A 57671-nucleotide genomic window follows, 5' to 3' on the forward strand; every position below is an offset into this window, starting at 1 on the left:
GCAGCGCGGCTTCGAAGGGCTTGCGGTCCATCACGAACAGCACCTGGCCTTCCTTGACCAGCGAGCCTTCGTCGTACAGGCGCCGTTCGAGAAAGCCGTCGACGCGCGCGCGGATTTCCACTTCGCGTGAACTCTGCGTCTGCGCGGTGAACTCGAAGTCGACGGGTGTTTCCTTCTGCGCGACGGTGACCACCGTCACTTCGACGGTGGGCCGTGGGGGTTCGGTGGGGGCTTTTTTACAGGCGGTGAGGGTGGCGACTGCCAGCAGGAACGGCAACAGCGCGAGCGCCCGAAGCGGCCGCTTTTGGGCCGAACCGTGGGCCGCAGCCGATCCTATACAATCCGCGCCACTGTTCGATATGCGATTCGACAACCAAGACGCCATGAGCGCCTCCCCATTGAAGCGATTGCATGCGGTACATCACGCGGCGCATCAGCGCGCACGCGAAGCCGCGACGTCTGCGCCACGCAACGAGTATCGGGCCATCGCGGCCGCGCGCACCATTGGACCTTGGTCCAATAGGAAACGCCGGATTCGTGCATTACGCTAACCAGAACGCTGGACGCCCAATGCGGCACATACGCTCTGAATGAAAACGGCATCGTCGAACGGTTTGCTGAAGTACGCCTGCGCGCCCGCTGCCATCACTGTCTGTCGCGTCTCATCGTCGTCATGGGCGGTGATGAAAATGGCAGGCAGCTTGCGTCCGCGGAGTCTGCGCTGCACTTCGACGCCATCGGTTCCGGGCATCTGGATGTCCAGGATCACGCAACCGGGATCGTAGTGAGGCGTAGCGCCGAGCGCATACAGGAACTCGTCGCCGCTCGGAAAGACATCCGCCGTGATGCCGACGGAACGCAGCAGCCGCTGGATTGCCCGACAGACGGACGTGTCGTCGTCGACTACGGCAACAAAGCGTTTGTCCACGTCCATCGATATCTTCCGGCAATCCTTTCATTCACCCGATCGACGCACGGCAGCGAAGTACCGCAAGTCGATGTATTTCGTTTGACAGGTAAGCAGACCCTAGGATATGAAATCGTTTGCACGCGTGGTATTGGACTTTGGTCCCATATGCGCCGACGAGAGGCCAGGCGATGCCCAGGGACAATCGAGTGGCTGATCGCAACCGGAACACGCCCGTGACATGGCGCCGCCGCTGGCTGCTCGCAGCCGGCGTGATTGCGCTGCTGGCAGCGCTGGGGTGGGGTCTCTACACGGTGATCGAGCCGGCCTTCCAGACCCGTATCGTCATCACGACGGGCGCGGACAAGGGCATCTATCGCGGCTTCGCCGAGCGCTACGCGCCCTTGCTCAAGCGTGACGGCGTGACGCTCGAGATCCGCAGTTCGACGGGTTCGGTCGAGAACTACCAGCGCCTGAAGGATCCCGCGAGCGAATACCAGGTGGGCTTCATCCAGTCGGGCACCACTGTGCCGCAGGAAACGGATCAACTGCAGACCATCGCCGCCGTTTCGTATGAACCGATCTGGGTGTTCTATCGCGGTACCGCCATCGTCAACCGTCTCGCCCAACTGCGCGGCAAGCGGATCGGCGTCGGCGTGCCGGGCAGCGGTTTGCTGGAAGTGTCGAAGGTCTTGCTCGGCTATAGCGGAATCACGCGCGACAACACCCAGCTTGTCGAAACGGACGCGCCGAACGCGTTGCATTGCCTCCAGGAGGGTTGCCTGGATGCCGCGTTCTTCATCGGCAGACCGGATGCGCCGATGCAGCAGACGCTGCTGAACAGCGACCTGAAGCTGATGAGCTTCGCCCAGGCCGACGCGCTCGTGCAGAAGTTTCCGTCGCTGAAGAAGGTGACGTTTCCGCGTGCCTCGACGAGCATCGTCAACGACAGTCCGCAAACGGATGTCACCTTGCTGGCCGCGACGGCGCTGCTGGTCGCGAAGGACACGCTGCATCCGGCCCTCGTGTATCTATTGCTCGACGCCGCGAGAACCGTGCATGCGGGCGAAGACTACTTCACACCGCTCGGTGCGTTTCCGAATCTCAATACCGACGAATTTCCCGTCTCCAACGAGAGCGAGCGTTATTTCAGGTCGGGGCGTCCGTTTCTGCAGCGCTATCTGCCGTTCTGGCTCGCGAGTTTCATCGAGCGGCGCCTGCTGATCCTGGTCCCGTTTCTGGCCGTGCTGATCGGCGCGATGCAGGCGCTTCCGCGCATGCTGGAGTCGCGCATCAAGAAGCGCTTCGTGATCGGGTATCGCGCGCTCAAACAGCTCGAAGACGAAATCTGGAAAACGCCGCAGCCGTCGGCGGAACAGGTCTCGCAATGGCGCAACGAAATCGAGCAAATCGACGCCCAGGCGAGCCAGATACGCGTGCCGACGCGTTATCTGCACGACGTCTATGCGCTGAAGCAGGCGATCAGCGTGGTGCGGCATCGGATCTCGATGGCGTCCGCCGGGTTGAACGGTTGACGCGGGTTCAGATCATCGCGCCGGCCCCAAAGAAGCCACCCGCTCAGGGGCCGAACCGCGCGGTGCAGTAATATGCTGGATTCACCAGACCATGAACCTCAGGATGGACAGCGTTTCCCCGTTCGACCCGGCACAGCTGCTCGCCGAATACGCCGACCTGCGCCAGCGCGCAGCCGCGCTCGAAGAGCAGGTGCCGGCGTGCCTCCAACGCATCTCGGACAAGCTGCACCGGATCGGCGGCGACTCCGAGCTGGCGGACCATTACCGCAGTCTGCTGGTCGGCGCGCGCAGCAATGCGCTGGTGTCGATCGAGAACTATCACGAGGTGATTCCGTACCTGCAGACGGCTGAGTCGGTGATCGCGCAGCTGGACGGACAGCCGGCGGCGCCCGCCACGGACGAGGACCGCGCCGCGCTGCTGGAGCAGCTCGACGAGCTGATCGACGCCGCCGCCGGCATGATCGATCTCGCGGAACAGTGCTTTCTGGACGCGAAACACACGGATCTGGACGCCGTGCCGCAGTCGATTCTGGACGATCCGCTGCATCCGGAACTCTGACGCGCCGAGGTGCCGAGCCGGCCTGACAACCCCGGAATCCGGGGCGGGGACGGCCTTGTCTGTTAAAGTTTCGCCTATTCCCTTCATACGTCGATTCAACGGTTTTGATTATGAGCACAATCCTCGAAAGTCTTCCGACCGGCCAGAAGGTCGGTATTGCGTTCTCAGGCGGCCTCGACACGAGCGCGGCGCTGCACTGGATGCGTCTGAAGGGCGCCGTGCCGTACGCGTACACCGCGAACCTCGGTCAGCCGGACGAAGACGACTATGACTCGATTCCGCGCCGCGCAACGGAATATGGCGCCGAGGGTGCGCGCCTGATCGACTGCCGTGCGCAGCTGGTCGCGGAAGGCATCGCGGCGCTGCAATCCGGCGCGTTCCACATTTCGACGGCCGGTGTCACGTACTTCAATACCACGCCGATCGGCCGCGCCGTGACGGGCACGATGCTCGTCGCCGCGATGAAGGAAGACGGAGTCAATATCTGGGGCGACGGCAGCACGTACAAGGGCAACGACATCGAGCGTTTCTACCGCTATGGTCTGCTCGTGAACCCGGACCTGAAGATCTACAAGCCGTGGCTCGACCAGACGTTCATCGACGAACTCGGCGGCCGTGCGGAAATGTCGGAGTTCATGCGCCAGGCGGGCTTCGCGTACAAGATGTCGGCGGAAAAGGCCTATTCGACCGATTCGAACCTGCTCGGCGCGACGCACGAAGCGAAGGATCTCGAAAGCCTCGAATCCGGCATCAAGATCGTCAATCCGATCATGGGCGTCGCGTTCTGGCGCGACGACGTGCAGATCGCGAAGGAAGAAGTGACGGTCCGCTTCGAAGAAGGCCAGCCCGTCGCGCTGAACGGCAAGACCTTCCCGAATGCAGTCGAACTGCTGCTGGAAGCGAACCGCATCGGCGGCCGTCACGGCCTCGGCATGAGCGACCAGATCGAGAACCGCATCATCGAAGCGAAGAGCCGCGGCATCTATGAAGCCCCGGGTCTCGCGCTGCTGTTCGCCGCGTACGAGCGCCTCGTCACGGGCATTCACAACGAAGACACGATCGAGCAGTACCGCGAAAGCGGCCGCCGTCTCGGCCGTCTGCTGTATCAGGGCCGCTGGTTCGATCCGCAGGCGATCATGCTGCGCGAAACGGCACAGCGCTGGGTCGCGCGTGCGATCACGGGCGAAGTGACGCTCGAACTGCGCCGCGGCAACGACTATTCGATCCTCAGCACGAAGTCGCCGAATCTGACGTATCAGCCGGAGCGTCTGTCGATGGAGAAGGTCGCTTCGACGTTCTCGCCGCGCGACCGTATCGGCCAGCTGACGATGCGCAATCTCGACATCACCGACACGCGCGACAAGTTGCGCGTCTACGCGCAGGTCGGCCTGCTCGCACCGGGCGAAGCATCGGCGCTGCCGCAAATCAAGGGCGACAAGGAATAACGTTGTCGGCCTCATAAGCGGTTTTCGCGGGAACGGAACGGAGCACTCAGGTGCTCCGTTTTGCATTCTGCGTATGCCTGCCTGGCTGTTTCTTCGCTTCGACGCATGGCGCATGACCCGCACATGACTTTCATGTGACACGCGTCGGTGCGTTCACGTCAGGCCGATGAACGCCCTTCGTCTTTCCCGCCTTTGCGGATCAGGCTCATCTGCCCGTTGCGTTCGAGAATCGCCGCCTGCACGTCGTGCAGATCGGGCGTATGAAACTCGCGTCGCGCGGCTTCGAACACATCGGTGCGCGTGATCAGCGCGGCCGACATCTGACGGCTGTCGAACCGGCCGTCGCGATACACCTCCCGTTCCGCACCCACCACGAGTGTCTCCAGCCACGGGGAGCGCACGCAGCACCACGCGAGCGCGCGGTGAATCAGCACGATCACCAGCGACGCCGCGAGCGTCGGCACGACGGGCGACGCACCGACGATCACGCGGCTCAGCGTCGCGCCGAGCAGGATCGCGACCACATAGTCGAACGGCGAGCGCTGACCGAACGATCGCCGGCCCGAAATGCGGATGAAAACGAGCGTCACGATGAAAACGACGATCGCGCGCATGACGGTCTGCAAGGCGGTGAGATCCTTGCCTTCGCCGAACAGAGCCAAGATCACGTCCATAGGGTGTCTCCTTGCGCCGCCGGCGCATGCAAGAGCGATCGCAAAGACAACTGCTGCGCATGCGGCAGATAAATTGCAGCCGATGAACCCAGCCCTGCAATCGTTGTGCCGCCTGCAGCGAAAGCCCGTGCATTCGCAATGGACATACGTCAAGCACCTCCTATGATTAGGAGGGCACTGCGCGACGCGAAACCACCTGCATGGAGACGCCAAATGGAAGACACCCGCCTGCAACCCACGCCGTTGCAAGCCGATGAACTGCGCAACATGGACCGCTACTGGCGGGCCTGCAATTACCTGTCCGCCGGCATGATTTACCTGCGCGAGAATCCGCTTCTGCGTGAGCCGCTGGTGGCCGGGCACATCAAGCGGCGTCTGTTGGGGCACTGGGGCTCCGATCCGGGACAGAGCTTCGTGCTCGTGCATCTGAACCGCGTCATCAAGCAGCGCGACCTGAACGTGATCTTCCTGTCGGGACCCGGCCACGGCGCGCCCGCCACGCTCGCGCACAGCTATCTGGAAGGACGCTATTCGGAGATCTATCCCGATCGCGGCGAGTCGGAAGAGGGCATGGCCCGTCTTTTCAAGCTCTTTTCGTTTCCGGGCGGCATCGGTTCGCATTGCACACCCGAAACGCCCGGCTCGATTCACGAAGGCGGCGAACTCGGCTATAGCCTGTCGCATGGATATGGCGCGGCGTTCGACAACCCCGACCTGATCGTCACCGTGATGATCGGCGATGGCGAGGCCGAGACGGGGCCGCTGGCTACATCGTGGCACTCGAACAAATTCCTGAGTCCGGCGCGGGACGGCGCCGTGCTGCCCGTGCTGCATCTGAACGGCTATAAGATCGCGAATCCGACGATCCTCGCCCGCATTCCGCATGAAGAGCTGGAAGCCCTGTTCAAGGGGTATGGCTACAAGCCGTGGTTCGTCGAAGGCGATGATCCCGACACGCTGCATCAGCAGATGGCGGCGACGCTCGATCAATGCATCGATGAGATTCATGCGATCCAGAAACGCGCGCGTGAAGGCGGCGATCTGCAGCGGCCGCGCTGGCCGATGATCGTCCTCAGAACGCCGAAGGGCTGGACAGGGCCGCGCGAAATCGGCGGACACAAGATTGAAGGTTCATGGCGCGCGCATCAGGTGCCTATCGCCGATCCCGCGAGCAACGAGAACAGCCTCAAGCGGGTCGAGGAATGGTTGCGCAGCTATCGTCCGGAAGAACTGTTCGACCGATCGGGCCGGCTGGTGCCTGAGTTGCGCGCGCTCGCGCCCGATGGGCCGCGCCGCATCAGCGCCAATCCGCATGCGAATGGCGGAGCGCTGTGCAAGGCGCTGGATTTACCGGCCTTCGCCGACTATGCGGTCGAAGTCGACAACCCGGCGACGCGCTATCTGTCGCCCACGGATGTGCTCGGCCAGTTCCTGCGCGACGTGATGCGTCGAAACATGACGAGCTTCCGCGTGTTCGGTCCGGACGAAACGTCCAGCAACAAGCTCACGGCGGTCTACGAAGCCTCGCAGAAGACGTGGCTTGCGGAAGTCGTCGAATCGGACGCCGACGGCGGTTACCTGTCTACCGATGGCCGCGTGATGGAAATGCTCAGCGAGCACACGCTGGAAGGCTGGCTCGAAGGCTATACGCTGACGGGCCGGCATGGCCTGTTCGCGACGTACGAAGCGTTCGTGCATGTGATCGATTCGATGTTCAACCAGCACGCCAAATGGCTGGAGAAGGCCAAGCGCGAATTGCGCTGGCGCCAGCCCGTGCCTTCGTTGAATCTGCTGATCACGTCGCTCGTCTGGCGGCAGGATCACAACGGCTTCACACATCAGGACCCTGGCTTTCTCGATGTCGTGACCAACAAGAGCCCCGATGTCGTGCGCATCTATCTGCCGCCCGACGCGAACTGCCTGCTGAGTGTCGCCGATCACTGCCTGCGTTCGCGCGACTATGTGAACGTGATCGTCGCCGACAAGCAGCCTCATTTGCAGTATCTGGACATGCAGTCGGCCATCACGCATTGCACGAAGGGCATCGGCATCTGGGACTGGGCGTCGACGGATCAGGACCACGAGCCCGACGTCGTGATGGCAAGTGCAGGCGACATTCCGACGATGGAAGCGCTGGCCGCCGTCGAAATCCTCAAGGCGCTGTTCCCCGACCTGAAGATCCGATTCGTGAACGTCGTCGATCTGTTCCGGCTGATGCCGGATTCCGATCATCCGCACGGCCTGTCGAAGCGCGATTTCGATTCGCTCTTCACGACCGGCAAGCCCGTGATCTTCAACTTCCATTCGTATGCGTCGCTGGTTCACAAGCTCACGTATCGGCGCACGAATCACGAGAGTATTCACGTGCACGGCTATGCGGAGAAGGGCAACATCAATACGCCGCTCGAGCTTGCGATCATCAACGGCATCGACCGCTTTTCGCTGGCGATCGACGTGATCGATCGCGTGCCGTCGCTGCGCGGCGTCGGCGATCACGCGAAGGAACGCTTGCGCGACAAGCGGATCGAGCACCTCGATTACGCGCACACCGAGGGCATCGACTCGGAGGAAATCCGCGAGTGGACGTGGAAGGGGTGACGCGGAGACGAGACGCGGCATATCGCAGCCGGCTGCCGTCGCCGAGCCGCATACGGTGAATCAGGCGGCGTTACTGGCTCGCGCCGGAGGCCGCGGCGCTCGTCGTGGATGCCGGTGTGTTCGCGACGGGCGCCTCGCTCGAAGGCGCGGGCGTGACTGCCCCCGATGCGTTGCCGCTCGCGCTCTGCGCGGCTGCGCTTCGACCCGGCGTGCCGCTCATGCCCGCCGTGTTGCTCATCACGCCGCTGCTGGCCGAGTCCATGCTGTTGCTGCTTTTTTCGTCCACCTTCTTGCAGGCGGCGGCAACGAAGACGAGTGCCGTCGCCGTCAGCCCGTGAACCTCGTGCGAGAAAACATCGATGCAAGCGACGATCTTGCGGCCGTTGGCCACGAGATCCGCAACTCGTCAGTTATGGCCGCATCCTGTCACGCCAGGCGGATCTGCTGCCGCACTCGCGGCCCGGCTGGCATGGTCGATATCTGCGAACTCGTCGAGCATGGCGTGCAGGTCACGCAGCGTCGGAAATCTGTGGGCCAACATCACGTTCGTGGCGGACTGTGTCGTGCTGGCGTTGATCGCACGCATTGCCGGTGACCGGCACCTGCAGCGCGCGACGTGAGCGGTCGTCGCGTCTATCCTCGGTTCGTTCATTGCGTCCACGCGTTGCTTTCGCCAGTAAGGCAGCGGCGCGCCGCTTGCTGACTTCCTTTGCTGACCCGCCAAACGTACGCGCAGCGTCCGTTCGATCGCGCGCGGGACTTCATCCGCAAGGGGCTTTTCATGGCAAAGACAGTAGGCGACTTCATCGTCGACAGGCTGCATCACTGGGGCATCAAGCGCATGTACGGCTATCCCGGCGACGGCATCAACGGCGTGTTCGGCGCGCTGAATCGCGCGGAAGGCAAGATCGAATTCGTGCAGGCGCGGCACGAGGAAATGGCTGCGTTCATGGCGAGCGCGCATGCCAAGTTTACGGGAGAACTGGGCGTCTGCATCGCGACCTCGGGGCCGGGTGCTTCGCATCTGATCACGGGCCTCTACGATGCGCGAATGGATCACATGCCTGTGCTGGCGATCGTCGGCCAGCAGGCGCGCGCGGCACTCGGCGCGCATTATCAGCAGGAACTCGATCTCGCTGCGATGTTCAAGGACGTGGCGGGCGCCTATGTGCAGCAGGCGAGTGTGCCGGCGCAGGTGCGGCATCTGGTGGATCGCGCAATACGTATCGCGCTGTCGGAGCGGCGCGTGACGGCGCTGATCCTGCCGAACGATCTGCAGAACCTCGAATACGAGCCGCCCGCGCGCAAGCACGGCACCGCGCATTCCGGTGTCGGCTATACGCAGCCGACCATCGTTCCTGCACAGCACGATCTGCAACGCGCCGCCGACGTGCTGAATGCCGGGCACAAGGTCGCGATGCTCGTCGGCGCGGGAGCGTTGAACGCGACCGATGAAGTGATCGCCGTGGCGAACCGGCTCGGTGCGGGCGTCGCGAAGGCATTGCTCGGCAAGGCTGCGTTGCCCGACGATCTGCCTTGGGTGACGGGTTCAATCGGCCTGCTCGGCACGAAGCCCAGCTACGAGCTGATGACGTCGTGCGACACGCTGCTGATGATCGGCTCAGGCTTTCCGTATTCGGAGTTTCTGCCGAAAGAGGGCGACGCGCGCGGCGTGCAGATCGACATCAAGGCCGACATGCTGAGTCTGCGCTATCCGATGGAGGTGAACCTGGTCGGCGATAGCGCCGCGACCTTGCGTGCGCTGCTGCCGTTGCTGCACGAAAAGGATAGCCACACGTGGCGCTCGCGCATCGAACGCTGGACGTCGCGCTGGTGGGAAACACTCGACGAGCGCGCGCATCAGCCTTCGAGCAACGGCGTGAATCCGCAGCGCGCGTTTACCGAGTTGTCACCGCGTTTGCCCGACAACGTGATCCTCACGAGCGACTCCGGCTCGTGTGCGAACTGGTATGCGCGCGACCTGAAAATCCGGCGCGGCATGATGGCGTCGCTGTCGGGTGGACTGGCGTCGATGGGCGCGGCCGTGCCGTACGCGATCGCCGCGAAGTTCGCGCATCCGGGCCGCCCGGTGATCGCGATGGTCGGTGACGGCGCGATGCAGATGAACAACATGGCCGAGCTGATCACCGTCGCGAAGTACTGGAAGCGATGGGCCGATCCGCGCTGGATCTGCATGGTGCTCAACAACGAAGACCTGAACCAGGTGACGTGGGAACAGCGCGTGATGGAAGGCGACCCGAAGTTCGACGCGTCGCAGAAAGTGCCGAACGTGCCGTATCACCGCTTCGCTGAATTGATCGGCCTGACGGGCATCTATGTCGACGATGCCGAACAGCTGGCCGATGCCTGGGAAACGGCGTTGGCTTCGAAGCGTCCCGTGGTGCTCGAAGTAAAGTCGGATCCGGAGGTGCCGCCGTTGCCGCCTCACGTGACGCTCGCGCAGGCGCGCGCGTTTGCACGCACGTTGATGGAAGGCGATCCGAAAGAAGGCAGCGTGATTGCGAATACCGCGCGCCAGGTGCTCGGGTCCGTGATTCCGGGCGGCAAGGACTGAGGTCGATGCGCGGCGAGGCTGACGGACTCGCCACGTGAGCCGTGTGCCATGTAAATAGCGCATGTTGTGATGTAAATCGTGCGTGAACTGTCTATCGCTCGATGACCGCATGCTCGGAAACGCCGTTTTTGCGGACGCTTTCTTGCGGCCGGCATTCGATCTATCGCGTCGGACCGTGCCCGTTTCTTGCTGACAGCATGGCGGGCACGTCGCGTGGCGATGAGCGGGCATCGAACTGGGGAGTGCGAGCGGATGCACTGGAGGCCGGACAACACGGATCGCGGCGGCGCAGCAACCCGAGCCTTGGGCTCGATGGCCCCTTCCGCCGCATGGATGGCCGGGCTGATGGCGGCGCACCGCGATGCACGGGGCGCGCCTCTCGATTACTTTCTTCATGCGGGCGGCCCGGCCGCCGAGCCGTCGATGCATCTCGGCTGGGCGCTCACCGCGCTGTCGATGTCGGTGGTCGCGATCATCGCGCTACTGCTCGTGATCGCGATAACGCGCCGCCGTCGCGTGCCGGCCGACGCGCGGCTCGCGCAAGGTGAAACTGTCGCATTGCGCTGGATCTATGCGGGCACGGGCATCTCGTCCGTCGCGCTCATCGCGGCGCTCGTCTATACGCTCGTTACGCTCGATTCCGTCGCCGCGCCGTCGCGCGCGCCTGCATTGACGCTGACCGTAACGGCTTACGACTGGTGGTGGAAAGTCGAGTACGCTCAGGCAGACGATGCCCCCGCGTTCTCTACCGCGAACGAGATCCATATTCCCGTCGGCGCGCCCGTGAAGATCGTGTTGAAGAGCGCCGATGTGATCCACGCGTTCTGGGTACCGCAACTGGCAGGCAAGACGCAGACGATTCCCGGTCAGATCAACGAGCAATGGATACAGGCCGACGCGCCGGGCGTGTATCGCGGGCAATGCTCGCAGTTTTGCGGTGCGCAGCATGCGCACATGGCGTTCGAAGTCATTGCGCAAGATGCAACTGCCTTCGACGCATGGCGCCGCGCACAGGCGCGGCCGGCCATGCGCGTGACGACGGATGCACTCGCGGCGCACGGCGAACAGCTGTTTCAAGCACGCTGCGCGGGTTGTCACACGATCCGCGGCACCGACGCGAACGGCGCACAGGCGCCCGATCTCACGCATCTGGATTCGCGCGGACTGATCGCGGCCGGCGCATTGACGAACACGCCCGGACATCAACTCGACTGGATTCGCAACGCGCAGCGCATCAAGCCCGATTCGCTGATGCCCGGCATCGTGCTGACCTCGGGCGAGGCCAGCGCGTTGTCGGCGTATCTCGCGACCTTGCATTGACGGGGCACGCATGGCCGACACCACCAGCTCTTCTTCGACCGTCGCGCACCAGCCGCTCGAAAGAACCTTGCCGCGCGGCACGATCGCGCGCGGCAGTGCCGCCGAAGCGCGCCTGCGCGAACTATGGGAAACGCCGCCCGGCTGGCGCGGCTGGCTTTCGAGCGTCGATCACAAGCGCATCGGCATCCGCTATCTCGTGACCGCATTCGTGTTCCTGATCGCGGGCGGCGTTGAAGCGCTGATCATGCGCGTGCAGCTTGCGCAACCGAACGGCACCGTGCTCACGCCGGAGCAATACAACCAGCTCTTCACGATGCACGGCGTGACGATGATCTTTCTCTACGCGCTGCCCGTGCTGTCCGGTTTTTCGAACTACCTGTGGCCGCTGATTCTCGGCGCGCGCGACATGGCGTTTCCGCGCCTCAACGCGTTTTCGTACTGGATTTTCCTGTTCGCGGCGATCTTTCTTTATGCGAGCTTTCCGCTCGGCCAGGCGCCGAACGCAGGCTGGTTCAACTACGTGCCGTTGTCGGCGCTCGAATACGACACCGGGCCGAATATCGACGTGTACGCGCTCGGCATGGTGCTGCTCGGCATCTCGACGACGGTCGGCGCGGTGAACTTCGTCGTCACGCTGCTGCGCATGCGGGCGCCGGGCATGTCGCTCGATCGCATTCCCGTGCTAGTGTGGGGCACGATGACGGCGTCGTGCGCCAATCTCGTCGCAGTGCCCTCGGTGAGCCTCGCTTTCCTGATGCTGTGGATGGACCGGCGCATCGGCACGCATTTCTTCGATGTGTTGAATGGCGGCCGCGCGCTGCTGTGGCAACACCTGTTCTGGATTTTCGCGCACCCGTGGGTGTACGTCGTCGTGCTGCCGGCGATGGGGATCGTCTCCGATGCGTTGCCCGTGTTCTGCCGCAGGCCGCTGGTCGGCTACGGGCCTGTGGCGTTGTCGACGATCGCGACGATGCTGATCGGCTTCGTCGTGTGGATCCACCATATGTTCGCGACCGGCATTCCGGCGCTCGCGCTGTCGCTGTTCGGCGCGGCGAGCATGGCCATCGCGGTGCCGAGCGCGATCGCGACCTTCGCATGGATCGCGACGATCTGGACGGGACGCCCGGTGTTTCGCGTGCCGTTCTATTACTTCGCGGGCTTCGTGCTGCTGTTCGTGATCGGCGGCGTGTCGGGCGTGATGACCGCGGCCGTGCCGCTCGACTGGCAACTGACGGACACGTATTTCGTCGTCGCGCATCTGCACTACGTGCTGCTCGGCATCAACGTGTTTCCCGTGATCGGCGGCGTGTACTTCTGGTTCCCGAAGTTCACCGGGCGCATGATGAGCGAGCGCATCGGCAAGCTCGCGTTCTGGATCATGTTCATCGGCTTCAACGTTGCGTTCTTTCCGATGCATATCGCAGGGCTGCTCGGCATGCCGCGCCGCATCTACACCTATGCGCCGGAGATGGGCTGGAGCACGGTGAATCTCGTGACGTCGGCGGGATCGTTCGTGCTCGCGCTGGGCATCCTGGTCTTCCTGTGCGACTTCCTCTACAGCCTGCGGCGCGGCGCAACCGCAGGCGACGACCCGTGGGACGCGGGCACGCTCGAATGGTCGACGACGTCGCCGCCGCCGCCGTACAACTTCGCCGTCGCACCGACGGTCGCGAGCCGCCATCCGTTATGGGAAGGGCGCATGGAAGAGGAAGATGAAGACGGCATGCGTTCGTCCCTGAGAGAGGGCTTCATTCTCGATCAGGGACGCGAGGCGCTCGGCACGACGGCGCTCGAAGCGCGCCCCGACGTGATCCTCAAGATGCCGGAAGACGCCTATACGCCGTTCGTGTTGAGCGTATTCGCGACGCTCTTCTTTGCGGGGCTCGCGCTGCTCGCATGGTGGTTCGCGGCGGCGATGCTGCTCGGCTGCGCGGTGTCGGTCGTCGTCTGGCTGTGGCCGGAACGAAGCCTGATCCAGCGCGAGCCGCAACGCGTGCGCGATGCGGGGAGCTGATATGAGCGATACGGTGCGCGACGACATCGACGAACGTGACGTGCGCCTGCCCGTCGGCAGCGCGGGCGAGCGCTCGGGCGGCTGGTTCGGATGCCTCGCACTGATCGTCACGGAAGGCTCGCTGTTCGGCTATCTGATCTTTTCGTATCTGTACCTCGCTTCGCAAAGCGGCAACATGTGGCCGCCGGAAGGCCTGCCCAAACTCGGACCCGGCCTCGCGAACACGGCGATCCTGCTGTCGAGCAGCATCTTCGTGTGGCTGTGCGAACGCTTCGTGAAGCGGCGGCGCCTGCATTGGGCCGTGGCATCGATGAGCACGGCGCTCGTGCTCGGCGTGATCTTCGTCGGCATTCAATTGAAGGAGTGGCGCAACCACCCCTATGGATTGACCGCGCATCTGTATGGCTCGCTTTACTTCACGATCACGGGTTTTCACCTCGCGCACGTCGCAGTGGGACTGGTCGTGCTGTCGCTGCTGTTGCTGTGGACGGCGCTCGGCTACTTCGACGGCAAACGCTGCCTCGCGCTGACGATCGGCGGGCTGTACTGGCACTTCGTCGATCTTGTCTGGCTCTTCATCTTCACGACGATCTATCTGTCGCCGTACGTGCTGAGGGGGCGAGCATGAGCGATCAACCGACCCGGACGCGCGACGCGAGCGACAGACACGCTCCACATACGGAACTGGCGCGCTTTCATTCGTGGCGCCTGCTGATCGCCACGCTCGCGACGCCGCTCGCATGGTTCGCGCAGATGTTCATCGGCGAAGTCCTGACGACGAAGGCGTGTTCGCTGTCCAATGCGAGCTATCCCGCCGCCGCGCCTTCGTGGGCGATGCCTGCAATGACGGTGCTGAGCGTCGCGTGCTTCGTGCTCGGCGTCGTGGGTGTTGCGGTCGCGTGGCGCAGCGTGATTTTCACGCGCACGAAGCGCTCGCATGCGCATGGGGAGCGCGAGCGCCGCGTCACCGAACTCGAATGGTTTCTCGCGCGGGTGAGCGCGCTGTCGAGCGCGATGTTCCTGTTCGGGCTGGTGGCGACCGATCTTGCCGTGATCGTGGTGTCGCCGTGCGGACGCTGGTGACGACGATGAAGACGCGTGTTCTCTTTATCTTCGGCGTCGCGGCGATCGCATGCGTGCTGATCGGCACGGGCGGCGGGACGCTGCATCGCGCGCACGCGCAAATGCTTCCCGCACAGGCCGATACGAGCGACGCGACACTGATCGCCAAGGGCGAGTACCTCGCCAAAGCCGCCGACTGCGCCGGCTGTCACACGGCGCCGCCAGGCGGTCCATCGGGCAAGGAGCCCTTGCATCGATCGGCCCCGTTCGCGGGCGGCCTGCCGATGGGATCGCCGTTCGGCACGATCTATTCGTCGAACATCACGCCGGATCCCGTAGCGGGAATAGGACGCTACAGCTACGACGATTTCGAGCGGGCCGTGCGCGATGGCGTGGCGCCCGGCAACCAGCGGCTTTATCCCGCGATGCCGTATCCGTCGTTCGCGAAGATCAACGACGACGACATGCACGCGCTCTACGCGTACTTCATGCATGGCGTCGCGCCGGTGTCGACGCCTGCGCCGCGCACCGAACTGCCGTTTCCGTTCAACCAGCGTTGGGCGTTGATGTTCTGGAGCCTCGCGTTCGCACCGGACGACGTATTCGTGCCGGAGTCGACACGCAGTCCGCAATGGAACCGTGGCGCGTATCTCGTGCAGTCGCTCGGGCACTGCGGCGCATGCCATACGCCACGCGGTCCGGCGTATGAAGAGCGCGGCTACGATGAGCGCGCGCGCCACTACCTGACGGGCGGCACGAACGATCACTGGTTCGCGCCCAATCTCACGGGCGACGATGGTTCCGGCTTGGGGCGTCTGTCGGAGGAGCAGATCGCGTCCTTCCTGAGAAGCGGGCATGGCGCCGGACTCGTCGCCTTCGGCAGCATGGTTCAGGTGGTCGAGGACAGCACGCAGTATCTCAGCGACGACGATCTGCACGCGATTGCGCACTATCTGAAGCGCTTGCCCGCGCGCGAACCCTCCGGACATTTCGACGATCGGTCGCATGCCGCGCTGCAGACAGTGCGCGCGATGAACACGGGCAATGTCGAATTGCCGGGTGCGGGGATTTATCAAGGCTTTTGCGCGCGGTGTCACAAGGCTGACGGCATGGGCGAAGCGCTCAGGTATCCGCGCCTGGCGGGCAATCCCGCCGTGCTCGGCGAGCACGTGGATTCGCTCGTGCGTTTGATGATCGAAGGCGGGGAAGCGCCGCATACGCAAGCGGCAATCGAGGCGAAGAAGATGCCTTCGTTCGCGGGCAAGCTGACGGACACGGAAATGGCGCGCGTGTTGACCTTCGTGCGCAATACGTGGGGCAACGTTGCATCACCGGTGACGAGCCGGGATGTCGAGCGAATCCGGCGCGGTCTTGGCAAATGAATCGAAGAAGGTCCAACCCAAAGGTGCCGGCATTCGCGCCAAAACCTCCGCACAACACGCCACCTGATCGGCTCACGGCGCATACGAACCCATTACGTCAGTAGAATCGAGCCTTTGCGAACGGATCGGACGATGGCATGACGGTAGTGCCATCCGTCTCACGAGACGCGGACAATGAAGCTATTCACGGCACTCAAGCGGCACCTTTTCATCACGTTCGGCAACATCATGCCGATGTACGGTCCGTTCAACCGGATACGCGCGTCGATGTACCGCAGCGCGGGCATGGCGATCGGCACGGGCGTGACGATCATCGGGCCATTGAACCTCGAACTGAGTCTGAACGAGGAAACGATCCGCGGCATCACGATCGGCGACAACGTGTATCTGAACGCAGGCACACGGCTCGCATGCCGCAACAGCCGCATTTCGATCGGTGACGACGTGCAGATCGGGCCACGCGTGTCGTTCGAGACGGCGACGCATGATCTCGTGTATGAACCCGATCTCGGGCGTGGCCTCGAACATCAGGAGATCCGCGTCGGCAACAGGGTGTGGATCGGCGCGGGCGCAACGATCCTGCCTGGCGTGACGATCCACGAGGCGGCTGTGATCGCAGCGGGTGCGGTGGTCGCGAAGGACGTGCCGCCCTATACGCTGGTGGGCGGGGTGCCGGCGCGCAAGATCAAGGATATCGTGTCGACCCCTCAGCGCCAGGGCGCCATCGCGTGAAAGCGCGAGCGGAGAAGGACCACACCGCGTCGCCACGTAGCCATCAGCGGTGCGTCAACGATCATCGGATGCAAGCATGGGCTGCGTAAATTGCATCGAGAGCTTCTGCTATTCACGGCGCGTTTAACAGATGCTTGGCATCGCTCATCTGGTCGATATATTCGCTTCGCTATGCGAAGTTTCCAGTTCATCGCGTCGATGAACACACGCGAATAGTCCGACAACTCAGCTCTAATTTCAGCGCCTGACTCATCGATCGAAAAAGTTGGTAATGCAGATTAATCTGCTGATGACGTTGATGATGTAGCGCAACGCTGTACTCCAGCTTCGGCGTAGCATTTGCCAAATGAACTGGACAGTACAAGCTGAGGCAAAAAGATGGTTGTAGTACTGCATCGATCGCAACCGGCTGCATCATTTCGTCTCTTCACATTTCCATACGCAGGCGGTGCAGCATCGGCCTACCATCGCTGGAGCGATATGGCGGATGGTGATGTCGAAGTCGTCTCGCTGGAAGTCGAGCGGGACGAAAATCCGCAAAGCGTTGCGGAAATCGCCGCAAAGATGGTCGATGCGATCGCATCACACACAGGTGACCTCCCGTTCGGTTTATTCGGTCATAGTTTCGGTGCATTGCTTGCATTCGAGGCGTGTCTCGAGTTGCGCAGGCGGAAGCTCGAATTGCCCGTTTGCCTTTTCCTGTCCGCACACCGTTCGCCCGACCAACCGAGCCGAACGGGATCGCCCAACACCTTCACGCACACGCTCGGCGACGAAGCGTTCCGCGAAGTCGCGGCGTCGTGGGGGTTGATTCCGCAGGCGCTGCTTGCCAACGACGAACTCATGTCGATGGTTCTGCCGCCATTGCGAGCCGATTTGCGACTGGATGAAACCTATCGCTTCGAGCGTCAGGACGAAACGCCTTTGGACGTTCGAGGCGTGGTGTACGGCGGCCGCTCAGACGGAACGGTGAGCCGGTCCGAACTGGCGCAATGGCGCCCGTTCTTCGGCACTCGGCGCGACTTGATTGTCGATACGTTCGACGGTGGCCATTTCTATCTGTTCGACTCGCAGGCTGAGGTTCTCGACAGCATTGCACGCCATATGCGTGAGGCGTTGGACGCAGCGGGTCCGTCGTGCGTGGCGGCAACCCCCGTTCCTTTCATGCGCATGGACGACGAATCGCGTCATGTGATGCAACGGTTCGCCGAACAGGTCGCGCAGAACCCGGACCAGCATGCCCTCGAAGACGGCGAGCGTCACTGGACGTACCGTCAGTTGGCTGACGCAAGTGCCGTGCTGGCGGCGACTTTTAGCGAACGCGGCGTGAAGCGGGACAGTGTCGTCGGGATCCTGATGCCGCATTGCGCCGAACATGTCATCGCGCTGCTCGCCACGCTATATACAGGGGCACGCGCCTGTCTGCTGGAAAACAGCTGGCCATCGGTTCAGCTCGCGGAGTTCGTTGCTGCGTGCGACGTCACGCTCATCGTCACGGTGCCCGCACTGGAAGAGCGCGTGGTTGCCGCGGTACAGGACACGCCGCGCATCACGCTCGACGCGGGATGGATGGCCGGTATGTCCGTCGCGCGAACCGTGACTGCTTTCCAGCCGGTCGCGGTCAGCGGCGACGACATTGCGCTCGTATCGATGACGAGCGGCTCGACGGGAAAACCGAAGGCAGTGCTTACGACACATCGAGGCTGCACGTTCTGCTTTCTTGCGCGTTTCGACCGCTATCCGTACACGGATGACGACGCGCGCGAAGGTCTCAACGTGTTCTTCGCGTGGGAGTGCCTGCGTGCGCTGCTGTGCGGACGAACGGCCGTCGTCATCCCGGACGCCGTCATCTTCGATCCACCGCGTTTGCTGTCGTTCATCCAGCAGGCGCGCATCACGCGTCTCGTCGTTACGCCATCGTTGCTGGAGAACCTGCTGGATCATCCCGTGCCCGAAAGAGCGCGAGCGTCACAGTGGACCACGTTGCGCCATTGCTTCCTGATGGGCGAGGTGGTGCCGGGCAGTCTCGTCGCGAAGGCGTCCAGGACGCTTCCGCCGCACGTGCGGCTGATCAATGCGTATAGCTCGTGGGAAGCGCTCGACGTGAGCTATGCGGACCTGCTGCCCTACGCGGGCGGTGCGGGTCATGCGCCCGTAGGGCATCTGTTGCCGGGAGTGGCAGCGCTTGCGCTCGACCCACAAGGGCGCGCCGTTCCGCGAGGCGCGGCGGGCGAGTTGTACGTGGGCGGCCCGGGTCTTGCGCCGGGTTATCTGCACGACGACACGCGCACGGCCGAACGTTTCGTCGAGGTTCCGCAGGCGCTCGCGCATGCCACGGGCGGTGTGCAGCGGCTGTATCGCACGGGGGACCTTGCGCGTTTGCGAGCCGACGGGCAGTGGGTCGTACTCGGGCGCATCGACAGCACAGTAAAAATTCGCGGATTCAAGGTCGGGCTGCACGGCGTGGAGCGCGCCATCGACGACATGGAAGGCGTCGCGCGTTCCGTCGTGTTGCCCGTGGACGATCCGCAGGGCGGTCAGCCGCGTGAACTGGTTGCGTATGTCGTCGGCCGTGAAGGCAAGCCATCCGCGGCCCTGCTTGCGCGCGTGCGGCGTGAAACGCGTCGACGCTTGCCGGAGTATGCGGTCCCGGCGTATTTCATCGGGCTCGCCGAGTTGCCGATGCGCGAGGGCGAATCGCGCAAGCTGGATCGGCGCGCGCTGCCGCCTCCGCGCGACGATGCAAGCGCGGCGTCAGTCGAACCCGCTTCGCTCTCAGCATTCGAACAGCGGATCGCGAATGTCTGGCGCGAAGTGCTCGGTGTCGACACCATTCATTCCGCCGACAACTTCTTCGAATCGGGCGGCAACTCGCTGGAAGCGGCCCGGCTGGTGGGGCTGCTTGCGCAGCGGCTCGGCGTGACGATGTCGATCGTCGATGTGTATCAGCACAGCACGCTGCAGGCGATGTCCCGCTTTTGCCGCGGCGAGAAGACACTCGCAATGCCCGCCCGTTCGGCACCGCGCTCGGACACACCGAAGCTGGCGGTGATCGGCATGGCCGGCCGTTTTCCGGGCGCGCCCTCGCTGGAAGCGTTCTGGGAATTGCTGCAATCGGGTACGGATGCATTGCGCGTGTTCACTCGCGACGAACTGAAGGCGAAAGGCGTGCGCGACACCGTGCTCGATCATCCTTCGTGGGTCAGGGCGGGGCAGGTGCTGGACGACGCGGACCAATTCGACGCCGCATTTTTCGGCATCGGCCGTCACGAAGCGACGCTGATGGACCCTCAGCACCGTCTCTTCATGGAAGTCGCGTGGCACGCACTCGAGCAGGCCGGCTACGCGCGGCGCGACAACCCGTGGCGCGAACGGACTGCCGTGTATGCGGCGTGCGGCATCGACGGCTATCTCGTGCATCACCTGAAGGGCGGTGGCCTCGTCGAGCCGCTGGATCCCGGGAAGCAGTTCCTGACGGAGATCGGCAACGAAAAGGACTATGTTGCGACGCGTGTCGCGTACCGTCTGGATCTTGGCGGCCCGGCCGTCACGGTGACCTCCGCATGCAGCAGCGGCCTGATCGCGGTCGCGCAGGCCGCGCAGGCGCTGATGAGCGGTCAGTGCGACATGGCCGTCGCGGGCGCGTCGGCGCTCAACTTTCCGAACTTCGGATACTGCTACGAAGACGGACTCGTCGGCAGCGCCGACGGCACGGTACGGCCGTTCGACCAGCAGGCGTCGGGCACGCTCTTCGGAGACGGCGTCGGCGCCGTGGTCCTGAAGCGCCTCGACGATGCGATCGCAGACGGCGACGATGTCTGGGCCGTGTTGTCCGGCTACGGCATGTCGAACGACGGCCGCATGAAGGCGGCCTATGCGGCGCCCAGCGCAGCCGCGCAGACGCGTTGCATTGTCGACGCGATGCGGATGGCGGGCGTGCATGCAGAGCAGGTGTCGTATGTCGAGGCGCATGCAACCGCAACCCATATCGGCGATGCCGTCGAGCTGAAAGGGCTGACAGACGCCTTCGCGCTGACGCGCGAGCATGACTCGATGAAGCCCGGCTCGTGCGCGCTAGGCAGTGTGAAGGGGAACATCGGTCACGCGAACTGCGCGGCCGGCATCACCGGTTTCATCAAGACGGTGCTCTGTCTGCGTCATCGCCGGCTGGTGCCCACCGTTCATTTTCGCGAGCCTAACGCGAAGCTCGTCGAGTTCGTCGAACATGACGACACGCCGTTTCACATTAACCGCGCGCTTTCGAACTGGGATGTGACGCACGAGCAGGTGCCGCGTCGAGCGGGTGTGTCGAGCTTCGGCATCGGCGGTACGAATGCACACGTGATCCTCGAAGAAGCACCGGCACGCGATGCTTCCGGCGTGGGCGAAGCGCTACACGGCTTCGTGCGCTCGCATCAGGTGTTGTGCGTCAGCGCGCGCAGCGAACGTGCGCTGTCGATGCAGATCGACCGGCTGGGTGAGGCGCTGAAATGTGCGTCCGCTGCAGACATGGCAAACGCCGCATACACGCTGCACACTGCTCGGGACGCGCATCCGTTCCGCGTCGCCGTGTCGGTCCACGCAGAGCAGCGTGATCGAAGCGGTCTTTTGCAGGCGGCCCGCCAACACGTGCGTCGAACGGACGACGGGCACGAGCCGATGGTCGTCTTCTGCTTCTCCGGGCAGGGTTCACAGCATGCCGGAATGGCCCGGCAATTGTATGAAGGACGAGCCGATGGCGGGCGGTTCCGCGCGCACTTCGATGCAGCATGCGCCGCATTGGCACCGCATCTGGGTTTCGATCCGTGCCTGCCCATACTTTGCGCCGACGACGAAGCCATGAGGCGGCCCGTGCTGACGCAATGCGGGCTCTTTGCAGTCGAATATGCACTCGCAACGAGCGTGGTCGAGATCGGCGCGCGTCCCGCGGCCGTTGCGGGTCACAGCATCGGTGAATACGCTGCTTGCGTGACGGCGGGCGTACTGACTCTGCACGACGCCGCGGCACTCGTCGCAGCGCGGGCAACGGCATGTGAAGCACTCGACCTGCGGGACGGCAGCGGATCGGCAGCAGCAGGCGGGATGCTTGCCGTAGCAGGCGACGAGTCCGTCATACGTGAGTATGTTGCGCGGCGCGACGATGTTTGGCTCGCAGTACACAATGCGCCCGGGCGCATCGTGATTGCCGGGCTGCGGCTTGCCCTTGAGCAGGCGCGCGAGGAACTCGAGCAGCTAGGTTGCCGTTGCGTAGACGTCCCGGTATCGCACCCGTTCCACAGCGCGCTGATGGCTCCCGTCGCGGCTCGCATCGAGGAAGCGGCTCGTGGCATCGTCGCGCGTCGGCCGGTCGTGCCGATGACGAGCAACGTGAGCGGGCTATGGGCCGCCGACGACATGACGTCGCCTGACTACTGGTCCCGGCATCTGCTGTCGACGGTGCAATGGGCTGCCGATGTCGACACGTTGCTGCAGTGGCGACCCGATGTCCTCGTCGAGATTGGTCCCGGCACCGTACTGACGAAGCTGCTAGGGCGCCGCGCGCCGGACGCGCAGGTGCTATCCGCATTGCCCGGTGCGCACAATGGCATCGAGGACGAAGCGGCATGGGCCGATCTCGTCGGCCGGCTATGGTGCGCCGGTGTATCGCTCGACTGGCATGCATATCATCGCGGCGAACTCGCGTCCCCGGGTGTGCCGCTCGGGCGGATGACGTTGCCCGGCTATGCGTTTGATCGGCAGAGCTATTGGGTGAATCCCGACGCGTCGATCTACGTCCCGACAGCGGCGCGGCGCGATGTAACGCCTGCCGGCATCGATGACGCGCCTGCAGTCGCGCCGGCGTGGCTCGTGCGCTACGGACGCACGGCGAGGCCGGCGCTCACTCTCTATTGCCTCGCTTTCGCGGGCGGCAGCTCGCGGCATTTCCAGCCGTGGGCGCAACGTGCCGAGCCGTGGCTCGATGTCGTGGCCGTCGAATTGCCGGGACGCAATGCGCGCGCGGAAGAGCCATTGCCGCGCGATGACACCGACGATGCGCTGGTGCTTCAGGCACTGGCGGCCGCCATCCGCGCCGATGCGGCGGACAGACCTTTTGCGTTGTGCGGCGTGAGTTACGGCGCCGCACTTGCAGCGGAACTGTTGATATCGCATCTGGCAGACCTGGACCAGCGGGGGCAGTGCATGGCGCTCGCCGTGGTGGGGCACGCCGCACCCGTCGATGAACGTTCGGTCCGGCGTGACGTCGATGCCGGGCGCTTCCTGATCGTGCCCGACGAACTGAAAGCCAATGCCGTCTGGCAGACGCTTTATCGTCCGATGCTCGAAGCCGATCTCGCAAGCGATGTGCGTGGCGTCGAACGTGTGCTCGCGCGCTTCGCGGAACATGAAAGCTGGCCGCTGCTGCGTTGTGATCTGATGCTGCAAGGAGCCCTGTACGATCCCGCATGCTCGCCGGACGAACTGAACGCATGGTCGAGGTTGACGACGGGCGCTCACGCCACCGCGCACTTTTATGAAGGCGGCCACGATTTCATCGTTCGTGACGATGAGACGATTTTCGCCCGCCTTCAGACGTGGCTCGGATGGCGCGCGGCGCCGACGGGCTCGTCGATATTGAACGCGGCACACTGGCAACCGCTGCCGGCCAGGCGCGATACGGCACTTGCGTCGATTCATCGGGTGGAGCTTGTCGCGGGCGAAGAGATACGGGCCCTTTCAACCCTGCTGCAGGTGCTGCAATCGGCCGACGCCGTTGTCACCGTGGTGTACCGGAAGGTCGATGGGGTGGATCGCACGCGAACGCGCTATCAGGGCATGGTCGCGTTGTTGCAGGGGCTCGTTCAAGCCGATGCTCGCGGTCGTCTCATTCTCCTGTTGCCGGCATGCACGGCGAGCGGTCCGCTTGCAGGACTCGCCCGTGTGGCGGCGCATGAAGGGGACGATCTACACGTGCAGTGCGTGTTCTTCGCCGATCGGCGGGATCGCACGCATCGTGCGACGGACGACTGGCTTGCGCCCATTCAGGCAGCCGCACACGCGCCGTCAGATGAGGCGGATTTCTACTGGAACGGCACGTCGCTGATGGCGTTGCGCCTGCTGCCTCAAGCGCAAACACCGATGCCTGCGGGCGTGCTGTCGTCGCTGAGCGGCGTGTTCGTGATAACGGGCGGCACGGGCGCACTCGGCCGGGCGTTGATCGACTGGTTGATCGACGCGCAGTGCATCGCGCCCGCACGCATCGTCGTGCTGGTCCGCTCGCTGTCTGCGAAGGTCCGGGCGGGCGTGCGACAGGCCGAATGCGCGCTGGCCGACCCCGTGTCCGTCGACGCAGCACTACACAAGATCGATGAAGCGAACGTCGTCGCGGGCGCGTTTCATCTGGCGGGTGCGCTCGACGACTGTGCGTTCCGCAACCTGGACGAGGCGCGGCTCGAACATGTACTCGCGCCCAAGCTGGCGCTCGCCAGCCTCTTGCCCGCGCTGGCATCTCGCGGCTGCGCGTGGGCGGTCGCTTACTCATCGACGAGCGCCTTGCTCGGCACGCAGGGACAGGCGAACTATGCGGCCGCGAATGCGTGGCTGGATCATCTTGCGCAGTGGCCGGACGATGAGCAGGCCGCCGTGCCCGTCTTCAGCATTGCGTGGGGAAGCTGGCAAGGCGACGGCATGGCAGCCGGCGATAAGGTCGCGGCGTCCGCACGCGAGCAAGGCGAGACGCCGCTCGCGGCGCGCGAGGCCCTGTCCGCGCTGGGCGCCGTTCTGTCGCGCGTCATCGCGGGCGATGCGCCGCGCCGCCTGGTGATATGCGACGTCGATTGGCCCAGCTCTGCGTGGCGCAACTTGCCGCTCGTGTCGCAATGGCGTGGGCGGCCTGCATCGACGCAGGCACCCGTTGCCGGCCCGGCGAACGACCGCGCGAACCCGGCGCTCGCCGAGCCAGCCCGCTCCCTGCAGGCGCCATCAGCCACCGCGTCCGATGACCCTGTGCGGACTTTTCTGGGCGAGTACGTGCATCGCTGGGACGACATGGCGACGCTGGCGGACGCCGGCCTCGACTCGCTCGACGTCGCCCAGTTGCGCAGCGGCTTCAATCGCCGCTTCGACCAGCAGGTGCCGCTATCGGTCTTTGCAGCGCCGAACCTGACGTTGGGTGAACTTTCCCGCAACCTTGCCGCGCATCTCGCTCCCGCCGTCGTCAACTAGCGTCGAAGCGAGTTCGCTGCACCGTGTGCACATGACACAGCACTAACATCTGAGGAACCACGAATGACTGACAAGCGATCGGAAACGTGTCTCTATCCATTCGTAGAGCTAAGTGATCGTGACGAATATCCAGACGGCACGAAGTTCGAAGTGATCCACACACACGACGGGCGTGGCGCGGGCATCCGTACGCGGACGCCGTTCGAGCGCGGCGAGCGCCTGTGCAAAGTCTCCGGCCAGATCGTCGCGTCGCGCCGCCTTCATACGTTGCAGATCAACGAGAACGTGCATCTGTACGACCCGCATTTCACGGGGCTTCTGCTGCATTCGTGCGATCCCAACGTGTTCCTGAACATGGTCGACATGGAGTTGTGGGCGCTCAAGCACATCGAGCCGGGCGAACTCCTGACGATGGACTACGCGTCGACGGAGACCGTTCTGTCGCGTCAGTTCGCATGCCAATGCGGTGCGCCGAATTGTCGTGGCTGGATCGCGGGATCGAAGGAATCACCGCATCGACCGGACGGCACACTCACGGCGGTCATTGGCGACACGGCCACCATTTGCGAAGCACATTGATAGGCGAGGCATTGCTATGAAAGACTTCGACATTGCGTATGAGCACGACAGCGCGCGCGTCCCGGTCCGTGGACGCCAATATCTGGCAGGGTCCACGAGCGTGGAGGTGCCCGAGTCCATCCCGATGGCGAACGACATGGTGCTGGCGTTGCGCGCCGCTACCCACAACTGGACGCTGGACGAAGCGGCACATCGATGCCGGGCAGCAATCGACGAAGCGCTTTACGACCGCGGCGCGATCCTGTTCCGTGCGCTTCCGCTGAACGACCGGAAGGACTTCGATGCCTTCATGCGCGCATTGGGTTATGCGCCGTCGAATTATTCCGGCGGCATTGCCGTCCGTCGCCACGACGCGGGTTATGCATTGATGGCAAGCCAGGAGGATCCGCGCATCTCGATGGCACCGCACAACGAGATGGCCTATCTGCCGGGGTATCCGCGCAAGGTGTTCTTCTGCTGCGCGGCGGAAGGAACCGCAGGCGGCGAGGTGCCCATCAACGACATCCGCCTGAGTGTCGCGCATATTCCAACGGATGTGCTGGACACGTTTCGTCAGAAGGGCATTCGCTATTACCGCAGCTTGCCCCAGGCCAACGACGCGCAGCAGATCGGCTGGATGGAAACGTTCGGTGTCGAGCGACGCGAAGACGTCGAAATGATCATGCGCGACAAAGGGTATGACTTCACCTGGCGTGGCGACGGCAGGCTCAGCTACAGCTACGCGATGCCCGCGTTCGTTGCCCATCCGGATACGGGCGAAGCGCTGTGGTTCAACCAGGTGACGGAGCTGCACTGTTCGTATTGGCGTGACCATCCTCATTTCCCGTCCGACCTCGCCGACGACGAGTATCCCGCAACGACGCGCTATGGCGACGGATCGCCGATTCCGGACGCGCTGATCGTGAGGCTGCGCGCGGCGCTCTGGAAACCCGCGCGCGCCGTGAAGATGCGCAAAGGCGACGTACTGGCGCTCGACAACCAGGTGATCCAGCATGGTCGCATTGCATTCGAAGGGCCGCGTCAGCATCTCGTGAGCATCACGGCATGACGTTCGCGAACCGTGATTGGCTGAGCGCCGACTGCGCGCACGTGCTGCATCCGTGGGCCAATGTCGCCGCGCTCGGCGCGGAAGCGCCGATGATGCTGGTCGAAGCCGAAGGCGTGCGCGTCAAGGACTCGCAGGGCAACACGTATCTGGATGCGATCGGCGGCATGTGGTGCATGACGGTCGGCTACGGCCGTCATGAACTGGCCGACGCGATGCAGAAGCAGGCACTGCGGCTGCCGTACTACACGCCGTTCGGCGCGATGGCGAACGAACCTGCCGCCGAGCTTGCGGCGCGGCTCGCGGCGCTCGCGCCAGGCGACCTGAAGCGCGTGCATTTCACGACGTGCGGATCGACGGCCGTCGAGTCCGCATTGCGTTTCGCGCACTACTATTTCGGCGCGACGGGGCGGCCTGCAAAGAAGCACATCGTCTCTCGCGTCGACGCCTATCACGGCAGCACCTATCTCGCAGCATCCGTTTCGGGCAAACAGTGGGACCGGACCTGTTTTCACTACGAAGACACGTTCGTTCATCTGTTGCAATCGCCCAATGTGTTGGCCCGACCGCCGGGTATGTCCGTCGAGCGCTTCTGCGATCGGCTGGTCGACGCGTTCGAGCGGCTGATTGCCCGCGTCGGTGCAGAGAACATTGCCTGCTTCATCGCGGAGCCGATCCTCGCGTCCGGCGGCGTGATCGTGCCGCCGGACGGCTATCACCAGCGCATGCTCGAGGTATGCAGACGGCACGACGTGCTCTACATCTCGGACGAGGTGGTGACAGGCATCGGGCGGCTCGGACATTACTTCGCGTCGGAGGCGCGCTTCGGCATCGTGCCGGACATGATCGTCAGCGCGAAAGGCCTGACGTCGGGTTATCAGCCGTTGGGCGCCGTGCTGATCTCGGAGCGTCTGTTGGCCGAAATCAGCGGGCCGCGCGCCTATGGGCACGGCGTGTTCACGCACGGCTTCACCTACTCGGGACATCCTGTTGCGTGTGCGGTGGCGCTCGCCAATCTCGACCTGATGGAGCGCGAGGGCGTTTGCGCGCATGTGCGCGAGGTGGGGCCGTATTTCCAGGCTCGACTAGCGGAGTTGCGCGATTTCCCGGTGGTGCGCGACATCCGTGGCGATCACCTGATGGCCTGCATCGAATGCAGGACGCCGGACGGCAGCGGCGATCTCGACGAAGCAATTCGCATCGCGGGGCGCATCGATGCCTTCTGTCAGGCAAAGGGTCTGCTGGTCAGGCCTTACGAGAATCTTTGCATCCTGTCGCCCCCGCTGATCGTGTCGCGGGCCGACATCGATGCCATCTGCGAGATCCTGCGTGCGGCGCTGGAAACCGAATCATCCAGGGCATTCGCATGATGATGAAGCATCAGGAGCATGTTCTATGAGCGTATATGAAAGCGTGGCGGTGACGCGTGTGCAGCGGGATGACGCATTGCTGGCAGAGGTCGAGCGCGAGGTGACGGCAGCGATGCAGGAGGTCGGCGATCTGGCGTCGGCGCCCGATCCCGATGCCGAACTGCTGGATCTCGGTTTCGATTCCGTCTGCTGTCTCCAACTCGCCGCGTGTCTCGGCGACGCGTATCGGATCGAACTCTCGCCGACGGTTTTCTATGACGTGCACACTGCGCGCGGCATCGCCAGGTGGCTGCTGACCACGCATCGCGCGGCCGTCGTGCAACGGCACGGCGTGCAGACGGCAGACGCCATGGAGGATTGCGCGAGCCCCTTGCCGCCCACGTCGATGGCGGGAACCGCGAGCGCAGACGCGCGCACAGGAAACCCATCACGCGAAGCCTGCGATGCGATCGCGATCGTCGGGATGGCGGGCGTGTTGCCCGGTTCCGCCGACCTCGACGAATTCTGGGCGCACCTTGTGAATGGCGACGATCTCATCGGCGAAGTGCCTTCCGGCCGATGGGACTGGCGCAGCTTTGCGGACGCAGGCGAGGGCTGTCGTTGGGGCGGCTTCATGCCGGAGGTCGAGTGCTTCGACGCGCCGTTCTTCCATATCTCGCCGCGCGAAGCACAACAGATGGACCCGCAGCAGCGGCTTTTCCTGCAGGTTGCGTGGCGAGCACTCGAAGATGCCGCCATCGTACCGTCATCGCTAGCGGGCACCGACTCGGCAGTGTTCGTCGGTGCAGGCACCATGGATTACCGCGAGCGTCTGACGTCGCTCGACGCCCATGCGGCAACGGGCGCGTCGCATGCTGTGCTCGCAAACCGCCTGTCGTTCCTGCTGGATCTGCGCGGACCGAGCGAGCCGGTCGATACGGCTTGCTCGAGTTCGCTGGTCGCGCTGCATCGCGCCGCCCAGGCGATCCGCAACAACGAATGTTCGATGGCGATCGTCGGTGGGGTCAATGCGATGCTGACACCGAGCCTGCACGTGGCATTGACGCGCGCTGGGATGCTGAGCCCCGATGGTCGCTGCAAGACCTTCGATGCGTCGGCGAACGGCTACGTTCGGGGCGAGGGCGCTATCGCGATCGTCGTCATGCCGCTGGAGCGGGCGCGCCGCGAAGGGCGCCGGGTGCACGGCGTTCTGCTCGCGTCGGCCGTCAACCACGGCGGGCGGGCCGCATCGTTGACCGCGCCGACCGTGCGTGCGCAACGCGAACTGATCGAGACGGCATGGCGCCGCGCGGGCGTCGATCCCGCCAGCGCCGGGTATATCGAGGCACACGGCACGGGCACCGCGCTGGGCGATCCCATCGAAGTCGACGCATTGAAGCAGGCGTTTGCCACACTCGATGCAGAGCATGGCGTACCAGGCGGGAGCGCGCCTCGCTGCGGCATCGGCTCGGTCAAGACAAACATTGGTCACCTGGAGGCGGCCGCTGGGCTCGCGGGGCTCGTCAAGGTGTTGCTCGCAATGCGTCATCGGCAACTGCCGGCAGGGCTGCACTGCACGAAAGTGAACCCCTACGTGTCGCTAGAGGGCAGTCCATTCCATATCGTCGACCGTTTGACGGCATGGGAGCCGCTTCGCGGCAAGGACGGCGAGACGTTTCCGTTGCGCGCAGGCGTGAGTTCGTTTGGATTCGGCGGCGTCAATGCGCACGTCGTCGTGCAGTCGGACGAGCAGCCCGTTGCCGTACGCGAACGCGATCCCGGCGCGCGCGAACCGTCGGTGTTCGTGCTGAGCGCGCGCGACCGCGAACGCTTGCACGCGTATGCGCGCGCGTTTGTGCACGCGCTGCGCGATGCATCGTGCGATGACGCCGCCTTCTTCGACGATCTGCTGTACACGCAGCAGTTCGGGCGCGAGGCGATGCGATGCAGGCTTGCGCTCGTGTGTGCGGACGTCGGCGAACTGCGCTTGGGCCTTGACGCATGGCTGGAAGGCCGCAGCACGCCGGCTCTGTATCTCGGCGGCGACGCGTTGCCCGAGCTGCCGCGTGCGCGCGGCGCCGCACACGACGATGCACGGCGCTGGACGTTCGGCGAGCCGGTGAACTGGCCTCGCCGCGACGGGCTGCGCTTCGTTTCGCTGCCCACGTATCCGTTCGCACGCTTGCGTTACTGGTGCGACGACGCTCTGTCACCCGTCGCCCACGCCGCTGCGACGAGCAACGCCGTCGTCGCCGAAGCGGGCGATACCGCTGCGATCGTCGAGGCGATCTTCCGCCAGGTGCTTGGGTGCACGCACATCGAACGACGGATGCCGTTCGTCGAGATGGGTGCCGACTCGATTCTGACTGCGCAGATCCGCGTGTTGATCGTGCGCCGCTTCAACGTCGATCTGCCGCTGAGCAGGATGCTCGAATGCGGCAACGTCGAGCGGCTCGCGCAGCTCGTGGCCGAGACTGCGGGCGAGGGACAGCCTGGCGCAAGCGTGGGTGCGGCCGACCTCGACGCGCCTCTCGATCAACCGTTTCCGTTGCGTCCCGACGGCGCGTTGCCGCTCGCGCAGGCGCAGATCCAGTTCGTCTTCCTGGACCAGCTCAGCCCGGCCAATCCGTCGTTCAACCTGCCGGGTGCCGTGCGCGTGTGCGGCCCATTCTCGTGCGAGCGTGTGTACTCGGCGTTTGCGCGAATGCATGAAGAGCATGAAATCTTGCGTTGCGGCTATGAGGTGTCGAACGGGAAGGCATCGGCGCGGCTTCACGCGAACGTCGCGCTGCTGCACGCTTATATCGATCTGACGGAGCTGCTGCCACGCGAACAGGACGAGGCGCTGCGCACACTGGTCGCGGCTGCCGCGCGCCAGCCGTTCGATTTGCGGGAGCCGCCGCTCGCGCGGCTCACCGTGGTATCGCTCGGCGACGAAGACCATGTCGTGATGCTGTGCATGCATCACATCGTCGCCGACTTCAGCACGGTTGCGCTGCTCGTCAACGAGCTTGCGCTCGCCGGACTCGGCCGCGAGGTCCCTTCTGCGAAGGCGGCTTCGTATCTCGACTACGCGTGGTGGGAGTCCCAGCATCTGCCCGCCATCGTCGCGCGGGAGCTGATCTATTGGGAAAAGACGCTGGCAGACGTGCCTGGGCCGCTACCGCTGCCGTTCGACAGGCCGCGTGCGGCGCGTCCTTCCTGGCGCGGGTCGAGCGTGCGATTTTCGCTGCCGCGCGCGACGGCGGTACAACTCGAGCGCTTCGCGGCGCAGCACGAGTCGTCGGTGTTCGCGGTCTTGCTCGCCGCGTTCAACGTGTGGCTGTATCGGCTGTCGGGCCGCGCCGACATCGTGGTCGGTTGTCCGTACAGCAATCGCGCCGAGCCGTCGTTGCGCACCACCGTCGGCCCGCTTGCGTACGCGCTGCTGCTGCGGAACCGGGTCGAACCGGATGCGACGTTCGAGCATCTGGTTGGACAGGTGCGCCGCACCTTGTACGACGCATTCGACCATCTTTACGTGCCGTACATGCAACTGGTCGAGGCGCTGAATCCGCCGCGCATCGCTGGCTGCAACCCGCTGTTCCAGACGATGCTGAACGTCATTCCGTTGGGCGCCATGGCGGACGAGATCGAGCCATTCGAGGTCGACACCGGCTACACCGACTATGACCTCTCGATGCGCCTGCACGTGCGTCACCGCGATATACAAGGCGTCTTGCAGTACAGCGCGGATCTTTTCGATGAAGCGACAGCGCAGGCGTTGTGCGCATCGTTCGCGGGACTGCTCGGCCAGTTGCTTGACCAGCCCGCACGGATGCCCGGCGAGCTCGCGCTCGATGCCCGCCTCGACTATGGTTCGCGAGCGGTTGCCCGGCAGCGCACGCTCTGTGTCGCGTCGACCTTCACCGACCGTCTGCTTGAACCTGGACTGCAGTACTGGAGCACGCGGACGGACATCGCGCTCGACATGTCCTGGGCCGGCTACAACCAGCTGTTTCAGACCCTCTACGATCCGTCGAGCGTGTTCTTCCAGGCGGACGGCGGTTACCGTGTCATCCTGCTGCGCGCCGAAGACTGGTTACGGTTCGACGACGGCGCGGATGCCTGGCAGGTCGCATCGGAATGCTTCGAAGAACTCGCTGACGCGCTTGCCGACGCGCTGCCGCGCATCGCAGGACCCGTCATGGTGCTGGTGTTGCCGGATCGACTCGTCACCGAAGACGAGGAGCGTGTGACGCAGATGCAGGCGCGGCTCGCTACGCGGCTCGACGGCCATGCGAATGTCGAGGTGTCCGGCTGGCGCGACGTGGCGCGGGCGTGGCCTGTCGCGGATGTTTTCGATCCGCTCGCGGACGACGCCGGTCACGTTCCGTTCACGGCGCAGTATCTGTCGGCCGTCGCGACCTTCATCAGTCGCTGGATCGCGCGGCACGAGCACCGCGAACAGCAGCATGCAACGCTGTGGGCGCGCACGGCCGAGGCGATTCATGCAGACATCGAGGCAAGCCGGTCAACCTCGACACCGAACGGCGAGGCGCGCTATGCCGCGCCGCGCAATGCGCTCGAAGCGGGACTGGCGGATGCCTTCGCGGGCGTCCTCAAATGCGAGCGCGTGGGCATCGACGATAACTTCTTCGACCGCGGCGGCCATTCGCTGTCGGCCATCCAGCTGCTGCAGCGTATCAACACGGTGTGCGGAAAGACCGCCACCGTCGCCGACATCTTCATGGCGCCGACCGTCCGGCGTCTTGCCGAGCGCATCGAGGCCGAGACGGGAGACATCGTCTGCGTGGACCTCGAACGCGAGGCCATGCTGCCTGCCGACATTGCACCGCGCCTCCAGCCTGCCGCGCAATCGCATCCGGCTCCCAACGGCATCGTGCTGACAGGCGCAACAGGGTTCGTCGGCCGCTTCCTGCTGCGCGAACTGCTCGACCGCACGTCGGCGACGATCTATTGCATCGGGCGGGGAACGGACACCTCGCAACTGGGCTCGCGTATCCGCGAAGCGATGCAGGGCTGGCATCTCTGGCTCGAAGGCGATGACGCGCGCGTCGTGCCCATTCTCGGCGATCTCGGTCTGCCGCGAGCCGGATTGAGCGACAGCGACTATGCGCTGCTTGGCACGCACACATCGGCGATCTATCACAACGCGACGAGCATGAACCATCTGGAACCGTTCGAGCGCGCACGCGCCGCGAATGTGGACGGCGTCGTCGAACTGCTGCGCCTCGCCGTCGACGGCTGCGCGAAGACCTTCAACTATGTGTCGACGCTCGGCGTGTTCAGTGCGCACGGGCGAACGGGCGTCACGACGTTCGACGAACGTTCGCCGATCGCCGCCGAGCAGCATCCCGCGGCGAACGGCTACACGGCCAGCAAGTGGGTCGGCGAACAGCTCGTGCATAAGGCGAACGAACGCGGCGTTCCCTGCAACGTGTTCCGGCTCGGGCTCGTCACTGCCGATTCGCATCAGGGACGCTACGACGGCTTGCAGTCGTTCCACCGGCTGCTGAAAAGCTGCGCGCTGATGGGCGCCGCGTTCAGCGGCTATCGCTATGACCTCGTCATGACGCCCGTCGACTACGTGGCGCGCGCCATGGTGTGGCTGGGCGAACGACATCGCGAAGGCGGCGGCGTGTTCCATCTTTCGTCGATGGACGTGACGCCGATGGAAGCCGTTTTCGAACGCTATAACCGTGTCGCCGAGCCGGCACTGGAGATCGTGTCGTACGCGCAGTGGCTTGCGAAGGTGAGGGCGCTGTATGAGCGCGGCGTCGTGCTGCCCGTCATGCCGCTCGTGTACGGCGTGCTCGACAAGGACGACGACGCGCTGCGGCGGCTCGCTGAAGCGCGTGCGCACACGACGCTGGTCTACGACTGCAGCCGCACGCAAGCGGAGCTGTCGACAGCGGGCATCGACATGATCCCGTTCGATGACGCGCTGATGCGAGTGTATCTGGGCGGCATGCTCGCGCTGGATGACGAACTGCGTTCGTCGGGAACGGTGCGCATGCAACCCGCCGAGAACAACGAAGCGGTTACGGCATGAAGCCGTCCGCACTAACCGGGAATTTTGATGAGCGTGAAAATCTACCATGACGATTCAGCTTCGCTTGCCTGTCTTGCGGATGCGTGCGTGGCCGTCATCGGCTATGGCATACAGGGACGGGCATTCGCGGCCAATCTGCGCGACAGCGATGTCGCGGTGATCGTCGGCAATATCGACGACGACTATCGGCAGCAGGCCGTCGCGGACGGTCACGCGGTCTACGACATCGCACAGGCCGTGACGCGTGCCGATGTGGTGTTGCTGTTGATACCCGACGAAGCCCATCGCGAGGTGTTCGACAACGACATCCGGCCGCACTATCGGCCGGGATCGACGCTGGTCGTCGCGCATGGCTTCTCGGCTGCGCACGGGCATGTTCGTGACCTGCCGGACCTCGATCTGGCGATGCTCGCGCCGCGCATGTACGGCGAGCCGATTCGCCGCAGCTATCTGGCCGGGCAGGGCGCGCCCGCTTACCTCGACATCATCGCGGATCACTCCGGCCTTGCCGCGCAGCGCGTCCTTGCCGTCGCGCGCGCGGTCGGCTTCACGAGAGCAGGCGTCATGCCGCTCGGCTATCGCGAAGAGATGCAGCTCGACCTGTTTCAGGAGCAGTTCCTCGCGCCGATGCTCGTCGATCTGATCGAAACGGCCTTCGATGCACTGGTTTCACATGGCTTCGACCGGCGTGCTGCGCTGCTCGAACTGTATGCCTCCGGCGAGATGGGAAAGATGCTGGTCGACGGCGCGGCGTGGGGACTCGATGAAGTGGTCGAGACACAAGGGTCGCCCACCTGCCAGGTGGGTTATCACCTGTACCGGAACAGGTCGCTGCCCGTCGCCCGACTGCGCGCGCAGGCCGACGACATTCTCGGCAGCATCCGCGACGGCCGCTTCGCGGCGCATCTGAGCGATGAAGCGCAGGCGGGTTATCCGTCGCTGGAGCCGGCCCGCGCGGCGCTGCGTTGCCGTCCGATGAGCGAGACGCAGCGTGAAGTCAGAAGCCTGTTCCGCTTTCCCGCCGACCAGCAGCAGACCGACGAGTCGCAGCTTTATCGCGAACGGCATGCGCAATCCGTCTTCCCGTTTTCTCTTCCGTTTCCAACATGACCGGGCAATGTAATCGAGGCAGCGACCTCGCGCCATACGACATGCACGCATTCGATCTCGTCGTCGGTGCGACTTTTACGGCAAGTGCGCTTGCAGCGCCGCTCGCTGAAACCGGGGATCTCACGAGGACTGCGCGTTCGACGGGATTCGTCGCGGCGCGCGACCTGCTGCCGTTCCTGATGAACGGACGGCTAGCGGGTGCGGCAAGCCTGCTCGTCATGCTGCGGCCGTCCGATCTGATCGGCGCGAATCAGCTGGATCAGCCCGATGCCGTCAGTCAACTGACAGAGAACATGCAGGTGTACGTCGATGCGCTCGCGCGTCTTCAGGTTCGCACCGGCGCGCGCTGCTGCCTGCTGGTCGTGCCGGCGCCTCACGCACCGGACAACCCGGCTGCGCTGTCATACAGGCGAGCATGTGACGCGCTTGCCGTGCCGGCGAGCGTCCGCTCGATCGACTGGCAGGCGTTCGCCGGAAAGGCGGGCACAGTGCGGATCTTCGATCCCATCGCGGACAAGCTCGGCCAGGTACCGTTCACGACGCAATGTCTGCAGGCGCTGGCGCGCCATATCACCGCCGAGCTGTGCTGTGCACCGGACGGGCAGGTGGCCACCGCGGCAAGCGCGGCTCCGGCGCAGGCTCCGGCACCTTGTGCGGCCCCAGCCGCCGCGCCGGATACAGCCGCGTTCGCCCGCTTTCTCGGCAGGCTCAGACTGCGTGTCGTCTGCAGGCCGATGACGACGGAAGACAGCGGATTCGCCGCGCGGCTCGCGCACACGGCCGCGACCTTCCACGCAAGCGCAAACAAGCTGACCGAAGCCGACTTCGGTGCGTTGATGACGGATGCCGACATCGGCGTGCTCGCAATCGAGGTAAGCGACCGCTTTGGCAGTTACGGTCCTTCCGGCTTCGTCGTGATGCGCAGAGGCGCGGCGCCGCTCGTGGAAGAGTTCGTCGTGAGCTGCGTCGTGCTCGGCAAACAGGTCGAGCACGTGGTGCTGCTCGCGCTGGCGCGTGCCGTGAGAAACGCGGGTGCGAGTGCGCTGAGGCTGCGGTGCGTCTCACAGGATGGCAGTCAGGTGGCGCAGTGGCTGCACGATCTGGAGGCCGCTTGCCCCGACGGCGCGGTTCGGGAGTCGGCAAACGAACTGCGGTTCGAGCCGGCCGCGCTGGCCGACGCGATCCTCGCATCCGCGCCTGGCCGCGAAGCGCTGGAGCAGATTCCAATCGCGCTGCCGCCGGGATTCTTCGGAGGGCGGGCATGACGGCTTGCCCGATGGGCGACGTCTGGATGGCCGAACTCGCAGACGCAGGTTGGGACGCGTTCGACGACACGCTCGCGCCGGCGGAGACGCAGCGTTATCGACGCATGCACGACCCGCAGCGTCGCGCGTGGCATCTGCGGGCAAGGATCGCGGCGCGCATGGTGCTCGCACGCTATCTGCACGTCGACCCGCATTCGCTGCGGATCGTCACGGGATTCGCAGGGAAGCCTCGTCTCGCGGACGATCCCCTCCAGTTCAACGTTTCGCATTCGGATGCGCGTGCGTTGATTGCCGTGTCGCGCGGGCCCGTCGGTGTCGATCTGGAGCATATCGACGCGCGTGTGAACGTCGATGCGCTGCTCGATCACGTCTGTCACGAGACCGAGCGCAACGCATTCACGCAGCTGACCGGGCAAGCGCGCGTTGCGCGGTTCTTCGCGCTGTGGGTGGCGAAGGAGGCCTATTGCAAGGCGCTCGGCGAGGGACTGCGCAAGCCGATGACCGCGTTCTCGCTGGCGGAGATGGACTGTGCGACGCCCATTCGCGTGTTCGATCCGGCACACACAGACGCGCCGTACTGGATACAGCGAGTCGTGATGCCGACGGGCTGGACTGCCGCGTTGTGTTCGCAGTCTCTCCACGCCGGTTCACGACGCACCACGCCGCGAAGCGTCGCGCCCGCCGATTTCATACAGCGAGGCATCACATGCAGGGACTGATGCTGATCGTTGGATGGATGGTGTGCGGCGCATGGCTGGCAAGCAAAGGCTGGTTGGGCCCGACCCGCTGTGCGGGACTGAATCGACTCACGATCGGCGCTTGCTTGTCGGCTCTCGTGCTGCAGCAGATGCACCGGCTGCCGTTCGATGCCCGCATCGTGCCCGCGCTCACGATGCCGTTCGTGGCGTTCGCGGCGGGCACGCTGGCCGTGCTGATCGCGGCGCGCATAGCGCGGTTGTCGCGCGCCACAGCCGGTTGCCTGATCCTGACGGTTGGCGTGGGCAACACGTCGATCGTCGGGCTGCCGCTGATCCGCGCGTACCTCGGGCCGCGTGCAACGGGGCTCGCGCTCGTCGCGGATCAGGGCAACTTCGTCGTGTTGTGTACGGTCGCGACGCTGGCCGCCGCGCTGTGCTCCGGTACGCGCACGAGCCCTGCGGACATGCTGCGGCGAATGGTGTCTTACCGCCCGTTGCAGGCATTGGCGGTGGGCGTGGCGCTGCGGCCGTGGACATTTCCCGGCTGGCTCGACGCTGCGCTCGGCGCACTGGCGGCGATGCTGACGCCGCTCGGGCTCGTTTCGACGGGCGCGATGCTGGTCCTTCAGCGCAGCAGCGGCAGGCTCGGCCTGTTCGCATTCGGCGCGGGGCTCAAGCTCGTGTTCGTGCCGGGCGTCGTCCTCGGATGCTGGCTGCTGTTCACGCAGACGCGCGACCTGTCCGTCGCGATTTCGGTGATGCAGGCGGGCATGCCGCCGATGATCGTCGCCGGACTTCTCGCCGCCGAACGGAAACTGGACCCGTCGCTTGCGACCCGGCTGATCGGGCTCGGCATTCCGTTGTCGCTCGCGACGACCTTCTTATGGAGTCGATCTCTCAAAGGAATGGCTATATGGTGACTCAGGTCGAATCGCACTGGTGGGCGCGCGATCATCTCGGCTATCGCGACGGGCGTCTTGCATTTTGCGGGCGCGACGTCGCGCAGACGGCGGCGACCTTCGCCGAGCCGCTGTTCATGTACGACGCGCAGCGTCCCATCGAAAAACTGCGCAGCATCGAACGCGCGTTGAACCGGCATGCGGTACGTCATCGTCTCTTTTACGCGATGAAGGCCAACCGCTTCGCGCCGCTGCTTTGCGCGTTACGCGCGGATGGCCGATACGGTGTGGACGCGTGCTCGCCGGAAGAACTGCGCGAAGCGCTCGCATGCGGCTTTGCGCCGTCGCAGATTTCATACACATCGCACGGCATGGCGCCGGACGAGGCCGCGCTGCTGGCCGCCTTGCCCGAGGTGCTTGTCAACTGCGACACGCTGGCGGCCGTCCGGATGATGGGCGCTTACGGCACCCGGCGCGAAATCGGTTTGCGTATCAACCCGGGGCTCGGTATCGGCTATGGCAACAACGAGCGTCTTCTCTACGCGGGCCGCACGACCAAATTCGGCATCTATCGCGAGCAGTTCGACGAAGCGATTGCGCTGGCACGCGAATCCGGGCTGGCCGTGACGCGGCTGCATTGTCACGCGGGTTGCGGCTATCTGGATGCGCAATTGCGCGCCTTCGAAGCAGTGCTCGACGCTGTCTGCGATTTTGCGGACGCGTTGCCCGGCATCCGCGAAATCAACCTGGGCGGCGGGTTGGGCGTGCCTCACCGGGCCGCCGACAAGCCGCTCGATCTGGACGCGTGGGCTGCCGTCATCGCACTGCGGACGAGGCGGCTCGGCGTCACGATTGCCGTCGAACCGGGCGACTTCGTCGTCAAGGACGCAGGTCTGCTGGTGCTGCAGGTCAACTACATCGAGAAGAAGCGCGACGTCGTGTTTGCAGGATTGAGCGGCGGCTTCAACCTGGCGGTCGAACCGGCTTTCTACGACCTGCCGTGCGAAGCGGCGCCATGCGTGCTGCGCGACGGCGAGCCTTCACGGGTGACGCTGGCCGGCAACATCAATGAGGCGCTCGACCTGTGGGCATCCGATGTGATGTTGCCGCCGCTGACAACGGGCGATTACGTCGCTTTGCTCAACGCCGGCGGATACGCAGCGTCGATGAGTTCGAATCACTGTATGCGGGGGCGCTTCCGCGAAATGCTGTTGTGCTGAAGCGGCTGCCTGTATCGATCCATCAAGTATCAAGAGGTATTGCATGACATACGTGACATCCGACACCCTGACCGGCCGACTGTTGACCATCGGCCGACGAATCGTGCCCGGCGGGCAGTTCGATCGCTCCTCCAGCATGATGAGCCTGCCTGCGTGGACGTCGCTGGTTCATATTCAACTGCTCGGCGAAATAGCGCATGAGTTCGGCATCGACGTCGAGCTGGACGAAGCCTATCGTCTCGATACGTTCGAGCGGCTACATGCGTGGGTCGAGTCGCGAACGCCCGCGCCGGATAGCGAGTGCCCGTGGACATCCAGCTACGGCAACATCGGCTCGCTCTTTACGGCGCGCGCGACGGAATCGACATCGCGGCCCTTCCTGATTTTTCCCAAGGAAGAACTGGAATACGACTACGCGACCTGCCATCGGCTCGCGAGCGCGGCAGCGGACCGGCTCGAGAGCGCCGGTCTCGAGCGCGGCGACCGGCTGGCGCTCGTCTTGTCGAACAGTCCTGCGTTTTTGATCTACTACTTCGCCGCGCATCTGCTCGGTGTCGTCGTCGTGCCCATCAATCCCGCGCTTCGCGCGCAAGAGGTTGCGTATATCGTCGGCAATAGCGGCAGCCGGTTGACGTTGTTCGACCCCGCGCTCGCCGATCTGCGCGGGCAGGTTCGAGAGTGCGGACTGGATGTCGGGCTCGAACTCGCCGACGCGCATTCGGGCTTCGGCCTAGACGCGCTGAATATCGACAATGCGCGAACGCGCGACGCATGTACCGAGATTCGACCGGACGACGTCGCCGCGATTCTCTATACGTCGGGCACGACAGGGCTGCCGAAGGGCGTCGAGCTGACGCATCGAAACTTCCTGTGCGATTCGAAGGCGCTGGTCGACTGGTTCCAGTTCGAACCGCAGACGCGCACGCTTTGTGTGTTGCCGATGTTCCATAACAACGGACAGGTCATCACGTTGCTGTCTCCGCTGTGGGTGGGCGGGAGCACGGTGATCGTCGAGCCGCGATCTGCGTTGATGTCGTTCTGGAAGCTGATTGCACGCTACCGGGTCGAGTGGACGAGCGTGATGCCTGCCTTCCTCACAGCCTTCCTGGAGCACCGGATGCCGCGTTCCGATACGACGCTCAAAGGCATCGTCTGCGGCGGCCAGGTGCTGCTGCCCGAGATGCGCGAGCAGTTCGAAACGGTCTATCGCGTGGCCGTATTCGAGGGCTATGGCCTCACCGAAACGACGTCCTTCGCGACGATGAACGGTTTTCCCGCGGCGCGTCGTGTCGCGGGATCGATCGGTGCGGCGCTGCCGGGCAACCAGGTGTCGATCGTCGACGAATACGGCACGCAAGTCATGCATGGCGAAGTCGGCCAGATCCTGATCCGGGGCGCCAACGTTGCACCGCGTTACTTCCATCTGCCCGAACTGAGTGCCGAGCGCTTTCGCGACGGCTGGCTCCATACGGGTGACTACGGGTATCGGGATACCGACGGCAACTTCTTCTTTTCGACGCGCCTCGACGATCTGATCATCAAGGGCGGCGAGAACATCTATCCCGCCGAGATCGAGAATGTGCTGCATGGCTGCCCCGATGTCGTCGAGTGCGCGGCAGTCGGCGTTCCCGATCACGTGCTCGGACAGGACATCTGTGTCTACGTCCGACGGCGCGACGACTCGGCGCTCGACGCGGACGGCGTGAGGACCTACCTGTCGACGCGCATTGCCCCCTTCAAGCAGCCCCGCCATGTGGCATTCGTGGGGCGCGACTGCGCGCTCGCCGAATTGCCGAAGGGACCGACGCGGAAGATTCTTCGCCGTACCCTGCGCGATCATTTCGCCGCGCACGGTGTCGGGACGGGACAGGTAACGAACCCATGAAATCACTCGTGCTGGCCGCACACATCGTGTGTGCATCAGCCTGGCTCGGTTGCGTTCTGACGGAAGCGGTGTTCGAGCATTCAATCGGACCCGAATGGGTCAACCGCCGCTTCGTCGCGAGATTGCACTGGTTGACGGACTGCTGGGTCGAGGTGCCGTTGATCGCCGGCGTACTGATCACAGGCTTCGTGCTGTCGGCGACGAGCCAGTTCACGCCGGCGCTCGCCGTCAAGATCGCCTTCGGGCTGTCAGCCATCGTGTTGAACGCGGTTTGCGTGGTGCTCGTCAAGCGGCGTCTCGCGCATGCGGACGCAGGCGAGGCCGAGGGTTATGAGCGCGTGGATCGCTGGCAGCACCGGATCGGCGCAGGCGTGCTCGCCGGCATCGTCGGCGCGTTGGCGACCGGCGGTCTCCGTTTCGCCGCTGTCGTCGCCTAGTTGCTGTTCCGTGTGGCGCTTTCACTCAAGGACATGTCGCCGGATGTAACCGGCAGAAGGAGGGAATCGATGACGGTATGGATGTTTCCCGGCCAGGGAACGCAAGCAGTCGGTATGGGCAAGGGCTTGTTTTTGCGGTATCCGCTGCTGATCGAAGAAGCGGACGACGTGCTCGGCTATTCGTGCAAGGCGCTGTGTCTCGACGATCCGGACGGCAAGCTGCATCGTACGCGCTATGCGCAGCCCGCCATTTATGTGTGCAACGCGCTGCATCTCGCCGAACGGCGCGAGAACGGCGAAGCGCCGCGCTGGTGTGCGGGGCATAGTCTCGGCGAATACAGCGCCCTTTATGCAGCCGGTGCGTTCGGATTTGCGGACGGCTTGCGGCTCGTGCAGCGCCGGGGCGAACTGTTCGAAGATTGCGGGGGAGGGACGGGGATGGCCGCCGTCGTCGGTCTGACCCAGGCGCGCATTCGCGCGGTGCTACGCGATCAAGGCATCGACGGGTTGCACTTCGCCAACCTCAATACGCCGCTGCAATCCGTCATCGCGGGGCCGCTCGATGCGCTCGACGCAGCACGCGTGCCGCTCGAAGCCGCGGGTTGCGCGCTGTTCCGGCGGCTCGCGGTTAGCGGTGCATTTCATTCGCCGCACGTCGCGTCCACGAAGCAGGCGTTCGCCCAGGCGCTGGATCGCGTCGCCTTCGAGCCGCTTGCGGTGCCCGTCGTCTCGAACGTGACGGCGCGTCCGGTCGAGGCGGGCAGGCTCGCCGACTACCTGTGCGAGCAGATCGATCATCCCGTGCGTTGGGCCGAGACGCTGCGCTATCTGCAACGGCAGGGCGCCACGCGCTTCGAGGAAGTGGGGTACGGCAATGTACTGAGCGGTCTCTATCGGGCGCTGCAACGCGAATCGGTTGAGGCGTGTGAACGTATCAATGGATGAGTACACGAGCATGACGAATACCTTGTTGAAGGAACTGTTCCCCGTCACCCGGACGATCGATGCAAGCCCTCCGCTCGCAGAGGCCACCACGATGGCCGGCGTGTTGCGATGGCGCGCCGTTCATCGTCCGGATGATCCTGCTTTTCATTACCTGGGCTTCGGTCGCGAAGAGAATCTTGCGCTCGACTACCGGTCGTTTGACAGGCGCGCCAGCGCGGTGGCCGTGCTGCTTCGCGCTCATGGGGTAAAGACGGGCGATCGCGCACTGTTGCTCTATCCGTCGCCACGAGACTTTCTGCCCGCGTTCTTCGGCTGCCTCTACGCGGGTTGCGTCGCGGTCCCCGCGCCGATGCCCGAAGATGCGAAAGAACAACGCAGGCTTGCCGGCATGATCGAGAACGCGTCGCCGAAGCTCGTGCTGTGCCGTGCCGCCGATATGGACCTGCTGCGCGGACATCTCTGTGCTTCGACGGAGGACGGCTTGCCGCTCGTGCCTACCGACGTATCCATCGACGTGCCAGAACACACGCAACCGACGGACCGCGACATCGACGCCATCCCCGCCGACACCCTCGCGTTCCTGCAATACACGTCCGGCTCGACGGCAGCTCCCAAGGGTGCGATGGTGACGCACCGGAACATCATGCACAACGAGGAGGCCATCCGGCGCAACACGGGCGTATCGGAAGGCCGTTGCCTGATCCTGACCTGGCTGCCTTACTTTCATGACATGGGCCTGATCGGCTGTCTGTTGCTGGCGATCTATTCGGGCCGCCCGGCGATTCTCATGTCGACGACCAGCTTTCTTCAACAGCCGATGCGATGGCTGCGCCTCATGAGCGACTGCGGGGTCACGCATTCGTGCGCACCGAACTTCGCCTACGACCTGTGCGTTCGGCGCGGCAAGCGGCCGGGCATGGATCCGCTGGATCTGTCGGCGTGGCGCGTTGCTTTCTCGGGCGCGGAGCCCGTGCGTTACGACACGCTGATGCGTTTCGCCGAACAGTTCGCTGACGCAGGCTTTTCGCGCGATGCGTTCATGCCCGGCTACGGGCTGGCGGAGAACACGTTGTTCGTGACATCGAAGCGCGAAGGCACGCCGCTCGTCACGCAGACCGCCGACTACGCCGGGCTGACGCAGAACCGTTTCGTTCCCGCCGAGCCGGGGCATCGTTCCGTGATCCTCGTTTCATGCGGCAGGACAGCGGGCGGGATGCAAAGCGTGATGATCTGCGATCCGCAGGATGGCAACGTATTACCTGCGGGGCACGTCGGAGAGATTTGTGTTCAGGGCGAGAGTTCCGTGCAAGGCTATTTCGGAGCGAACGGCGAGGATGCTGCGCAACTGCGAGCTTACGTTGACCGCTTCGGTGGCAACGGTGTGCTGCGTACGGGCGACCTCGGCTTCGTCGATGCGGCAAGCGAACTCTATATCACGGGTAGAGTGAAGGATCTGCTGATATGCAACGGCGGCAATCACTATCCGCAAGACGTCGAATTCGAAATCGAGCAGGCGAGCACGCGCGTGCGCCAGGGACGAACAGCGGCATTCGCGGTCAACGTCGCGGGGCAGCCGCATATCTGCGCCGTGTGCGAAGTCGACGATCCGGATGGGCAGCAGGAGGCATTACGGGAACAGGCCGAACAGATCGTCGAAGCCGTGCGGAAAAATTGCAGTGTGCTTTTGTCGGCGCTCGTGCTGGTCCGTAAAGGTACGATCTCGCGCACCACGAGCGGAAAAATCCAGCGCGCCGATTGCCGCGAACGATACCTGCGCGGCGCATTGCCCGTGGTGTACGAACGTGTTACGCCGGGGTGGGAGGAGGCGTCGTTGAAATTGCGTGGACAGGCAGTCGATGCGGCGGACGAAGGGGCGCTCGTTGTTTGATGGTGGTTCGCAGGCGGCGTGGTCGAGGTGACGTTGTGGTGTGCTCGTGTGGGGGCTTGCACGCGAGCGCCGGGCGAAAGTCGGCGTAGCGCTCGCGGATGATGGCAATCACACGCGCCCGCAAACTCATGGAAAACTGCCGGTTGCCCGGCTTGCCGCGTCTGCCGGACACCAGACCGGCAGCCCCTGAAACCTCGAAGCGACGCTTCAGGCGCGACACCTGACGCTCGCTCAGTCCCAGCTGTTCAGCCGCACGCACGCCGCTGAGCCGTCCTTCAACGACCGATTCGATAACCTTGACGCGGCGTAGCTCGTTCATGCTGATCGTCACCAGTCCTGGTTCGTTCATGGCAGGCTCCGCCGGATTGCGCGTCGACAGGATGCGCCTCAGGCAGAGGCATGAACCGGACATTTCTAACTGGCCCAAACCGGACATTTCTATTTGGGACCTACAACCAAAAGGTTGATAATTTATGTTATGTCAAATTGAATCCGTAATCCAATCCAACCCTCCACCCAATCTGTCCCGAACCCGGCACATAGTGCGTAGCTTCCAGCGCCATCTCACGCAGTGAAACCGCGCCCCTCAAGAAATGGCACCACCCTTGCATCCATTGACCCTCCGGCACAGCGCCCAACCATAGGAGGTTCATGATGAGTATCGATTTGACGTTCCGCGCCGGTGAAGCGACCGTGTTCGCCGCGCCGGGCCAGGTGACCGACGCCATGCCCGAAATCCTGATCGGCCGTGTCGACGGACCCGTCGGTCACGCGTTCGCGAACATGATGGCGCAGAGCAAAGGACACACGGCCATGTTCGCGATCCGCGCGTGCAATCAGCTGGTTCGGCCCGCCACGATGATGGTGCCCAAGGTGACGCTCCGGGACATGACGACGATCGAACTGTTCGGCGGCGTCGTGCAATCGGCCACGGCGGATGCGATCGTCGATTGCCTGATCGAGGGCATCTTGCCGAAAGACCAGGCGAACGAACTTTGCATCGTCAGTCTGGTGTGGATCGATCCGCGCTGCGCAACGGAGACGAACCTCGACAAGAAGGACATGTACCGCACGAATTACGAAGCGACCAAACTCGCGATCCAGCGTGCGATGAACAACGAGCCGAGCGTGGAGACGCTCATCGCCAACCGCCACACCATCAAGCACGACATGGACGACTGGAGCTAGCCCGCGTCCGTTCGTCGAAACGGCAGCAGGCCGCGCAAGCGGCCGCTCGCTGTCTGCCTCGGAGCGTGCATTTTCGACAATTTGCCCACGCCCCGAAAGCATCACAACACGGCGTTCAGCACCATAAGCTCATGTCGTTCCGATGTGAGCGAACCGCCACGTTCCCTATGCAGTAGGCGAATGTCATCCCCTCGGACGACAGATACCCCCTGTTCGCGGTACTCTCCTATCCGGCACTTTTTCCGCTCCAACTTTCCGCTGTAACGTATCCGCAATGGTTTCAACAGGACCCGGTCCGATGCCCAACGACATTCCAGAACCCCAAGCCGTCTATTCACCGATTACACGGAGCGCGATCTTCATCGTCGCGACGCTCGTCGACGGCGATGCGCATACCGAGACGGTGCGAGCATGGTGCGCGGACGTCGCCGCGCTCGTGCGCTCGGTCGGCAAGCGCGTGCCGTCCGGCAACCTGTCATGCGTGGTCGGCTTCGCCTCCGACGCATGGGACAGGCTGTTCGGCGCGCCCCGCCCTGCACTGCTTCACCCGTTTCGCGAGTTCGGTCCGAGCGAGCGCCACGCGCCTGCCACACCGGGCGACATCCTGCTGCATATCCGCGCGGACCAGATGGATCTTTGTTTCGAACTCGCGACGCAACTGGTGGGCCGGCTCGGCGAAGCCGTGACGGTCGTCGACGAAGTGCACGGCTTCCGCTATTTCGATCAGCGCAGCATGGTCGGTTTCGTCGACGGCACGGAGAACCCGACGGGCCGCGAGGCCGTCGACTTCACGATGATCGGTGACGAAGACCCCGACTTCGCCGCGGGCAGCTACGTGCTCGTGCAGAAGTACATCCACGACATGAAAGGCTGGAACGCGCTCTCCGTCGAAACGCAGGAACGCATCATCGGCCGCACGAAACTGTCGGACATCGAACTCGACGACGCCGTCAAGCTGACGTCATCGCACAGTTCGCTGACGACGCTCGTCGAGAACGGCCAGGAAGTGAAGATCCTGCGCGACAACATGCCGTTCGGCCGCCCCGGCTCGGGCGAGTTCGGCACGTACTTCATCGGCTACGCGCGCTCGCCCGATCCCATCGAAACGATGCTGGAGAACATGTTCGTCGGGCGCCCGCCCGGCAACTACGACCGGCTACTCGACTTCAGCCGCGCGGCGACGGGCGGACTCTTTTTCGTACCGTCCGCGCCGTTGCTGGAAGCGCTCGCGGACCGCGAGCCGCAGCCTGAAAGCGCGAGCGCGGCTGCGCCTTCCGACACCCACACATCCACCGAGCCAGGCCCTGACGGCTCGCTGAATATCGGCTCTTTGAAAGGAACTGCCCAATATGAATAACCTGCATCGCGAACTCGCACCCATTTCCAGCGAAGCCTGGTCGCAAATCGAAGAGGAAGTGGCGCGCACGTTCAAGCGTTCCGTCGCCGGCCGCCGTGTGGTCGACGTCAAAGGTCCGGGCGGCGTCGATCTGTCCGGCGTCGGCACGGGACATCAGTCGACCATCGCCGCGCCGCATCACGGCGTGAGCGCGAAGCTATCCGAGGTGAAGGCGCTCGTGCAGTTGACGGTGCCGTTCGAACTGTCGCGCGATGCGATCGACGCCGTCGAACGCGGCGCCAACGATTCGGACTGGCAGCCCGCAAAAGACGCCGCGAAGGAACTCGCCTATGCGGAAGACCGCGCGATCTTCGACGGCTACAAGGCTGCGGGAATCGTCGGCATACGCGAGGGCTCGTCGAATACGTCGCTCCCGCTGCCCGCCGATGTCGCCGACTATCCGAACGCCATCGGCGGCGCGCTTCAGCAGTTGCGGCTGGCGGGCGTCGATGGCCCCTACTCCGTGCTGCTCGGCGCCGATGCGTACACGGCGCTCGGCGAAGCAAGCGACCAGGGCTATCCGGTCATCGAGCACATCAAGCGGATCGTGAATGGAGAGATCATCTGGGCGCCGGCGCTCGAAGGCGGCAGTGTGCTGTCGATGCGTGGCGGCGACTTCGAACTGCATCTCGGCCAGGACGTGTCGATCGGCTACCAGAGTCACACCGATTCGACCGTGCGCCTCTATCTGCGTGAGACGCTGACCTTCCTGATGCTGACGGGCGAAGCGTCGGTATCGGTGGTGCCGGGGGAATAAGCGCAGGTCACGCGATCGGCGCGCAACGCGCTGATCGCCAGCGTCATGCGAAGCGCGGCACGCGGCAGCCGCAGCATCACTCCCGAAACCGCGCCCCCTCCCAATCCGCCGCGCGCGCCATCGCAACGAATGCGCTCAGATAATCGATCGAGTCGTCGGCCTCGCGCATGCCGAGAAAGATCTGCTTCGCAATGCCCTTCTTGCCGAGCTTCAGCGGCGTGAGCGGCATCCACCCCGCGTACTCTTCCACGAGCCAGCGCGGCAGCGCGGCGACGCCCCGGCCGCTCGCGACCATCTGCAGCATGATGTCCGTCGTCTCGATCACCTTGTGCCGGCGCGGCACGACGTTCGCCGGCGTGAGGAACTGCGTGTAGATGTCGAGCCGGTCGGTTTCGACGGGATACGTGATCAGCACTTCCGCCGACAGATGCTCCGGCGTCACATAAGGTTCGTTCGCGAGCGCATGCGCGTCGCCCACGACCAGCACCTGCTCGTAGTCGAACACCGGATGAAACCGCAGGCCAGGCTTGTTCAGCGGATCGGGCGTGACGAGCACGTCGATGTCGTAGCCGAACAGCGCGCCGATGCCGCCGAACTGAAAACGCTGCTTCACGTCGACATCGACATCGGGCCAGCGCGCGAGATATGGCGACACCACCTTCAACAGCCACTGGTAGCACGGGTGACATTCCATGCCGATGCGCAACGTGCCCCGCTCGCCCTGCGCGTACTGCTTGATGCGCTCTTCCGCGTGCTCGAACTGCGGCAGCAACCGGTTCGCAAGGCCGAGCAGATACTGGCCCGCCTGCGTGAGACGCATCGAGCGCCCTTCGCGCGTCCATACGGGCGTGCCGAGTTGCTGCTCGAGCTTCTTCACCGTGTGGCTCAGCGCGGATTGCGTGAGATTGAGCTTGTCGGCGGCGCCCGTCAGCGAGCCCTGCCGCTCCACCTCCCTGATCAACATCAGATGACTGCGCTCCAGCATCGCCACTCCATGAGCAGAATTAATCCATGTATGAAATAAATCCATTTTTATTCATACATTGGAAATTCTATCATCGCTTCCAGTTTCTCTTTCTGGACGGGGTACAACGACATGGTCACGACACACAACCTGGGCTTCCCGCGCATCGGCGCACAACGCGAACTGAAATTCGCACTCGAAAAATACTGGAAAAACGAGTCGTCGCTCGACGAGTTGAAAGCGGTCGGTGCGCATCTGCGCGCGCGTCACTGGCGTGATCAGGCGCGTCTCGACTTCGCGCCCGTCGGCGACTTTGCGTTTTACGATCACGTGCTCGACATGAGCTTCACGCTCGGCAATCTGCCTGAACGGGTGCGCGGCTTTCACGGCGATGCGCTCGACAACGCGTTCCGCGTCGCGCGCGGCCGCTCGGCGCATGGCGCAGAAGAGCACGACGCGTGCTGCGGCGGCGTGGCTGCGGGTGAAATGACCAAGTGGTTCGACACGAACTATCACTACATCGTCCCCGAGTTCGACGCGAACACGCAGTTTTCACTCGATCCTTCGCGCCTGCTCGAACAGATCAAGGAAGCGCGCACACTCGGCGTAAAGGCCAAGCCCGTGATCATCGGGCCCGTCACGTATCTGTGGCTCGGCAAGACGAAGGACAACTCCGACAAGCTCGCGCTCCTGCCGCGCCTGTTGCCCGTCTATGCGGCGTTGCTCGACTACTTCACGGCGCAGGGCATCGACTGGGTGCAGATCGACGAACCGGTGCTCGTGACGGAACTCGACGCGAGGTGGCGCAACGCCTTCGCCACCGCTTACGACGCGCTCTCGGCACGCCGCGTACGTGTGCTCCTCGCCACCTACTTCGGGCCATTGAAGGACAACCTCGAACTCGCGTGCACGCTGCCCGTAGACGGCCTGCATATCGACGCCATCAACGCGCGCGATGAAGTCGCGCAAGTTGCTGCGCAACTTCCGGAGGCAGTGGTGCTGTCCGTCGGCGTGATCAACGGACGCAACGTCTGGAAAACCGATCTGAACGCCGCGCTCGCATGGCTCGAACCGCTGCACGCGACGCTTGGCGAACGGCTATGGATTGCCCCGTCGTGCTCGCTGCTGCACTCGCCCGTCGATCTGAACAGCGAACAGAAGCTCGACGCCGAGATCCGCTCATGGCTCGCGTTCGCGCTGCAAAAGCTCGATGAACTCGCGCTGCTGGCGAGTGCGCTGAACAACGGCCGCGCTTCCGTCGAGGCCGAACTCGAAGCAAACGCGCAGGCGATCGAAAGCCGCCGCAACTCTTCACGCGTGCACAACCCGGTTGTGAAGGCGGCACTCTCGAAGATCGACGCGGCACTTGGCCGGCGTGCGAGCGCCTATCCGACGCGCGCCGCGAAGCAGGCCTCGCTGCTCGCCCTACCCGCTTTCCCGACGACCACGATCGGCTCGTTCCCGCAGACGGCCGACATCCGCCGCGCGCGCAGCCAGTTCAAGGCGGGCGAACTGGATCAGGCGGGCTACCGGCTGGCAATGGAACGCGAAATCGCACGCGCCGTGAAGGAGCAGGAGGCGCTCGGACTCGACGTGCTCGTGCATGGCGAAGCCGAACGCAACGACATGGTCGAATACTTCGGCGAGCAACTCGACGGCTATGTGTTCAGCCAGTTCGGCTGGGTGCAGTCGTACGGTTCGCGCTGCGTGAAGCCGCCCATTCTGTTCGGCGACATCAGCCGTCCGAAGGCGATGACGGTCGAATGGATTCGCTACGCGCAGGCGCAAACCACGAAGCCGATGAAAGGCATGCTGACGGGGCCCGTGACCATCCTGAACTGGTCGTTCGTGCGCGACGACCAGCCGCGCTCGGTGTCGTGCCATCAACTGGCGCTGGCGATCCGCGAAGAGGTGCTGGACCTCGAAAAAGCCGGCGTGCGCGTGATCCAGATCGACGAAGCGGCGTTGCGCGAAGGACTGCCGCTGCGACGTTCGCAATGGAACGAGTACCTGCAATGGGCGGTGGAATCGTTCCGCATCACCGCGAATGGCGTGCAGGACGAAACGCAGATCCACACGCATATGTGCTATTCGGAGTTCAACGACATCATCGCGTCGATCGCCGATATGGACGCGGACGTGATCACCATCGAAACGTCGCGCTCCGACATGGAACTGCTCGATGCGTTCGACGACTTCAACTATCCGAACCAGATCGGCCCCGGCGTGTATGACATTCACTCGCCCAACATTCCGGATCAGGAACACATCGTGAACCTGATGAAGAAGGCGGCCGGACGTATCCCTGCGGAGCGCCTGTGGGTGAACCCGGATTGCGGTCTGAAGACGCGCGCATGGGAGGAAGTGATTCCCGCGCTGAAGAACATGGTGGCTGCTGCGCAAACGCTGCGTCAAGGCGTGTGATCATAGAGGCGACGACGGAAGGCCACCTGCCAGGGTGGCTCTCTGGCGCGGACATGAGCGTCCAATCGTTTGGACGGATGGGCTGATAGGCGCCGCTTATCAGAAGAAGGCAGGTGCAGCGTGCCGTGCCCGCTCAGCAGACGGGCAGCAATGCATCGAATTCGTCCTGCAGCCGCAGTCCTTCGGCGCAACGCCAGAATGCTGCGACGAGCGGTGACATCGCTTCGCGGTTGCGCGCGACCAGGCCGATCTCGCGCGTCAGTTCGGGCATCAGCAACGCGCGTCGCACGTCGTCGCCGACGGGCAGCACGCTCAGCAGGCTATGCGGAAAGATGCTCGACAGGCCCGCATGCAGCACATGCCCATACAACGCGAGCAGCGAATCGCATTCGATGCGCACTTCCGCCTGAACCTGCTCGCGACGGAACGCGGCGTTGATCACCTGGCGGTTCTGCATCGTGAGCGGCAGCAAGCCCAAAGGCAGGCCCGAGAGTTCGCGCCAGCTGCATGCGCCTTCGACGAGACCGGCCTGCTCGCCCGGCGGCGACAGCAGAATGGAGCGCTCGCGATACAGCGGCAGCACCGCGAAGCCGGCCTGCACACCCGTGTCCAGATACGTGAGGCCGATGTCCAGTTCGAGTTCGTCCAGCTGCCGGTGTATCGCTTCCGAGCTGAGCGAATGCACGTCGTAGCGGATGTCCGGATGATCGAGCAGGCACGGCGCGAGCACGCGCGATGCGACGGGAATGACGGTCGGTATTGCGCCGATGCGCAGCTTGCCAGCCAGTCGATCCTGCGCCGCGAATGCATCCTGACGCATGTTCTGCAGCGTCGCGATGGTCTGCCGCGCCCAGCCGAGCACGCGCTCGCCGTCCTCCGTGAAGCCGACGAAGCGCCGTCCGCGATTGACGATCGTCAGCCCCAGTTCGGACTCGAGCGCGCGGATCGCCGACGACAACGCCGGCTGCGAGACGTGGCATGCGTCGGCGGCACGCGCGAAGTGTTTCTCGCGCGCCAACGTGACGAGGTATTCGAGCTGGCGGATGAACATCGGCGCTCAGATCAGCAGATCTTCGTAGAACGCGCCGAACGGCCGCGTGGGATGCGCGATCTGGATCTCCAGGATCCATACACCCGCGGCGGGCGCCGCATCGAAGTCGCCGAGATCGCCGGCCTTGTAGATGGCGTGCGGAAAATCGCTGACGCGATGGCCCTTGATGTCGACGTTCAGGCGGACGCCGTGCGCATCGGCCCGCTGCGCCGCGTAGTCGTACAGCGCGATGCCCGCACAGCCCGTCGCGCGCCAGTGCTGCTCGACTTCTTCGTAGATCGTGCGCGCTGCTTCGGCACACGCATGCATGTCCGGGTCGTCGCCGCAGACGAACGTGGCGCCCGCATCGCCTTCATGCTTGTCCCACACGGCGCCCAGGTCGATGAAGAAAATGTCGTTGCCGGCCAGCACCGGGTCGCCGTTCGAGCGCTGCTTGAAGGTCCGCAGTGTGTTTTCGCCGAAGCGAACCAGCACGGGATGCCAGATGCGGTCCATGCCGAGATCCTTGAGGATGCGCAGCGCCAGTGCGTTCGCTTGCGATTCGGCCATGCCCGGCCGTACCTGCTCCGCGATTGCGTCGACGGCTTTCCAGGTCATGGTTCTGGCGTGCTGCATCGCCTCCAGCGAGAAATGCGCGCCGACGGCTTCCTTGTTCGTGGGGTTCAACGTGTGTGTCCTTGTCGTTGCATGAAAATGTCAAATGCGCGTGCGATATGCATGCGTGAATATATCGCGTTTGACGCGGATACCGGCGAAACCGTCGCGTCGCATCATTTCGCCGGGAGCTGAGCCTCGATGGCCGCCTTGTCGATCACCGACCACACCTCGCCGATCTTTCCGCCTCGAAAGCGGTAAAACACGTTCTCGGCAAACGAGACCTTCTTCCCGTCGACGGCGAGTCCGAGAAACGTGCCTTCCGGCGAACAGTGAAATTGCAGGCGGCTCGCGATCACAGGCGGCTCGGTGACGAGCAGTGCAATGTCGAAGTGAAGATCGGGGATCGTACGGTAGTCCTGCTCCAGCATCGCGCGATAGCCCGACAAGCCGATCAACTCGCCGTTGTAGACGACGTCGTCATCGACGAACTGTCCAAGCGCTGTCCAGTCCTGTCGGTTCAGACAGTCGATGTAGCCCCGGTAGACTCCGGCAAGATCGGTCCCGCTCATGACGTCCGCCCTCGCGCGTGATGGCACAAGCCGTCATGTTACCCGCGTCGCGTGTGGCGTTCAGATCGCATCGGCGGGCCGCTGCGCATCCGCATCGACGCAGCACACGAGCACTTCGGCGGGTTTTTTCCCCGTGCTCAGATACACGTGGCCGACGGCGCTGTCGAAGTACAGGCTGTCGCCCGGTTTCAGCTGAAACACCGCGCCCGTTTCGAAGCGCAGTTCGAGCGAACCGTTCAGCAGGAACACAAATTCCTCGCCGCTGTGCCGGATGTAGTCGGAAAAGTCGCTCAGCTTGCGCGCCCGCACATGCGCGCGCATCGGCACCATGCGCTTGCCGGTCAGATCGTTCGCGAGCATGCCGTACTCGTAGTTGGGCGTGTCGTAGATCATCTGCTCGCCCGACGCGGTGAAGGTCGGCACGATGGGACTCGCCCCCGAACGCTTCGCGCGCCCAAAGATTGCGTCGAATTCGAGTTGCAGCGCGTGCGCGAGCGCCGCGAACTTATCATAGGTCAGCGCAATATCGCCGCGCTCCGCCTTCGAAATTGTCGACACGGCAATCCCCGACTGCTCCGACAACTGCATCAGCGTCAGCCCGCGCGCCTTGCGCGCGTCGCGCAGGCGCGCGCCGACCGCCTGATGATCGATCTGGGATGAAGCCTCGGAGGGCACGGGCGCGTTGCGCGCAACGGATTTGGCCATGACTGAACTCGGCGATGACGAGGGTTTTGTCGTATACGAGAATCTATTTTTTCTCGTATATGATAACTCGCATCGATGGTCATCCCCTGCAGTTCTTCAAGGAGCGGTCGCCGTGTCAACGCTTGCATTGGAAAAAGCCGGTTTGTCGAAGACCCAGGTGATCGCCGCGACGACGCTCGGCACGGCGCTGGAGTTCTACGACTTCACCATCTACAGCTTCTTCGCGATCCAGATCGGGCAGTTGTTCTTCCCGTCGGCGTCGCCCGTGAACCAGTTCCTGCTGTCGATCGGCGTGTTCGGCGTCGGCTTCGTCGTGCGTCCGCTGGGCGGCATCGTGATCGGTGCGTACGCGGACCGCGCGGGGCGCAAGAAGGCGATGGTGCTGACCATCATGCTGATGGCGCTCAGTTGCGCGTTGATCGCCTGCGCGCCGACCTACGCGGTGGCGGGCATGGCCGCGCCGTTCATCGTGCTCGCGGCGCGGCTGATTCAGGGCTTTGCGGCAGGCGGCGAGTTCGGGCCCGGCACGACGCTGCTCGTCGAATATGCCTCCGATTCGACGCGCGCCTTCTTCGCCAGCTGGAACTTCGCGGCCACTGCGCTCGGACTCGCACTCGGCGCGGCCGTCGCGACGCTGGTCAACGTGACGCTGCCGAAGGACGCCGTGCTCGCGTGGGGCTGGCGCATTCCGTTCGTGCTCGGCATCGTCGCGGCGCCCGTCGGCATGCTGATCCGCCGACGTCTGGAAGAGACGCTCAGCGATGCATCGCCGGGCGGCACGCAGCGGCGCGGGGCATTGAAAGCGGCCCTCACCACGCACCTCAAGCTGACGATACTCGGCACCTTCGCCGAACTTGGCGGCTCCGTGTCCGTCTACATCACCGCGTTCTTCCTGCCGAGCCATGCGGTGCGCACGCTCCATCTGTCGTCGACGGCATCTGTCGCGTCGGGCGTGATCAGTTCGCTCGTGCTGTTCGTCGCGGCGCCCATCGCGGGCAAACTCGCCGACCGCTTCAGCCGCAAGCGCGTGCTGGTGGTGTCGCGCGTCGTACTGCTGCTGTGCGTCTATCCCGCGTTCGCGTGGTTGTCGGCGCAACCGTCGGCGTTCATGCTGTGCGCCGTGTCCGCGTTGCTCGCGCTGTTCGTCGCTGGACAGATCGTGCCCGTGCTCGTGATGATCCCCGAGCTGTTCCCGAAACATGTGCGCGCGACGGGCATCGCGCTAACCTATGTGGTGAGCGCGTCGTTCTTCGGCGGCTTCTCGCCGTTCATCGCGAGCTGGCTCGTCGCGCTGACGGGCAACCCGCTTGCGCCTGCCTGGTATGTCGCGGCGGCCTGCGCGGTGTCGCTCGTGCCCGTGATCTGGCTGCGCGACCGCACGGGCGAAGCGCTCGACTGACCTCTATCCGGATTCGGAAATTGCCAGGGACGATAGCCATGTCTGATCACGACGACCTCGTCAGCCGCAACGCCGTCGAATTGCGGCGGATGATCGGCGCCAAAGAGATTTCGCCCGTCGAGCTGCTCGACGCCTGCATCGAGCGGATCGAAGCCATCAATCCCGCCGTGAACGCGATCACGGCCACCTGTTACGAAGCGGCACGCGACGCGGCGAAAAGAGCCGAGCGCAAGGTGCTCGACGGCGCGCCGCTCGGGCTGCTACACGGTCTGCCCCTCGGTGTGAAGGATCTCGAAGACACAGCAGGCCTGCTCACCACCTACGGCTCGCCGATGTCGCGCGGCCACGTGCCGTCGCGCGATGTCGTGCTGGTCGAGCGGCTGCGCGCCGCGGGCGCGATTCTCGTCGGCAAGACCAATGTGCCCGAACTCGGCGCGGGTGCGAACACGCGCAATCCGGTGTGGGGCGCAACGGGCAATCCGTTTGATCCGGAACTGAACGCCGGCGGCTCGTCGGGTGGATCGGCGGCCGCGCTCGCGTGCGACATGCTGCCCGTGTGCACCGGCTCGGATACGGGCGGCTCGCTGCGCATTCCGGCCTCGAAATGCGGCGTGGTCGGCTTCAGGCCGTCGGCGGGACTCGTGCCGAACTCGCGCCGGCTGCTCGGCTGGACGCCGATCTCCGTGGTCGGTCCGATGGGCCGCGATGTCGACGAAACGGCGTTGCAACTGGCGGCGACGGCGGGTTTGTCGACGGGCGATCCGCTCAGTTACGACGTCGACGCGCCCGGCTTCGCGACGCTGCCCGCGTTCGATCTGTCGACGCTGCGCGTCGGCTATACGGAAGACTTCGGCTGCTGTGACGTCGACGACGACATTCGCGCCCTCTTCCGCGCGCGCATGGCCGCGCTCGCGCCGCTCGTGCGCACCTGCGAGCCCATCGCGTTCGATCTCGGCGACGCGCACCGCTGCTTCGACGTGATCCGCGCGGAGAGCTTCGTTGCGGGCCTGCGCGATGCCTATGCGCGCGATCCCGGCGCGCTCGGTCCGAACACGCGTGCGAACTACGAAATGGGCGCGGCGATGACGCTCGCCGACAGCGCGTGGGCGCAGGCCGAACAGACGCGCATTTTCCGGCGCTTCCAGTCCGCGTTCGAACATTACGACGTGATTCTTTCACCGACCACGCCCGTCTCGCCGTTTCCGTGGCGCGAGCTGTACGCCGCGCAGATCAACGGCCGCGCGCAGGAGAATTACTATCGATGGCTCGCGCTGACTTATGTGGTCACGCTCACGACGCATCCGGCGCTGTCGCTGCCATGCGGTGTGGATCGCGCGGGCATGCCGTTCGGCTTGCAGATCGTCGGGCCGTTTCATGGCGACCTGAAGACGCTGGCCGTGGCGCGCGCGATGGAACAGGCTTTCGATAAAGACCCGGCGCTGCGCCGGCCTCGTCCCGATCTGTCGCGGCTCACGCAAGCGAACCCGGCATTGAAGTCGATCGTGACCGCGCCGCCTATTTTCGATTCAACGGGCGAAGCGCAAACCGGCCTGTCATCCGTTTAATTCACTGAGAACCCAATCATGTCCAACGATATCCAGCGACTGCAAACCAACGCCCGCATGAGCCAGGTCGTCATTGCCAATGGCGTCGTCTATCTGTCGGGGCAAGTGCCCGACACGCCGAGCGCGCCGATCGCCGTGCAGACAACGGAGATCCTGAACCGCATCGACACCTTGCTGGCATCGGCGAAAATCGACAAGACGCGTGTTCTCACCGCGAACGTGTGGCTCAGCGACCCAAAACACTTCGACGAATTCAACGCCGTGTGGGACGCGTGGGTGCCGTCGGGCCATGCGCCGACACGCGCGTGCGTGCAGGCGTTGCTGATGAAGCACGGCCTCGACGTCGAAATCGCCGTGACGGCGCTTGCATGAAGTTCGATGCCGTCGTACTCGGCGCGGGCATGGTCGGCGTGTCGGTTGCAGTTCATCTGCAACAGCGCGGGCTCACCGTTGCACTCGTCGACCGCAAGGCGCCGGGCAACGAGACGTCGTTCGGCAACGCGGGGCTGATCCAGCGCGAAGGCGTGTATCCGTATGCGTTTCCGCGCGATGCGGGCACGCTGCTGCGCTACGCGCGCAACCGCTCGCTCGATGTCCGTTACCACGTCGACGCGATGCCCAGGCTGCTGCCCTTCCTGTACCGGTACTGGCACTACTCGCGCGCGGACCGTCACGC

At 64.3% G+C, this 57671-nt stretch carries 44 protein-coding genes (1 of these 44 running past the window's edge); 33 read left to right on the forward strand and 11 right to left on the reverse strand.

Annotated elements, in window-relative coordinates; genetic code table 11:
• Both G3N95_RS35925 and G3N95_RS35930 read right to left on the reverse strand, forming a co-directional pair.
• On the reverse strand, window positions 1-385 hold a 385-nt coding region (locus G3N95_RS35925; RefSeq protein ID WP_205974832.1), incomplete at its 3' end, for a biotin/lipoyl-binding protein.
• 162 nt (window positions 386-547) lie between these two features.
• The gene (locus G3N95_RS35930; protein WP_205974833.1) at window positions 548-934 is read right to left on the reverse strand and encodes a response regulator; all 387 of its coding nucleotides are present in this window, start codon (window positions 932-934) and stop codon (window positions 548-550) included.
• Between the two features lie 164 nt (window positions 935-1098).
• Between G3N95_RS35930 and G3N95_RS35935 the strand changes: the two genes are divergently transcribed.
• The 3 genes from G3N95_RS35935 (at window position 1099) to argG (ending at window position 4446) form a co-directional block, all read left to right on the forward strand.
• Window positions 1099-2442, forward strand: coding sequence for a TAXI family TRAP transporter solute-binding subunit (locus G3N95_RS35935; RefSeq protein ID WP_205974835.1), 1344 nt, complete (start codon window positions 1099-1101; stop codon window positions 2440-2442).
• Window positions 2443-2545: 103 nt separating this feature from the next.
• Window positions 2546-3001 carry an ATPase gene (locus G3N95_RS35940; protein WP_205974836.1) on the forward strand — a complete coding sequence of 152 codons (456 nt, stop codon included), beginning with the start codon at window positions 2546-2548 and terminating at the stop codon, window positions 2999-3001.
• Window positions 3002-3111: 110 nt separating this feature from the next.
• Window positions 3112-4446, forward strand: a complete 1335-nt coding sequence (argG, locus tag G3N95_RS35945; protein WP_205974838.1) for an argininosuccinate synthase — start codon at window positions 3112-3114, stop codon at window positions 4444-4446.
• A 158-nt stretch (window positions 4447-4604) separates the two neighbouring features.
• On the opposite strand, the gene G3N95_RS35950 is transcribed toward argG, so the two are convergent.
• Window positions 4605-5120: a YetF domain-containing protein gene (locus tag G3N95_RS35950; RefSeq protein ID WP_205974839.1), complete on the reverse strand. Its 516-nt coding sequence runs from the start codon at window positions 5118-5120 to the stop codon at window positions 4605-4607.
• 213 nt (window positions 5121-5333) lie between these two features.
• Here G3N95_RS35950 and G3N95_RS35955 point away from each other — a divergent pair, with 213 nt between their 5' ends.
• Window positions 5334-7718: a phosphoketolase family protein gene (locus G3N95_RS35955; protein ID WP_205974840.1), complete on the forward strand. Its 2385-nt coding sequence runs from the start codon at window positions 5334-5336 to the stop codon at window positions 7716-7718.
• Window positions 7719-7788: 70 nt separating this feature from the next.
• On the opposite strand, the gene G3N95_RS35960 is transcribed toward G3N95_RS35955, so the two are convergent.
• Together G3N95_RS35960 and G3N95_RS35965 are read right to left on the reverse strand one after the other, a co-directional pair.
• Complete coding sequence (locus G3N95_RS35960) at window positions 7789-8109, reverse strand: hypothetical protein (protein ID WP_205974841.1); 321 nt, start codon at window positions 8107-8109, stop codon at window positions 7789-7791.
• A gap of 15 nt (window positions 8110-8124) precedes the next feature.
• Window positions 8125-8304, reverse strand: coding sequence for a hypothetical protein (locus G3N95_RS35965; protein WP_205974842.1), 180 nt, complete (start codon window positions 8302-8304; stop codon window positions 8125-8127).
• Window positions 8305-8499: 195 nt separating this feature from the next.
• Between G3N95_RS35965 and G3N95_RS35970 the strand changes: the two genes are divergently transcribed.
• From G3N95_RS35970 to G3N95_RS36070, 21 genes are all read left to right on the forward strand, one after another.
• The gene (locus G3N95_RS35970; RefSeq protein ID WP_205974843.1) at window positions 8500-10293 is read left to right on the forward strand and encodes a thiamine pyrophosphate-requiring protein; all 1794 of its coding nucleotides are present in this window, start codon (window positions 8500-8502) and stop codon (window positions 10291-10293) included.
• Window positions 10294-10605: 312 nt separating this feature from the next.
• Window positions 10606-11613, forward strand: a complete 1008-nt coding sequence (gene coxB / locus G3N95_RS35975) for a cytochrome c oxidase subunit II (protein ID WP_241019149.1) — start codon at window positions 10606-10608, stop codon at window positions 11611-11613.
• Between the two features lie 10 nt (window positions 11614-11623).
• A complete protein-coding gene (gene ctaD / locus G3N95_RS35980) occupies window positions 11624-13627 on the forward strand; it encodes a cytochrome c oxidase subunit I (protein ID WP_205974845.1) in 2004 nt (667 codons plus the stop codon).
• 1 nt (window position 13628) lies between these two features.
• The gene (locus G3N95_RS35985; protein WP_205974846.1) at window positions 13629-14255 is read left to right on the forward strand and encodes a cytochrome c oxidase subunit 3; all 627 of its coding nucleotides are present in this window, start codon (window positions 13629-13631) and stop codon (window positions 14253-14255) included.
• Entirely contained in the window at window positions 14252-14710 is a 459-nt protein-coding gene (locus G3N95_RS35990) for a hypothetical protein (protein ID WP_205974847.1), read from the forward strand. Before G3N95_RS35985 ends, G3N95_RS35990 begins: the two co-directional genes overlap by 4 nt.
• A 101-nt stretch (window positions 14711-14811) precedes the next feature.
• Window positions 14812-16071 carry a cytochrome c gene (locus G3N95_RS35995; RefSeq protein WP_241019154.1) on the forward strand — a complete coding sequence of 420 codons (1260 nt, stop codon included), beginning with the start codon at window positions 14812-14814 and terminating at the stop codon, window positions 16069-16071.
• Between the two features lie 174 nt (window positions 16072-16245).
• Window positions 16246-16803 carry an acyltransferase gene (locus G3N95_RS40960; RefSeq protein WP_205974849.1) on the forward strand — a complete coding sequence of 186 codons (558 nt, stop codon included), beginning with the start codon at window positions 16246-16248 and terminating at the stop codon, window positions 16801-16803.
• A gap of 378 nt (window positions 16804-17181) precedes the next feature.
• Complete coding sequence (locus G3N95_RS36005; protein ID WP_205974850.1) at window positions 17182-25005, forward strand: type I polyketide synthase; 7824 nt, start codon at window positions 17182-17184, stop codon at window positions 25003-25005.
• 63 nt (window positions 25006-25068) lie between these two features.
• A complete protein-coding gene (locus G3N95_RS36010; RefSeq protein ID WP_205974851.1) occupies window positions 25069-25584 on the forward strand; it encodes an SET domain-containing protein-lysine N-methyltransferase in 516 nt (171 codons plus the stop codon).
• Window positions 25585-25600: 16 nt separating this feature from the next.
• A complete protein-coding gene (locus G3N95_RS36015) occupies window positions 25601-26632 on the forward strand; it encodes a TauD/TfdA family dioxygenase (protein WP_205974852.1) in 1032 nt (343 codons plus the stop codon).
• On the forward strand, window positions 26629-27999 hold the full coding sequence (locus G3N95_RS36020) for an aminotransferase (RefSeq protein ID WP_205974853.1): 1371 nt from the start codon (window positions 26629-26631) through the stop codon (window positions 27997-27999). Before G3N95_RS36015 ends, G3N95_RS36020 begins: the two co-directional genes overlap by 4 nt.
• 25 nt (window positions 28000-28024) lie before the next feature.
• Window positions 28025-34033 carry a thioester reductase domain-containing protein gene (locus G3N95_RS36025; RefSeq protein WP_205974854.1) on the forward strand — a complete coding sequence of 2003 codons (6009 nt, stop codon included), beginning with the start codon at window positions 28025-28027 and terminating at the stop codon, window positions 34031-34033.
• 27 nt (window positions 34034-34060) lie between these two features.
• Window positions 34061-35143, forward strand: a complete 1083-nt coding sequence (locus G3N95_RS36030; protein WP_205974855.1) for an NAD(P)-binding domain-containing protein — start codon at window positions 34061-34063, stop codon at window positions 35141-35143.
• A 41-nt stretch (window positions 35144-35184) separates the two neighbouring features.
• Window positions 35185-36408: a hypothetical protein gene (locus G3N95_RS36035; protein ID WP_205974856.1), complete on the forward strand. Its 1224-nt coding sequence runs from the start codon at window positions 35185-35187 to the stop codon at window positions 36406-36408.
• Window positions 36405-37127, forward strand: a complete 723-nt coding sequence (locus G3N95_RS36040; RefSeq protein ID WP_205974857.1) for a 4'-phosphopantetheinyl transferase superfamily protein — start codon at window positions 36405-36407, stop codon at window positions 37125-37127. Before G3N95_RS36035 ends, G3N95_RS36040 begins: the two co-directional genes overlap by 4 nt.
• Window positions 37115-38026 (forward strand): AEC family transporter, encoded by a 912-nt coding sequence (locus tag G3N95_RS36045; RefSeq protein WP_205974858.1) that lies wholly within the window; start codon window positions 37115-37117, stop codon window positions 38024-38026. The genes G3N95_RS36040 and G3N95_RS36045 overlap by 13 nt, the downstream gene beginning before the upstream one ends.
• Window positions 38020-39225, forward strand: coding sequence for a diaminopimelate decarboxylase (locus G3N95_RS36050; protein ID WP_241019151.1), 1206 nt, complete (start codon window positions 38020-38022; stop codon window positions 39223-39225). Before G3N95_RS36045 ends, G3N95_RS36050 begins: the two co-directional genes overlap by 7 nt.
• A gap of 136 nt (window positions 39226-39361) precedes the next feature.
• Window positions 39362-41110 carry a class I adenylate-forming enzyme family protein gene (locus G3N95_RS36055; RefSeq protein ID WP_205974881.1) on the forward strand — a complete coding sequence of 583 codons (1749 nt, stop codon included), beginning with the start codon at window positions 39362-39364 and terminating at the stop codon, window positions 41108-41110.
• Entirely contained in the window at window positions 41107-41547 is a 441-nt protein-coding gene (locus G3N95_RS36060; RefSeq protein WP_205974860.1) for a hypothetical protein, read from the forward strand. Before G3N95_RS36055 ends, G3N95_RS36060 begins: the two co-directional genes overlap by 4 nt.
• Before the next feature lie 69 nt (window positions 41548-41616).
• Window positions 41617-42492 carry an ACP S-malonyltransferase gene (fabD, locus tag G3N95_RS36065; RefSeq protein ID WP_205974861.1) on the forward strand — a complete coding sequence of 292 codons (876 nt, stop codon included), beginning with the start codon at window positions 41617-41619 and terminating at the stop codon, window positions 42490-42492.
• A 10-nt stretch (window positions 42493-42502) separates the two neighbouring features.
• Window positions 42503-44380 carry a fatty acyl-AMP ligase gene (locus tag G3N95_RS36070; RefSeq protein WP_205974862.1) on the forward strand — a complete coding sequence of 626 codons (1878 nt, stop codon included), beginning with the start codon at window positions 42503-42505 and terminating at the stop codon, window positions 44378-44380.
• On the opposite strand, the gene G3N95_RS36075 is transcribed toward G3N95_RS36070, so the two are convergent.
• The gene (locus G3N95_RS36075) at window positions 44298-44729 is read right to left on the reverse strand and encodes a helix-turn-helix domain-containing protein (RefSeq protein WP_241019152.1); all 432 of its coding nucleotides are present in this window, start codon (window positions 44727-44729) and stop codon (window positions 44298-44300) included. The two genes, G3N95_RS36070 and G3N95_RS36075, sit on opposite strands and share 83 nt — an antisense overlap.
• A gap of 305 nt (window positions 44730-45034) precedes the next feature.
• Between G3N95_RS36075 and fae the strand changes: the two genes are divergently transcribed.
• The 3 genes from fae to G3N95_RS36090 all read left to right on the forward strand — a co-directional run bounded on the left by fae (window position 45035) and on the right by G3N95_RS36090 (window position 47721).
• Window positions 45035-45568, forward strand: coding sequence for a formaldehyde-activating enzyme (gene fae, locus G3N95_RS36080; protein WP_205974882.1), 534 nt, complete (start codon window positions 45035-45037; stop codon window positions 45566-45568).
• Between the two features lie 298 nt (window positions 45569-45866).
• The gene (locus tag G3N95_RS36085; RefSeq protein ID WP_205974863.1) at window positions 45867-46925 is read left to right on the forward strand and encodes a Dyp-type peroxidase; all 1059 of its coding nucleotides are present in this window, start codon (window positions 45867-45869) and stop codon (window positions 46923-46925) included.
• Window positions 46918-47721 carry a family 1 encapsulin nanocompartment shell protein gene (locus G3N95_RS36090; RefSeq protein ID WP_205974864.1) on the forward strand — a complete coding sequence of 268 codons (804 nt, stop codon included), beginning with the start codon at window positions 46918-46920 and terminating at the stop codon, window positions 47719-47721. Before G3N95_RS36085 ends, G3N95_RS36090 begins: the two co-directional genes overlap by 8 nt.
• A 76-nt stretch (window positions 47722-47797) precedes the next feature.
• Here G3N95_RS36090 and G3N95_RS36095 read toward each other — a convergent pair whose 3' ends face one another.
• On the reverse strand, window positions 47798-48751 hold the full coding sequence (locus G3N95_RS36095; RefSeq protein ID WP_205974865.1) for a LysR family transcriptional regulator: 954 nt from the start codon (window positions 48749-48751) through the stop codon (window positions 47798-47800).
• A 66-nt stretch (window positions 48752-48817) separates the two neighbouring features.
• Here G3N95_RS36095 and metE point away from each other — a divergent pair, with 66 nt between their 5' ends.
• Window positions 48818-51109, forward strand: coding sequence for a 5-methyltetrahydropteroyltriglutamate--homocysteine S-methyltransferase (metE, locus tag G3N95_RS36100; RefSeq protein WP_205974866.1), 2292 nt, complete (start codon window positions 48818-48820; stop codon window positions 51107-51109).
• 133 nt (window positions 51110-51242) lie between these two features.
• Here metE and G3N95_RS36105 read toward each other — a convergent pair whose 3' ends face one another.
• The 4 genes from G3N95_RS36105 to G3N95_RS36120 all read right to left on the reverse strand — a co-directional run bounded on the left by G3N95_RS36105 (window position 51243) and on the right by G3N95_RS36120 (window position 54031).
• Window positions 51243-52160 (reverse strand): LysR family transcriptional regulator, encoded by a 918-nt coding sequence (locus G3N95_RS36105; protein WP_205974867.1) that lies wholly within the window; start codon window positions 52158-52160, stop codon window positions 51243-51245.
• 6 nt (window positions 52161-52166) lie between these two features.
• On the reverse strand, window positions 52167-52826 hold the full coding sequence (locus G3N95_RS36110; RefSeq protein ID WP_205974868.1) for a M24 family metallopeptidase: 660 nt from the start codon (window positions 52824-52826) through the stop codon (window positions 52167-52169).
• Window positions 52827-52930: 104 nt separating this feature from the next.
• A complete protein-coding gene (locus tag G3N95_RS36115) occupies window positions 52931-53326 on the reverse strand; it encodes an ester cyclase (RefSeq protein ID WP_205974869.1) in 396 nt (131 codons plus the stop codon).
• A gap of 60 nt (window positions 53327-53386) precedes the next feature.
• Complete coding sequence (locus G3N95_RS36120; protein WP_205974870.1) at window positions 53387-54031, reverse strand: XRE family transcriptional regulator; 645 nt, start codon at window positions 54029-54031, stop codon at window positions 53387-53389.
• Between the two features lie 112 nt (window positions 54032-54143).
• Here G3N95_RS36120 and G3N95_RS36125 point away from each other — a divergent pair, with 112 nt between their 5' ends.
• The 4 genes in view from G3N95_RS36125 to G3N95_RS36140 are tightly spaced (at most 38 nt apart) and all read left to right on the forward strand, a layout consistent with a single transcriptional unit that may run on beyond the window.
• Window positions 54144-55430, forward strand: coding sequence for an MFS transporter (locus tag G3N95_RS36125; RefSeq protein ID WP_205974871.1), 1287 nt, complete (start codon window positions 54144-54146; stop codon window positions 55428-55430).
• A 38-nt stretch (window positions 55431-55468) separates the two neighbouring features.
• Window positions 55469-56995: an amidase family protein gene (locus tag G3N95_RS36130; protein ID WP_205974872.1), complete on the forward strand. Its 1527-nt coding sequence runs from the start codon at window positions 55469-55471 to the stop codon at window positions 56993-56995.
• An 18-nt stretch (window positions 56996-57013) separates the two neighbouring features.
• Window positions 57014-57367, forward strand: a complete 354-nt coding sequence (locus G3N95_RS36135; protein ID WP_205974873.1) for a RidA family protein — start codon at window positions 57014-57016, stop codon at window positions 57365-57367.
• Window positions 57364-57671 carry the 5' portion of an FAD-binding oxidoreductase gene (locus G3N95_RS36140; protein WP_205974874.1) on the forward strand. It continues 925 nt past the right edge of the window, so only the first 308 of its 1233 coding nucleotides appear in the window; its start codon is at window positions 57364-57366; its stop codon lies beyond the right edge, outside the window. The genes G3N95_RS36135 and G3N95_RS36140 overlap by 4 nt, the downstream gene beginning before the upstream one ends.

The sequence above is a fragment of the Paraburkholderia sp. Tr-20389 genome (genome assembly GCF_017104565.1).
Taxonomy (GTDB): Bacteria; Pseudomonadota; Gammaproteobacteria; order Burkholderiales; family Burkholderiaceae; genus Paraburkholderia.

Coding starts and splice junctions, on each gene's coding strand:
- G3N95_RS35990 (WP_205974847.1), top strand. CDS start 14,252: ATGAGCGATCAACCGACCCGGACGCGCGACGCGAGCGACAGACACGCT.
- G3N95_RS36045 (WP_205974858.1), top strand. CDS start 37,115: ATGCAGGGACTGATGCTGATCGTTGGATGGATGGTGTGCGGCGCATGG.
- G3N95_RS35955 (WP_205974840.1), top strand. CDS start 5,334: ATGGAAGACACCCGCCTGCAACCCACGCCGTTGCAAGCCGATGAACTG.
- coxB (WP_241019149.1), top strand. CDS start 10,606: ATGGCCCCTTCCGCCGCATGGATGGCCGGGCTGATGGCGGCGCACCGC.
- G3N95_RS36095 (WP_205974865.1), bottom strand. CDS start 48,751: ATGGATTTATTTCATACATGGATTAATTCTGCTCATGGAGTGGCGATG.
- G3N95_RS36060 (WP_205974860.1), top strand. CDS start 41,107: ATGAAATCACTCGTGCTGGCCGCACACATCGTGTGTGCATCAGCCTGG.
- G3N95_RS35940 (WP_205974836.1), top strand. CDS start 2,546: ATGGACAGCGTTTCCCCGTTCGACCCGGCACAGCTGCTCGCCGAATAC.
- G3N95_RS35930 (WP_205974833.1), bottom strand. CDS start 934: ATGGACGTGGACAAACGCTTTGTTGCCGTAGTCGACGACGACACGTCC.
- G3N95_RS36010 (WP_205974851.1), top strand. CDS start 25,069: ATGACTGACAAGCGATCGGAAACGTGTCTCTATCCATTCGTAGAGCTA.
- G3N95_RS36040 (WP_205974857.1), top strand. CDS start 36,405: ATGACGGCTTGCCCGATGGGCGACGTCTGGATGGCCGAACTCGCAGAC.
- G3N95_RS36115 (WP_205974869.1), bottom strand. CDS start 53,326: ATGAGCGGGACCGATCTTGCCGGAGTCTACCGGGGCTACATCGACTGT.
- metE (WP_205974866.1), top strand. CDS start 48,818: ATGGTCACGACACACAACCTGGGCTTCCCGCGCATCGGCGCACAACGC.
- G3N95_RS35965 (WP_205974842.1), bottom strand. CDS start 8,304: ATGCGTGCGATCAACGCCAGCACGACACAGTCCGCCACGAACGTGATG.
- fae (WP_205974882.1), top strand. CDS start 45,035: ATGAGTATCGATTTGACGTTCCGCGCCGGTGAAGCGACCGTGTTCGCC.
- G3N95_RS36105 (WP_205974867.1), bottom strand. CDS start 52,160: ATGTTCATCCGCCAGCTCGAATACCTCGTCACGTTGGCGCGCGAGAAA.
- G3N95_RS35970 (WP_205974843.1), top strand. CDS start 8,500: ATGGCAAAGACAGTAGGCGACTTCATCGTCGACAGGCTGCATCACTGG.
- G3N95_RS36005 (WP_205974850.1), top strand. CDS start 17,182: ATGGTTGTAGTACTGCATCGATCGCAACCGGCTGCATCATTTCGTCTC.
- G3N95_RS36130 (WP_205974872.1), top strand. CDS start 55,469: ATGTCTGATCACGACGACCTCGTCAGCCGCAACGCCGTCGAATTGCGG.
- G3N95_RS36070 (WP_205974862.1), top strand. CDS start 42,503: ATGACGAATACCTTGTTGAAGGAACTGTTCCCCGTCACCCGGACGATC.
- G3N95_RS36030 (WP_205974855.1), top strand. CDS start 34,061: ATGAGCGTGAAAATCTACCATGACGATTCAGCTTCGCTTGCCTGTCTT.
- G3N95_RS36120 (WP_205974870.1), bottom strand. CDS start 54,031: ATGGCCAAATCCGTTGCGCGCAACGCGCCCGTGCCCTCCGAGGCTTCA.
- G3N95_RS35950 (WP_205974839.1), bottom strand. CDS start 5,120: ATGGACGTGATCTTGGCTCTGTTCGGCGAAGGCAAGGATCTCACCGCC.
- G3N95_RS36020 (WP_205974853.1), top strand. CDS start 26,629: ATGACGTTCGCGAACCGTGATTGGCTGAGCGCCGACTGCGCGCACGTG.
- G3N95_RS36025 (WP_205974854.1), top strand. CDS start 28,025: ATGAGCGTATATGAAAGCGTGGCGGTGACGCGTGTGCAGCGGGATGAC.
- G3N95_RS36015 (WP_205974852.1), top strand. CDS start 25,601: ATGAAAGACTTCGACATTGCGTATGAGCACGACAGCGCGCGCGTCCCG.
- G3N95_RS35935 (WP_205974835.1), top strand. CDS start 1,099: ATGCCCAGGGACAATCGAGTGGCTGATCGCAACCGGAACACGCCCGTG.
- G3N95_RS35985 (WP_205974846.1), top strand. CDS start 13,629: ATGAGCGATACGGTGCGCGACGACATCGACGAACGTGACGTGCGCCTG.
- ctaD (WP_205974845.1), top strand. CDS start 11,624: ATGGCCGACACCACCAGCTCTTCTTCGACCGTCGCGCACCAGCCGCTC.
- G3N95_RS36135 (WP_205974873.1), top strand. CDS start 57,014: ATGTCCAACGATATCCAGCGACTGCAAACCAACGCCCGCATGAGCCAG.
- argG (WP_205974838.1), top strand. CDS start 3,112: ATGAGCACAATCCTCGAAAGTCTTCCGACCGGCCAGAAGGTCGGTATT.
- G3N95_RS36055 (WP_205974881.1), top strand. CDS start 39,362: ATGATGAGCCTGCCTGCGTGGACGTCGCTGGTTCATATTCAACTGCTC.
- G3N95_RS36075 (WP_241019152.1), bottom strand. CDS start 44,729: ATGAACGAACCAGGACTGGTGACGATCAGCATGAACGAGCTACGCCGC.
- G3N95_RS36085 (WP_205974863.1), top strand. CDS start 45,867: ATGCCCAACGACATTCCAGAACCCCAAGCCGTCTATTCACCGATTACA.
- G3N95_RS36090 (WP_205974864.1), top strand. CDS start 46,918: ATGAATAACCTGCATCGCGAACTCGCACCCATTTCCAGCGAAGCCTGG.
- G3N95_RS35995 (WP_241019154.1), top strand. CDS start 14,812: ATGCTTCCCGCACAGGCCGATACGAGCGACGCGACACTGATCGCCAAG.
- G3N95_RS40960 (WP_205974849.1), top strand. CDS start 16,246: ATGAAGCTATTCACGGCACTCAAGCGGCACCTTTTCATCACGTTCGGC.
- fabD (WP_205974861.1), top strand. CDS start 41,617: ATGACGGTATGGATGTTTCCCGGCCAGGGAACGCAAGCAGTCGGTATG.
- G3N95_RS36050 (WP_241019151.1), top strand. CDS start 38,020: ATGGTGACTCAGGTCGAATCGCACTGGTGGGCGCGCGATCATCTCGGC.
- G3N95_RS36035 (WP_205974856.1), top strand. CDS start 35,185: ATGCACGCATTCGATCTCGTCGTCGGTGCGACTTTTACGGCAAGTGCG.